The organism is Streptococcus sp. Marseille-Q5855 (assembly GCF_946901985.1).
In the GTDB taxonomy this organism is placed as follows: Bacteria; Bacillota; Bacilli; order Lactobacillales; family Streptococcaceae; genus Streptococcus.
Genome location: NZ_CAMPPR010000001.1, coordinates 229602 through 287272 on the forward strand (window position 1 = coordinate 229602; position 57671 = coordinate 287272).

General features: G+C 42.2%; 50 protein-coding genes, 19 tRNA genes, 3 rRNA genes, 2 pseudogenes and 1 riboswitch (2 of these 75 cut by a window edge). Of the genes and pseudogenes, 14 read left to right on the forward strand and 60 right to left on the reverse strand.

The features are described from left to right. From OC529_RS01125 to OC529_RS01140, 4 genes are all read left to right on the forward strand, one after another. Positions 1–162 carry the end of an exodeoxyribonuclease III gene (locus tag OC529_RS01125; RefSeq protein WP_119947589.1) on the forward strand. It extends 666 nt beyond the left edge of the window, so only the last 162 of its 828 coding nucleotides appear in the window; its start codon lies off the left edge, out of view; its stop codon occupies positions 160–162. Between the two features lie 11 nt (positions 163–173). After that, entirely contained in the window at positions 174–560 is a 387-nt protein-coding gene (locus tag OC529_RS01130; RefSeq protein WP_000386217.1) for a bleomycin resistance protein, read from the forward strand. Between the two features lie 338 nt (positions 561–898). Continuing rightward, positions 899–994, forward strand: a riboswitch (purine riboswitch). 123 nt (positions 995–1117) lie between these two features. After that, positions 1118–1699: a xanthine phosphoribosyltransferase gene (locus OC529_RS01135; RefSeq protein ID WP_262081306.1), complete on the forward strand. Its 582-nt coding sequence runs from the start codon at positions 1118–1120 to the stop codon at positions 1697–1699. Beyond that, positions 1699–2961 (forward strand): nucleobase:cation symporter-2 family protein, encoded by a 1263-nt coding sequence (locus OC529_RS01140; RefSeq protein ID WP_262081307.1) that lies wholly within the window; start codon positions 1699–1701, stop codon positions 2959–2961. The genes OC529_RS01135 and OC529_RS01140 overlap by 1 nt, the downstream gene beginning before the upstream one ends. A 32-nt stretch (positions 2962–2993) precedes the next feature. Here the strand turns inward: OC529_RS01140 and OC529_RS01145 are convergent, their stop codons facing one another. The 3 genes from OC529_RS01145 to OC529_RS01155 all read right to left on the reverse strand — a co-directional run bounded on the left by OC529_RS01145 (position 2994) and on the right by OC529_RS01155 (position 6146). Beyond that, positions 2994–3398, reverse strand: a complete 405-nt coding sequence (locus tag OC529_RS01145; protein WP_261048474.1) for a PaaI family thioesterase — start codon at positions 3396–3398, stop codon at positions 2994–2996. Positions 3399–3467: 69 nt separating this feature from the next. Further along, positions 3468–4949: a UDP-glucose--hexose-1-phosphate uridylyltransferase gene (locus OC529_RS01150; RefSeq protein WP_262081308.1), complete on the reverse strand. Its 1482-nt coding sequence runs from the start codon at positions 4947–4949 to the stop codon at positions 3468–3470. Positions 4950–4967: 18 nt separating this feature from the next. Beyond that, positions 4968–6146 carry a galactokinase gene (locus tag OC529_RS01155; RefSeq protein WP_262081309.1) on the reverse strand — a complete coding sequence of 393 codons (1179 nt, stop codon included), beginning with the start codon at positions 6144–6146 and terminating at the stop codon, positions 4968–4970. A gap of 164 nt (positions 6147–6310) precedes the next feature. Between OC529_RS01155 and galR the strand changes: the two genes are divergently transcribed. Next, positions 6311–7315, forward strand: a complete 1005-nt coding sequence (galR, locus tag OC529_RS01160) for a DNA-binding transcriptional regulator GalR (protein ID WP_262081310.1) — start codon at positions 6311–6313, stop codon at positions 7313–7315. Between the two features lie 61 nt (positions 7316–7376). Here galR and OC529_RS01165 read toward each other — a convergent pair whose 3' ends face one another. Next, complete coding sequence (locus OC529_RS01165; protein ID WP_200832345.1) at positions 7377–8234, reverse strand: cation diffusion facilitator family transporter; 858 nt, start codon at positions 8232–8234, stop codon at positions 7377–7379. A gap of 132 nt (positions 8235–8366) precedes the next feature. Between OC529_RS01165 and OC529_RS01170 the strand changes: the two genes are divergently transcribed. Continuing rightward, the gene (locus tag OC529_RS01170) at positions 8367–8903 is read left to right on the forward strand and encodes a TetR/AcrR family transcriptional regulator (protein WP_112443809.1); all 537 of its coding nucleotides are present in this window, start codon (positions 8367–8369) and stop codon (positions 8901–8903) included. A 136-nt stretch (positions 8904–9039) separates the two neighbouring features. Here OC529_RS01170 and OC529_RS01175 read toward each other — a convergent pair whose 3' ends face one another. The 6 genes and pseudogenes from OC529_RS01175 to pepA all read right to left on the reverse strand — a co-directional run bounded on the left by OC529_RS01175 (position 9040) and on the right by pepA (position 13923). Continuing rightward, positions 9040–10560, reverse strand: coding sequence for an ABC transporter permease/substrate-binding protein (locus tag OC529_RS01175; protein ID WP_173282432.1), 1521 nt, complete (start codon positions 10558–10560; stop codon positions 9040–9042). Beyond that, positions 10553–11281, reverse strand: coding sequence for an ATP-binding cassette domain-containing protein (locus OC529_RS01180; protein WP_173282431.1), 729 nt, complete (start codon positions 11279–11281; stop codon positions 10553–10555). The genes OC529_RS01175 and OC529_RS01180 overlap by 8 nt, the downstream gene beginning before the upstream one ends. Before the next feature lie 13 nt (positions 11282–11294). Then, a pseudogene (locus OC529_RS01185) lies at positions 11295–11486 on the reverse strand (polyketide cyclase); the annotation flags it as partial. A gap of 34 nt (positions 11487–11520) precedes the next feature. Then, entirely contained in the window at positions 11521–11964 is a 444-nt protein-coding gene (locus tag OC529_RS01190; RefSeq protein ID WP_173282429.1) for a MarR family winged helix-turn-helix transcriptional regulator, read from the reverse strand. 576 nt (positions 11965–12540) lie between these two features. Next, entirely contained in the window at positions 12541–12837 is a 297-nt protein-coding gene (locus OC529_RS01195) for a bacteriocin immunity protein (protein WP_262081311.1), read from the reverse strand. A 21-nt stretch (positions 12838–12858) separates the two neighbouring features. Further along, the gene (pepA, locus tag OC529_RS01200) at positions 12859–13923 is read right to left on the reverse strand and encodes a glutamyl aminopeptidase (RefSeq protein ID WP_262081312.1); all 1065 of its coding nucleotides are present in this window, start codon (positions 13921–13923) and stop codon (positions 12859–12861) included. A 238-nt stretch (positions 13924–14161) separates the two neighbouring features. On the opposite strand from pepA, the gene OC529_RS01205 reads away from it, so the two are divergent. The 4 genes from OC529_RS01205 (at position 14162) to OC529_RS01220 (ending at position 17883) form a co-directional block, all read left to right on the forward strand. Next, positions 14162–15121 carry an ABC transporter permease gene (locus tag OC529_RS01205; RefSeq protein WP_262081313.1) on the forward strand — a complete coding sequence of 320 codons (960 nt, stop codon included), beginning with the start codon at positions 14162–14164 and terminating at the stop codon, positions 15119–15121. Continuing rightward, complete coding sequence (locus OC529_RS01210) at positions 15111–16067, forward strand: iron chelate uptake ABC transporter family permease subunit (protein WP_262081314.1); 957 nt, start codon at positions 15111–15113, stop codon at positions 16065–16067. Before OC529_RS01205 ends, OC529_RS01210 begins: the two co-directional genes overlap by 11 nt. Then, positions 16064–16816, forward strand: coding sequence for an ABC transporter ATP-binding protein (locus OC529_RS01215; RefSeq protein ID WP_262081315.1), 753 nt, complete (start codon positions 16064–16066; stop codon positions 16814–16816). The genes OC529_RS01210 and OC529_RS01215 overlap by 4 nt, the downstream gene beginning before the upstream one ends. 95 nt (positions 16817–16911) lie before the next feature. Further along, positions 16912–17883, forward strand: a complete 972-nt coding sequence (locus tag OC529_RS01220) for a siderophore ABC transporter substrate-binding protein (protein ID WP_262081316.1) — start codon at positions 16912–16914, stop codon at positions 17881–17883. A gap of 109 nt (positions 17884–17992) precedes the next feature. On the opposite strand, the gene yidD is transcribed toward OC529_RS01220, so the two are convergent. From yidD to OC529_RS01340, 24 genes are all read right to left on the reverse strand, one after another. Next, complete coding sequence (gene yidD / locus OC529_RS01225) at positions 17993–18235, reverse strand: membrane protein insertion efficiency factor YidD (RefSeq protein WP_000821632.1); 243 nt, start codon at positions 18233–18235, stop codon at positions 17993–17995. After that, positions 18235–18957: a pseudouridine synthase gene (locus tag OC529_RS01230; protein ID WP_262081317.1), complete on the reverse strand. Its 723-nt coding sequence runs from the start codon at positions 18955–18957 to the stop codon at positions 18235–18237. Before OC529_RS01230 ends, yidD begins: the two co-directional genes overlap by 1 nt. After that, positions 18944–19513 carry an SMC-Scp complex subunit ScpB gene (gene scpB / locus OC529_RS01235; RefSeq protein ID WP_000105302.1) on the reverse strand — a complete coding sequence of 190 codons (570 nt, stop codon included), beginning with the start codon at positions 19511–19513 and terminating at the stop codon, positions 18944–18946. Before scpB ends, OC529_RS01230 begins: the two co-directional genes overlap by 14 nt. Positions 19514–19531: 18 nt before the next feature. Further along, positions 19532–20260 (reverse strand): segregation/condensation protein A, encoded by a 729-nt coding sequence (locus tag OC529_RS01240; protein ID WP_000351902.1) that lies wholly within the window; start codon positions 20258–20260, stop codon positions 19532–19534. Continuing rightward, positions 20260–20994 (reverse strand): site-specific tyrosine recombinase XerD, encoded by a 735-nt coding sequence (gene xerD / locus OC529_RS01245; RefSeq protein WP_004269590.1) that lies wholly within the window; start codon positions 20992–20994, stop codon positions 20260–20262. Before xerD ends, OC529_RS01240 begins: the two co-directional genes overlap by 1 nt. Beyond that, positions 20991–21452 (reverse strand): cyclic-di-AMP-binding protein CbpB, encoded by a 462-nt coding sequence (gene cbpB, locus OC529_RS01250; protein WP_000560710.1) that lies wholly within the window; start codon positions 21450–21452, stop codon positions 20991–20993. Before cbpB ends, xerD begins: the two co-directional genes overlap by 4 nt. Further along, complete coding sequence (locus OC529_RS01255; RefSeq protein ID WP_023947098.1) at positions 21449–21970, reverse strand: metallophosphoesterase; 522 nt, start codon at positions 21968–21970, stop codon at positions 21449–21451. Before OC529_RS01255 ends, cbpB begins: the two co-directional genes overlap by 4 nt. Then, entirely contained in the window at positions 21946–22917 is a 972-nt protein-coding gene (locus tag OC529_RS01260; protein ID WP_164226032.1) for a nucleoside-triphosphate diphosphatase, read from the reverse strand. Before OC529_RS01260 ends, OC529_RS01255 begins: the two co-directional genes overlap by 25 nt. Then, positions 22914–23708: a glutamate racemase gene (gene racE / locus OC529_RS01265; protein WP_000370376.1), complete on the reverse strand. Its 795-nt coding sequence runs from the start codon at positions 23706–23708 to the stop codon at positions 22914–22916. The genes OC529_RS01260 and racE overlap by 4 nt, the downstream gene beginning before the upstream one ends. Positions 23709–23908: 200 nt before the next feature. Beyond that, positions 23909–24157: a YneF family protein gene (locus OC529_RS01270; RefSeq protein ID WP_000364990.1), complete on the reverse strand. Its 249-nt coding sequence runs from the start codon at positions 24155–24157 to the stop codon at positions 23909–23911. 296 nt (positions 24158–24453) lie between these two features. Next, positions 24454–25257 (reverse strand): ABC transporter ATP-binding protein, encoded by an 804-nt coding sequence (locus tag OC529_RS01275; protein ID WP_000157661.1) that lies wholly within the window; start codon positions 25255–25257, stop codon positions 24454–24456. Between the two features lie 12 nt (positions 25258–25269). Then, a complete protein-coding gene (locus tag OC529_RS01280) occupies positions 25270–26163 on the reverse strand; it encodes an ABC transporter permease (protein WP_112443793.1) in 894 nt (297 codons plus the stop codon). An 11-nt stretch (positions 26164–26174) separates the two neighbouring features. Then, positions 26175–27152, reverse strand: a complete 978-nt coding sequence (locus tag OC529_RS01285) for an ABC transporter substrate binding protein (protein WP_112443792.1) — start codon at positions 27150–27152, stop codon at positions 26175–26177. Between the two features lie 559 nt (positions 27153–27711). Further along, entirely contained in the window at positions 27712–28638 is a 927-nt protein-coding gene (locus OC529_RS01290; protein WP_112443791.1) for an ATP-binding cassette domain-containing protein, read from the reverse strand. A 10-nt stretch (positions 28639–28648) separates the two neighbouring features. Further along, positions 28649–29716 carry an ABC transporter ATP-binding protein gene (locus OC529_RS01295; protein ID WP_000159549.1) on the reverse strand — a complete coding sequence of 356 codons (1068 nt, stop codon included), beginning with the start codon at positions 29714–29716 and terminating at the stop codon, positions 28649–28651. Positions 29717–29724: 8 nt separating this feature from the next. Next, positions 29725–30651 carry an oligopeptide ABC transporter permease OppC gene (gene oppC, locus OC529_RS01300; RefSeq protein WP_000103703.1) on the reverse strand — a complete coding sequence of 309 codons (927 nt, stop codon included), beginning with the start codon at positions 30649–30651 and terminating at the stop codon, positions 29725–29727. Then, positions 30651–32147, reverse strand: coding sequence for an ABC transporter permease (locus tag OC529_RS01305; protein ID WP_077804683.1), 1497 nt, complete (start codon positions 32145–32147; stop codon positions 30651–30653). Before OC529_RS01305 ends, oppC begins: the two co-directional genes overlap by 1 nt. A 66-nt stretch (positions 32148–32213) precedes the next feature. Beyond that, positions 32214–34193 (reverse strand): peptide ABC transporter substrate-binding protein, encoded by a 1980-nt coding sequence (locus tag OC529_RS01310; RefSeq protein ID WP_262081318.1) that lies wholly within the window; start codon positions 34191–34193, stop codon positions 32214–32216. Between the two features lie 686 nt (positions 34194–34879). Next, a complete protein-coding gene (locus tag OC529_RS01315) occupies positions 34880–36073 on the reverse strand; it encodes an O-antigen ligase family protein (protein WP_173233271.1) in 1194 nt (397 codons plus the stop codon). 137 nt (positions 36074–36210) lie between these two features. Continuing rightward, positions 36211–37653 carry a sucrose phosphorylase gene (gene gtfA, locus OC529_RS01320; protein ID WP_112445793.1) on the reverse strand — a complete coding sequence of 481 codons (1443 nt, stop codon included), beginning with the start codon at positions 37651–37653 and terminating at the stop codon, positions 36211–36213. 319 nt (positions 37654–37972) lie between these two features. Then, entirely contained in the window at positions 37973–38806 is an 834-nt protein-coding gene (locus OC529_RS01325) for a carbohydrate ABC transporter permease (RefSeq protein WP_112445791.1), read from the reverse strand. 13 nt (positions 38807–38819) lie between these two features. Continuing rightward, positions 38820–39686 carry a carbohydrate ABC transporter permease gene (locus tag OC529_RS01330; RefSeq protein WP_173218721.1) on the reverse strand — a complete coding sequence of 289 codons (867 nt, stop codon included), beginning with the start codon at positions 39684–39686 and terminating at the stop codon, positions 38820–38822. 13 nt (positions 39687–39699) lie between these two features. After that, positions 39700–40959 (reverse strand): extracellular solute-binding protein, encoded by a 1260-nt coding sequence (locus OC529_RS01335; protein WP_262081319.1) that lies wholly within the window; start codon positions 40957–40959, stop codon positions 39700–39702. A 34-nt stretch (positions 40960–40993) separates the two neighbouring features. Further along, the gene (locus OC529_RS01340) at positions 40994–43156 is read right to left on the reverse strand and encodes an alpha-galactosidase (protein WP_262081320.1); all 2163 of its coding nucleotides are present in this window, start codon (positions 43154–43156) and stop codon (positions 40994–40996) included. Between the two features lie 107 nt (positions 43157–43263). On the opposite strand from OC529_RS01340, the pseudogene OC529_RS01345 reads away from it, so the two are divergent. Then, a pseudogene (locus OC529_RS01345) lies at positions 43264–44123 on the forward strand (AraC family transcriptional regulator). Next, entirely contained in the window at positions 44120–45055 is a 936-nt protein-coding gene (gene birA / locus OC529_RS01350; RefSeq protein WP_262081322.1) for a bifunctional biotin--[acetyl-CoA-carboxylase] ligase/biotin operon repressor BirA, read from the forward strand. Before OC529_RS01345 ends, birA begins: the two are co-directional and overlap by 4 nt. A 178-nt stretch (positions 45056–45233) precedes the next feature. On the opposite strand, the gene OC529_RS01355 is transcribed toward birA, so the two are convergent. The 23 genes from OC529_RS01355 to rlmD form a co-directional block, all read right to left on the reverse strand. Next, a tRNA-Ser gene (locus tag OC529_RS01355) sits at positions 45234–45321 on the reverse strand. 6 nt (positions 45322–45327) lie between these two features. Beyond that, positions 45328–45401: transfer RNA gene (locus tag OC529_RS01360), tRNA-Ile, on the reverse strand. Positions 45402–45435: 34 nt separating this feature from the next. Beyond that, positions 45436–45506 (reverse strand) — tRNA-Gly (locus OC529_RS01365). Between the two features lie 20 nt (positions 45507–45526). Further along, a tRNA-Phe gene (locus tag OC529_RS01370) sits at positions 45527–45599 on the reverse strand. 3 nt (positions 45600–45602) lie between these two features. Further along, positions 45603–45676: transfer RNA gene (locus OC529_RS01375), tRNA-Met, on the reverse strand. 9 nt (positions 45677–45685) lie between these two features. After that, positions 45686–45775: transfer RNA gene (locus tag OC529_RS01380), tRNA-Ser, on the reverse strand. A gap of 10 nt (positions 45776–45785) precedes the next feature. Then, a tRNA-Ile gene (locus OC529_RS01385) sits at positions 45786–45859 on the reverse strand. A gap of 13 nt (positions 45860–45872) precedes the next feature. Further along, positions 45873–45946 (reverse strand) — tRNA-Met (locus OC529_RS01390). Between the two features lie 5 nt (positions 45947–45951). Next, positions 45952–46025 (reverse strand) — tRNA-Pro (locus OC529_RS01395). A gap of 15 nt (positions 46026–46040) precedes the next feature. Beyond that, positions 46041–46114 (reverse strand) — tRNA-Arg (locus OC529_RS01400). Between the two features lie 11 nt (positions 46115–46125). Continuing rightward, positions 46126–46211 (reverse strand) — tRNA-Leu (locus OC529_RS01405). Positions 46212–46218: 7 nt separating this feature from the next. Then, positions 46219–46290: transfer RNA gene (locus OC529_RS01410), tRNA-Gly, on the reverse strand. A 22-nt stretch (positions 46291–46312) separates the two neighbouring features. Further along, positions 46313–46385 (reverse strand) — tRNA-Thr (locus OC529_RS01415). 18 nt (positions 46386–46403) lie between these two features. Beyond that, positions 46404–46485, reverse strand: a tRNA-Leu gene (locus tag OC529_RS01420). Between the two features lie 5 nt (positions 46486–46490). Continuing rightward, positions 46491–46563, reverse strand: a tRNA-Lys gene (locus OC529_RS01425). A gap of 24 nt (positions 46564–46587) precedes the next feature. After that, positions 46588–46660, reverse strand: a tRNA-Asp gene (locus OC529_RS01430). Between the two features lie 2 nt (positions 46661–46662). Continuing rightward, positions 46663–46735, reverse strand: a tRNA-Val gene (locus OC529_RS01435). 4 nt (positions 46736–46739) lie between these two features. Then, positions 46740–46855, reverse strand: a 5S ribosomal RNA gene (rrf, locus tag OC529_RS01440). Between the two features lie 76 nt (positions 46856–46931). Continuing rightward, a 23S ribosomal RNA gene (locus tag OC529_RS01445) occupies positions 46932–49832 on the reverse strand. 124 nt (positions 49833–49956) lie between these two features. Then, positions 49957–50029: transfer RNA gene (locus tag OC529_RS01450), tRNA-Ala, on the reverse strand. A 51-nt stretch (positions 50030–50080) separates the two neighbouring features. After that, a 16S ribosomal RNA gene (locus OC529_RS01455) occupies positions 50081–51626 on the reverse strand. The 16S, 23S and 5S rRNA genes sit together here with 19 tRNA genes alongside, the layout of an rRNA operon. A 243-nt stretch (positions 51627–51869) precedes the next feature. After that, positions 51870–51941: transfer RNA gene (locus OC529_RS01460), tRNA-Glu, on the reverse strand. Between the two features lie 61 nt (positions 51942–52002). Continuing rightward, complete coding sequence (rlmD, locus tag OC529_RS01465) at positions 52003–53358, reverse strand: 23S rRNA (uracil(1939)-C(5))-methyltransferase RlmD (RefSeq protein ID WP_262081323.1); 1356 nt, start codon at positions 53356–53358, stop codon at positions 52003–52005. A 37-nt stretch (positions 53359–53395) separates the two neighbouring features. Here rlmD and recX point away from each other — a divergent pair, with 37 nt between their 5' ends. Next, positions 53396–54172, forward strand: a complete 777-nt coding sequence (gene recX, locus OC529_RS01470; protein ID WP_262081324.1) for a recombination regulator RecX — start codon at positions 53396–53398, stop codon at positions 54170–54172. 88 nt (positions 54173–54260) lie between these two features. Further along, a complete protein-coding gene (locus OC529_RS01475; RefSeq protein ID WP_000775316.1) occupies positions 54261–54794 on the forward strand; it encodes a DUF402 domain-containing protein in 534 nt (177 codons plus the stop codon). A gap of 70 nt (positions 54795–54864) precedes the next feature. On the opposite strand, the gene OC529_RS01480 is transcribed toward OC529_RS01475, so the two are convergent. The 3 genes from OC529_RS01480 to groES form a co-directional block, all read right to left on the reverse strand. After that, the gene (locus OC529_RS01480) at positions 54865–55632 is read right to left on the reverse strand and encodes an epoxyqueuosine reductase QueH (RefSeq protein WP_262081325.1); all 768 of its coding nucleotides are present in this window, start codon (positions 55630–55632) and stop codon (positions 54865–54867) included. Between the two features lie 137 nt (positions 55633–55769). After that, positions 55770–57392: a chaperonin GroEL gene (groL, locus tag OC529_RS01485; protein ID WP_070526425.1), complete on the reverse strand. Its 1623-nt coding sequence runs from the start codon at positions 57390–57392 to the stop codon at positions 55770–55772. 15 nt (positions 57393–57407) lie between these two features. Further along, a protein-coding gene (gene groES / locus OC529_RS01490; RefSeq protein ID WP_033688179.1) for a co-chaperone GroES crosses the window boundary here: on the reverse strand, positions 57408–57671 show its 3' portion. Its footprint extends 21 nt past the window's final position; only the last 264 of its 285 coding nucleotides appear in the window; the start codon falls outside the window, past its right edge; its stop codon occupies positions 57408–57410.

A 57671-nucleotide genomic window follows, 5' to 3' on the forward strand; every position in this document is an offset into this window, starting at 1 on the left:
TGGGCACAACGTAGCAAGACTTCTAAAATCAACAATACAGGCTGGAGAATCGACTACTGGCTCACAAGTAACCGCGTGGCTGACAAGGTGACCAAGTCTGACATGATTGACTCAGGAGCTCGCCAAGACCATACACCCATTGTCTTGGAAATTGAACTCTAAGGAGAAAACGAATGGACTATCAAGCTGTCATTCCTGAATTTGTAGTATCTGACATCGAAAAATCACGCCACTTCTACTGCGACCTGCTAGGATTCTCTGTCGAATACGAGCGTCCAGAGGAGAAATTTCTCTTCCTCTCTCTCGAAGACTGCCAGCTCATGTTAGAAGAAGGCAGCGCAGAAGAATTAGCCCAACTGACCTATCCTTTCGGACGCGGTGTCAATATTTCCTTTGGCATTGCAGATGTTCCTCAGCTCCACCAAAAACTGCTGGAAGCTGACTATCCTATCCATCGTCCCCTGACAAAAAGAGAATTTCGGGTAGGAGATAGCTTTATATATCCCCATGAATTTGCAGTTTTGGATCCAGATGGCTATTTTTTAAGATTTAGCGAGTAGAATAATAAAGATTGGGAAAAAATCTTTAAAGTTAGAGAAAGGCATATTGTCAAGTCTTGAAAAATCTTGATAATATGTCTTTTATGATGAAAAAATCTTCTAATACTCTTCGAAAATCAAATTCAAACCACGTCAGCGTCGCCTTACCGTACTCAAGTACAGCCTGCGGCTAGCTTCCTAGTTTGCTCTTTGATTTTCATTGAGTATAAATGTTAGCCAATAAGTTAATTTTTCCCATTTTTATTATATTTATTCGTTTTTCAAACCAAAACACTAACAAAATAGTTGATTTCTAAAGTTATTTAGTGTAAAATAAAAACATTGGCACAAGCCTATTTTAAATTAAATATCATTTTACTTGTTTATGTCGTGAATTGGCACGATGTTTCTACAAGGTGCCGGAACACCTAACAATAAGTAAGTCAGAAGTGAGGTATGGTCGTTTTTGCCATGCCTATTTTGGGGACTTACTTAGAGATTAAGTAGGTCTTTTTTCTATTTCTTGCTAGAAACTATAAACAAGAAGATGGATTAGCTTTTAGACTTTAGGAGGTCTTATGAAATTATTAGAAGAGCGCATCCTCAAGGATGGGCATATCTTGGGTGATAACATCCTCAAGGTGGATTCCTTTTTAACCCACCAAGTTGACTTTAGCTTGATGCGAGAGATTGGTAAGGTTTTTGCGGAAAAATTTGCTTCTGCTGGTATTACCAAAGTCGTGACCATTGAAGCGTCGGGTATTGCCCCAGCCATTTTTACAGCTGAAGCCTTAAACGTTCCCATGATTTTCGCTAAAAAAGCTAAAAATATCACTATGAACGAAGGAATCTTAACTGCCGAAGTTTACTCCTTTACCAAGCAGGTAACCAGCACCGTTTCTATCGCTGGAAAATTCCTCTCACCAGAGGACAAGGTCTTGATTATCGACGATTTCCTTGCTAATGGCCAAGCTGCTAAAGGCTTAATTCAAATCATCGAACAGGCCGGAGCCACAGTCGAAGCTATCGGTATTGTGATTGAAAAATCCTTCCAAGATGGCCGTGATTTGCTTGAAAAAGCAGGCTACCCTGTCCGATCACTCGCTCGTTTGGATCGTTTTGAAAATGGTCAAGTCGTATTTAAGGAGGCAGATCTCTAATGCAAACTCAAGAAAAACATTCACAAGCAGCCGTTCTTGGCTTGCAGCACTTACTAGCCATGTACTCAGGATCTATCCTGGTTCCCATCATGATTGCGACAGCCCTTGGCTATTCAGCTGAGCAATTGACCTACCTGATTTCTACAGATATCTTCATGTGTGGGGTGGCAACTTTCCTCCAACTCCAACTCAACAAATACTTTGGTATTGGACTCCCAGTCGTTCTCGGAGTTGCCTTCCAATCCGTCGCTCCCTTGATTATGATTGGACAAAGCCATGGTAGTGGCGCTATGTTTGGTGCCCTTATCGCATCAGGGATTTACGTTGTTCTTGTTTCAGGCATCTTCTCAAAAGTGGCCAATCTCTTCCCATCTATCGTAACAGGATCTGTTATTACTACGATTGGTTTAACCTTGATTCCTGTCGCTATTGGAAATATGGGAAATAACGTTCCAGAGCCAACTGGTCAAAGTCTCTTGTTTGCAGCTATTACTGTTTTGATTATCCTCTTGATTAACATCTTTACCAAAGGATTCATCAAGTCTATCTCCATTTTGATTGGTCTGGTTGTTGGAACTGCCATCGCTGCTAGCATGGGCTTGGTTGACTTCTCTCCTGTTGCAGCAGCACCACTTGTCCATGTCCCAACTCCACTCTACTTTGGGATGCCAACCTTTGAAATCTCATCTATTGTCATGATGTGTATCATCGCAACGGTTTCTATGGTTGAGTCAACTGGTGTTTATCTGGCCTTGTCTGATATCACAAAGGATCCAATCGACAGCACGCGCCTGCGCAACGGTTACCGCGCAGAAGGTTTGGCCGTACTTCTCGGAGGAATCTTTAATACCTTCCCTTACACAGGATTTTCACAAAACGTTGGTTTGGTTAAATTATCAGGTATCAAGACTCGTCTTCCAATCTACTACGCGGCTGCTTTCCTGGTTCTCCTTGGACTCCTTCCTAAGTTTGGTGCCCTTGCCCAAATCATTCCAAGCCCTGTCCTCGGTGGTGCTATGCTGGTGATGTTTGGTTTTGTATCGATTCAAGGGATGCAAATTCTCGCTCGTGTTGACTTTGCTAACAATGAACACAACTTCCTTATTGCAGCTGTATCAATCGCTGCAGGTGTCGGACTCAATAACAGTAATCTCTTTGTCAGCATGCCGACAGCCTTCCAAATGTTCTTCTCAAACGGAATCGTCGTAGCCAGCCTACTCGCCATTGTCCTCAATGCCGTATTAAATCATAAAAAGAAATAAGAAAAAGAGGTGCGAGCCTCTTTTTTGTTTTTCTATATCCTTACCTGTCTGTCTTCTGACCGTTGGCCTGTGACAAACATGGTAAAGGTTGCTTTGCAGACATTTCTGCCTTCTTGATTGGTAATATCGACATCCACTACGCAGGTTGTGCGACCTTGATGGACACATTCTCCTTTAATGGTCAATACATCGTCGAGTTTTCCTGCTTTGAGGTAGTTGATAGAGGACTGAAGTGTCACTACGTCTAGTCCTAGCGAGATGAGCACCAAACCACTAATCTGGTCGCAAAGGGTAAAGAGATAGCCACCATGGGCATAGCCATAGTAGTTGAGCGACGAGTCCACTACTTTGGTCATCACCACAACGTGACCATCTTTCATCTCTTTAATTTCATAATTTTCAAAAGCTGATATAGCATCAAAGTGAAAATCTTTCATCATTTCCTCCTGATATTTCAAACGACACTATGATACTACTTTTTATAGGACTGTGCAAGGATAAAGCTCCTAGTCTGGCAAAATTCCGACCTGCTCCACAAAGCGCATAAAGGCTGCCTGTCCTTGTTCTGTCTGCTTGTAGACTCCTGCATCCTCAAGTACACGCGCAAAGATAGCACCCACAGAGTCTTTGACGATTTCAAGGGCTCTTTCTTTATCCGCTAGATCTGGATGTTGGACTTTGAGTTGGTCTACCCATTCCTGATGATAATCGGCAACTGTATCAGCTTCTCCTACAAGATAGCTAGCAACTTGCTCCACTTCTTCTTTCAAACGTGGTGGCAAGATTGCCAAGCCCATGACCTCAATCAAGCCGATATTTTCCTTCTTGATATGTTGGACATCCTTGTGAGGATGATAGATGCCATCAGTATGTTCTGCAGAAGTCTGATTGTCCCTCAAGACCAAGTCCAACTCAAACTGGCCATCGCGTTTACGGGCAATGGGTGTGATGGTGTGATGCGGTGTTCCGTCCGTCTCTGCTAAAATCTGCACTGCAGGATCTGAATACTGACGCCATTCCTGCAAAATCTTGTCAGCTAAATTGATCAAATTTTCTTTGGAATCCGAAGTCAAACGCAACACTGACATAGGCCACTTGACAATTCCAGCCTTGACCTGCTCAAAACCTGCAAATTGAAAAGTCTTTTGCAAGGGAGCCAATTCCATCGGAAAGACGTGACGGCCTCCCTGATAGTGATCATGAGTGAGAATAGAGCCCCCCACAATCGGCAAGTCGGCATTAGAGCCCGCAAAATAGCCTGGAAACTGCTCTACGATAGCCAACAGACGTTCAAAACTCTGACGACTAATGGCCATGGGACGATGCTGGCCATCTAAGAAAATACAGTGCTCATTAAAATAAGCATAGGGCGAATACTGGAAGCCCCACTCCTGACCAGCCATTTCAAAGCGGATAATACGGTGGTTGCTGCGAGCTGGGTGGTTAACTCGACCATGGTAGCCCTCATTCTCTAGACAAAGCTGACACTGAGGATAATTACTAGCTTGCACCAACTTGGCTGCCGCAATCTCTTTGGGATCCTTTTCAGGCTTAGAGAGGTTGATGGTAATTTCAAGTTCACCGTAATCAGATGGAACACGATAAGCGATATTTTTAGCAATGGCCTTGAGTTTGATGTAGTCATTTTTCTGACTGAGTTGGTAAAAATCCTCTATCGCTTGCTCAGGAGATTGGGCATAGGTTGCCCAAAAGTCACGATTGACCTGACTCGGACAAGGAGTCACCAAGTCCATCAGTTCAGCGCCAAGGATTTCACGCGCAGTCTGACTATCCTCAATCGTCTCTAATCGAACGGCTTCCTCAACCAGCTTGTCCTTGAGGTCAATCACTTTATCCAGATCCGTCTCAACTTCCAAAACACCGTCTCCCACTCGTGCCAAGACACGATTGGTCAGGTAGATTCGATCCATTTCCTCAAATGAACTTTCAGAAATGACATGTGTTACAAATTTATCTACTAAGGTCACTATAGAGCCTCCTTCTGACTAATCAAGGACGCGAGTGCCACCTGCAACTTCAGCGATATAGAAACTTGGAGCATACCCAACTACTTCCTCGTAGTGTTTGCCTACAACTTCCTTAAAGGCCTCAACAGTATCTTTTTGCACCAAGGCAATGGCACATCCGCCAAAACCTGCTCCTGTCATACGAGCACCGAGAACTCCTTCTTGTGCCCAAGCTGTATGAACAAGGGTATCCAATTCCAAACCAGTTACTTCATAGTCATGCTCTAGGGAAACGTGTGACGCATTCATCAAACGACCAAATGTTTCCAAATCTCCTGCTTGAAGGGCTGCTTGAGCTTTGAGGGTACGTTGGTTTTCAAGCACAGCATGGCGAGCACGTTTCAAACGATTTTCATCTTTGATTAGGTAGCTATATTGGTCAAAGACCCACTCGTCCAATTCACCCAAAGTCTGAATATCCAAGGCAACTTGCAATTCTTCCACTGCTTTTTCACACTCAGCACGACGTTCATTGTATTTAGAGTCCGCCAATTCACGACGTTTATTGGTGTTCATGATAACAACGACATTGTCCTTCAAATCAAGTGGCACCAAGTCGTATTCTAAAGTATTGGTATCTAAGTAAATAGCACGTTGGTCAGCCCCCATACCGATAGCAAACTGGTCCATAATGCCAGAATTTACTCCGATAAAGTTATTTTCTGTTTGTTTTCCGATTTTAACCAAATCGAGACGCTCTAGTTTTAAATCAAAGAGATGCTCTGCCACGACCCCTGTCAAAAGTTCCAAGGATGCTGAAGAAGACAAACCAGCACCATTTGGGATATTCCCATAAACATAAAAATCAAAACCTTTATCAATCACGTGTCCAGCTTCTTGCAAGAAATGAAGAACTCCTTTTGGATAATTGGTCCAGTTGTGCTCTTTTTCAAACTTGAGGTCAGCGAGAGGCACTTCGATAATGCCCTTGTCCTCAAAGTTAGCTGAGTAGAAACGCAAGACTTGATCATCACGTTTGCGAGCAGCCCCATAAGTTCCTAAGGAAATAGCAGCTGGAAAAACGTGTCCACCGTTGTAGTCTGTATGTTCACCAATCAAGTTGATACGACCTGGTGAAAAGAAGGTTTGGTCTGCTTCTTGACCAAAAACAGCAAGAAAGTCTTTACGAAGAGCTTCAGCAGTAAGATCTTGTGTCATATGAATTCTCCTTTGACTGTCCGTTAAGTCACCTTAACGTGTAATCGTTTTCTTCTATTGTATCCAAGGGATTTCCCAAGGTCAATCCTTTTTACTAAAATTTTACTAAATTATCAGTAAAAAGCAGAAAAATATGATATACTAACCTTAAAGAAGGAGGATTTATGGCTACCTTAAAAGACATTGCACAACTAGCTTCTGTCTCTATCGCGACCGTATCCCGTGTCCTCAACCGCGACCAGAGTCTATCTGTTACAGAAGAAACCCGACACCGTATTTTAACCGTTGCTGAAGAGCTGGACTACACCAAGCACCTCAAGACAGGCGAGTCCCACAAACCCAAGCAAAAGATTGCCATTATCCAATGGGTCAGCGAACAAGGAGAGCTGGACGATCTCTACTACTACCAGATTCGCCTAGGCATAGAAAAAAGAGCCCAAGAGTTGGACTATGATATCTTGCGCTATTTTAATGACCATCCTTTTACCCTAAGCGAGGAGGTGATTGGGATTCTCTGCATCGGAAAGTTTAGCCGAGCTCAGATTTCTGCCTTTGAAGAATACCAAAAGCCTCTTGTCTTTCTAGACAGCGATACCCTCTCACTAGGACACACCTGCATTATCACGGACTTTTACACTGCCATGAAACAGGTTATCGATTATTTCCTCAGCCAAGGAATGAACCGTATCGGGATTCTAACAGGGCTTGAGGAAACAACCGACCAAGAAGAAATCATTGAGGATAAGCGGCTGGAAAATTTCAGAAACTACAGTCAAGCAAAGGGAATCTATCATGATGAACTAGTCTTTCAAGGAAGCTTTACTGCCCAGTCTGGCTATGACTTGATGAAGGAGGCCATTCAGAGTTTAGGAGACCAACTCCCACCAGCCTTTTTCGCAGCCAGCGATAGTTTGGCTATCGGTGCCCTCCGTGCCCTCCAAGAAGCTGGAATCAGCCTGCCAGACCGCGTCAGCCTCATTTCCTTTAACGATACTAGCCTGACCAAGCAAGTCTATCCTCCCCTCTCCAGCATCACCGTCTATACCGAAGAAATGGGCAGAGCAGGCATGGATATTCTTAATAAGGAAGTACTCCACGGTCGCAAAATCCCTAGCCTTACTATGCTGGGAACCAGACTGACATTGAGAGAGAGTACAAGGAATGATTAGGATTACAAAACGACCTCTAGCAAGGCTGTTTCTCTAATAATCTCTATGATTCTGCTCCAACTCACACCTTTCGCTTATGTGCTTGGTGACTTTCTAGGTCTGCATCAACTTCAATGGTAATATTTTGAAAGCCACAATTTTTGAGGAAAATTCGAATAGATTCTTTACAAGTTTCCATATGCTCCATCTCTTTTAAACAAACATGGACAATGGCATTTTTTTCCAAACCATCCATAGTCCAGAGATTAAGCTGATTGATACTAGCGACATGGTCCAATTCTGCTAAATCCGTCTTGATCTTCTGGATATCTACTCCTTCTGGCACTGCATCGAGGAATATCTTGAGCGTGCTCCAAAAACGTGGAAGGGCTTTTGACAGAATAAAGAAGGAAATAACAAGAGACAAGAGCGGATCCAAGATATACCAATCGGTAAATCGAAGAACAATGGCCATCAGGATGACAGTCACCCAACCCAAGGTATCTTCCAGAAAGTGCAGGCTGAGAATGGATTCGTTCTTGGTTTGTCCTTTGCGAATGACGAGACTCGCTAGCACATTGATAGTAATCGCAATAATTCCTAACCAGAGAATCCCCTCATCATTGACCGGTTGTGGATGAAAGATTTTCGCTATATTTTCCAAAATGACCAAAACGGACCCTGTCATAAGAATCACAGCCGTTACCATGGCCCCTAAAAGGCTAAAACGCTTGTAGCCCAAGGTATAGTGGCTGTCTTCTTCACGATTGGAGATACTTTCCAAAAAGGCTGAGATCCCAATAGCAATCGCATCTCCCAAGTCATGCACCGAGTCAGCAAGAACTGCACTAGAACCAAACACTCCACCAGCGATAAACTCGACAATGGAATAAGTCAAATTTAAGAAAAAAGCTAGCCAAACAGTATATTTTGCCTTCATCTTTCTCATTCCTTTGTTATAATAGATTTATGAACATCTTGTTCATTATCATTATCCACTAAAACTCAAAGAAAGGATAGAAGCAAAAGGTCAGCTTTATTCAGTTCTGAACAATTTGCCTCAAGTGTCTATATGACTAAGATTGACCGCCGTATCAGCAAAACAAAAAAAGCCATCTTTCAAGCTTTTCTACAACTTTTGAACGATAAGGGCTACGAATCCACTACTGTTCAGGATATTATTGATCTCGCAGATGTAGGACGTTCTACTTTTTACTGTCACTATGAGAGCAAGGAGCTGCTTCTGGACGAGCTTTGCCGCTACCTATTCCATCATCTTTTTGAAAGAGAAAAATCCATTTCAACTAAGGTTTATCTCGCCCATCTCTTTCTTCATTTTCAGAAAAACCAAGACCATATCACCAGTCTGCTATTCTCCAAAAATGACTACTTCCTTCGCCAACTTCATAAAGAACTGGAGCACCATGTCTATCCCATGTTGGCTGATGAGTTGAAAGAATCTCACCCAAGTCTGCCTGTTTCTTATCTCCAACACTTGGTCGTGACCAACTTTATCGAAACCTTGACCTGGTGGCTCAAAAAAGGGCAAGACTTCACAAATCAGGAAGTTGTCCAGTTTTATCTAGACCTTCTCATTTCTAAAGACTAAATACAGACTAGAGCTCAGTTGCCTTATGCCCAGGCTACTGAGTTTTTATCTTTTCGACAATAAAAAAGCCCAGACGACATTGTCTGAGCGTTCTTCTATATAATCGTTTAACAAAGTTGAGTTTGACATTTTCAAACTATTTCTTCAACAAACCTTGTTCTTGTAGAAACTCCTTGGCTACTTGTTCTGCTGACTTGCCTTCAACACCGACTTGATAGTTAAGCTGGCTCATCTGGCTTTCAGTAATTTTACCAGCCAATTTATTGAGAACTGTTTCCAACTCAGGATGCTTCTTGAGAAGAGCTTCTTTCATGAGTGGAGCCCCTTGATAAGGTGGGAAGAGTTGCTTGTCATCTTCCAATACCTGTAAATCATAACGTGCCAATTCCGCATCAGTCGAATAGGCATCCGTAATTTGAATATCACCTGACTGAATTGCCTGATAGCGAAGGGCTGGCTCCATGGTCGCTACATTGAGATTGAGACCATACATTGATTGCAAGCCCTTATTACCATCTTCACGGTCATTAAACTCAAGGGTAAATCCAGCCTTCAACTGCCCTTCCACTTTTTTCAAGTCCGAAATGGTCTTCAAGCCGTATTCCTGAGCAATCTTTTTCGGAACAGCTACAGCGTAGGTATTTTGATAAGACATGGGTTTGAGATAGGCTAGATGATCCTGTTTGGCAATGCCATCACGCGCCACCTGATAAACCTGATCTGGCTCATGACTAACTTTCGGTGATGGTTGAAGTAGACTTTCAGTCACCGTACCGGTAAATTCAGGATAGATGTCAATATCGCCTTTTTTCAAAGCTTCATAGAGGAAACTTGTTTTCCCAAAATTCGGTTTAACAGTCGCAGTCATACTGGTATTTTCTTCAATCAGCAACTTATACATATTGGCCAAAATTTCTGGTTCTGGACCCAATTTTCCAGCAATCACCAAATTTTCTTTCTCTTTTTGAGCCAAAAGGGCTGGACTATAAGACAGACCGAGCAATAAGGTCACCAAGGCAAAACCAGAGAAAATCGTCCGCAATTTTGCTTTTTCCATCACTTTTAGCAGGAAGTTAAAGGCAATAGCTAGCACCGCAGAAGAAAGTGCCCCAATCAGAATCAGACTGGCATTATTACGGTCAATTCCCAAAAGAATAAAGGAACCCAGTCCCCCTGCACCAATCAAGGCCGCCAAGGTTGCTGTACCGATAACCAATACTGCTGCTGTCCGAATCCCAGACATGATAACAGGCATGGCAAGTGGAATTTCAAACTTCTTGAGACGTTCCCATCTAGTCATACCAAAGGCAATCCCAGCCTCCTGTAGACTCGGATCAATTCCCTTGAGCCCAGTGATGGTATTTTGCAAAATAGGGAAAATCGCATAAATCACTAGCGCTGTCAAAGCCGGCAAGGTTCCAATTCCCATCAAGGGGATAAAGAGTCCCAACAAGGCCAGTGACGGGATAGTCTGGAAAATCCCTGCAATCTGCAAGACCCAGTCGGCCAGCTTCTCATGATAGCGAAGAGAAACAGCCAAGGGAATCGCGATAAAAATAGCTAGTAATAAGGTCAACAGTGACAACTGCAAATGTTGAGATAGAGCTGTCAACCAATCGCTAAAACGATCCTCAAAAGTTGCAATTAAATTAGTCATGAACACTACCTCCAAACAAGTCTGCTACAAATTCTGTGGCAGGAGCTTTTAAAATAGTCTCGGGATTCGCTACCTGGCGAATTTCTCCATCCTGCAAGACAGCAATACGGTCCGCCAACTTCAAGGCTTCATCCGTATCATGGGTCACAAAAATCGTTGTCATCCCAAACTCTTTATGCAATTCTTTAGTCAGAACCTGTAACTGTTTTCTCGAAATAGCATCCAAGGCTGAAAAAGGTTCATCCATGAGGAGAATCTTAGGCTGACCAATCATAGCACGGACAATACCAACCCGTTGCTGTTCTCCACCAGATAATTCACTAGGCAAACGATGCCCATACTCAGCCACTGGTAAACCAACCTTAGCTAAAAGCTCTTCTGTTTTCTGAGCAATTTCTTCCTTAGTCCAGTCCTTCATCTCAGGAATCAGGGCAATATTTTCCGCAACCGTTAGATTGGGAAAGAGAGCAATGGCTTGTAAAACATAACCAGTAGACAGACGAAGCTCACGCTCATCATAGTCTTTGATGCGCTTGCCATCCATATAAATATTTCCATCAGTCGGTTCCAAGAGACGGTTAATCATCTTGATCATGGTCGTCTTACCGGACCCAGAAGGCCCTACTAAAACCATAAATTCCCCATTCTCAATCCGTAAATTAACATCTCTCAAGACATCTTTTTCTGTGTAACGTAAAGCTACATTTTTGTATTCAATCATTCTGTATCCTCATTTAAAACTTCCCTCGATTGGTCAAGTCTTCTACCTTAGGCATAACTTCCTTATTGCCCCAATGCTCAAAAATTTTCCCGTTCTCTAAACGGAAGATATCGTACTGGGCATAAGCAAGGCCATCAATCTGAGTCTGACCATAGCTAACCACATAGTTTCCTTGTCCTAAGAGTTGGAAAACAAAGTCAAAAGTGGCCTTTACTTATAAACAGCTAATTTGCTCCATTTTAAACCTCATTTTCCTCCTCTTTCAGATTAGCCAAAATTCTTTCTTGAAAGGCTTCAAACTGACAAATTTCTTCCTCTGAAAATCCTTTGTAAAAGATCGTATCCAATTTCTGACTGACACGATGTCCCACTTCTTTCTGGGACTTGCCTAACTCCGTTAAAACTAAATACTTCTTACGCTTGTCTTTTCCACACGGACTAACAATTACAAGCTTTTGTTCCTCTAGCTTTTTTATCATAGTCGTCAGCGTATTATTTGCAAGCCCAGTCGCAAGCGCAATATCTGTCGCAGTTGCGCAACCAGTTTCACTATTCCATAAAACCGCTAAAATCTTCCCCTGTTCACCCCTATAAAGAGCTTCAGGGTCTTGACTCAGTAACTTTTGAAAAATCCGCCCATTCAACAAACGAATATGATGGGCTAGCAAATGACTATCTTTCATAACACCTCCAATTTATTTCGATATCGAAACGAATAAAATAATTGTAACACTTGTCCTTTCAACTGTCAACTATTTCGATGTAGAAATAATTTTTGATAATGATTTACATCACCATACTCCGGTTCAACTAACTTTTAACGAGAGTTTCTAAACTCCTTCGTCCTCCAGTCTACAAAAGCCTTCCATCCGTACTATCCTATATTTTATGATGGGACATGTTTTTCCTATCAGACCATTTATTTTAAAGATAGAAGTAAATCATAATTGCTTCCATCTGTTCTTCTATAGTATATTGAAGTTGGACTAGGGCACTGTATCTTCTAAAACATTGATAGAAAGCAATTTGAATTTCCCAATCAATTTGTTCGTATTTAATTTCACCTTACCCTATCTTTCTCATAGCACCCTTCAAACAGCCTATCCCCTACTGTTTGACGATTCCTCACTTCGCTCCACTTCCATTACAGAAGTTTCATCACTACTATTGCTTCAGCTAACTTCTCATGATTCCTTGTTACTACTATTTGAGCGCTCACTAGATAGATCTTACAAAAAATGCTTTGATTCACAATGGAATCAAAGCATTTTAAAGAACTCCCCGTACATAAGCGCAGAAGCCGCAGTTCCTCTGTACTTAGCTTCTTCTCTTTTGATAAAGCGAGCCAAGTTGAGCAACTCAGGTGCCGGATGTCTAGGATTCTTGAGCAATTCACGATTGACCGGGCCTGAGAGACGAACTGCCAGCAATTGCTCATTTGTAGTAGGCAGTTTTTTAGCAGTCTCTAGGAGAGCAGCAACTAAATCTTCACTCAAATCATGTCGAGCATGATTGTAAAGATCTTTTATAAGGCTTTCTAGGTTTGGTTCTACCATCCCTACCACCTCCCTTATGGTTTAATAATGTTTAATCAAATCAACTGTTGAACGATCCAATTTCTTCACCAAGGCTTGCAAGAAAGCTTGCGCTTCTAAGAAGTCATCCATAGCGTAGAGGGTTTGATGAGAATGGATATAACGAGCGCAAACACCGATTGTTGTAGATGGGACACCACCATTTTTCAGATGAGCTGCGCCAGCGTCTGTTCCGCCTTTACCACAGTAGTATTGGTACTTGATACCCGCTTCTTCAGCCGTTGTCAAAAGGAAATCCTTCATACCTGGGAGAAGCAAGTGACCTGGATCGTAGAAACGAATCAAGGTTCCATCTCCAATCTTGCCTTGACCGCCATAAACATCACCAGCAGGTGAGCAGTCAACTGCGAGGAATACTTCTGGGTCAAACTTGGTTGTAGAAGTATGAGCACCACGGAGACCAACTTCTTCTTGGACGTTAGAACCCAGATAGAGTTCATTGCCAAGTTTTTGACCTGACAGAGCTTCCGCCAACTCGCTAACCATGAGAACCCCGTAGCGATTGTCCCAAGCTTTTGAGATGATATTTTTTTCATTGGCTGTCAAGATTGCAGAACTATCTGGTACGATGGTGTCGCCAGGACGGATGCCAAAGCTTTCTGCCTCAGCCTTATCCGCAAAACCGCCATCAAAGACGATATCTGCAATGGCTGGCATGGTTGGTCCACCCTTACCACGAGTCAAATGTGGAGGGACAGAACCTGAAATCACTGGAATTTCACGACCATCACGAGTCAGGAGTTTGAAACGTTGGCTGCTGACTACCATAGGATTCCAACCACCAATTTCAACCACACGGAAGGTACCGTCTGGCTTGATCTCGCTGACCATAAAACCAACTTCATCCATGTGAGAAGCGACCAAGACGCGCGGTGCATCCGCAACTTCTGAATGTTTGATACCAAAAATACCACCCAAGCCATCTGTCACCACTTCATCCACGTGCGGTGTCAACTTTTCACGAAGATAAGCACGGACAGGTGCTTCATGACCTGAGATCGCAGCAAGTTCTGTTACTTCTTTGATTTTTGAAAATAATGTTGTCATTTCAGTTCCTTCTTTCTTTCATCCATTTTACCACTTTTTATAGGAGAAGGATAGCGGGAAGGTGGATAGTTTTTTTACTCAGTTTTCCTATAAAAAATAGGGGGCAGATGTTCTTTCAGGAATTTTTCTTTCTTTTTACATTAAATTGTCAGAAAATTTATTGACAGATTAAAGAAATCGTGTTACAGTAATATCCGCAGGTATCTTTCGATACCAAATCTACATGAAAGGATGGGGTATGAAACTTTCTCATTATTTAATTGGCTTACTTCTACTCCTAGTCTTTCTCTCTATTAGCATTGGAACCAGTGATTTTTCATGGGGAAAGCTCTTTGCACTGGATCATGAAACTTGGCTTCTCTTTCAAGAATCCCGTCTCCCAAGAACTATCAGCATTCTCCTGACCGCCTCTAGTATGAGTATGGCAGGACTTCTCATGCAGACTATCACTCAAAATCAGTTTGCTGCTCCAAGCACAGTTGGAACCACTGAAGCTGCCAAACTAGGAATGGTATTGAGCCTCTTTGTCTTTCCATCGGCTAGTCTGACCCAAAAGATGGTCTTTGCTTTTGTTTCATCCATCGTATTTACCCTCTTCTTCCTAACCTTTATGACCATTTTTACTGTAAAGGAAAGGTGGATGTTGCCTCTGATTGGGATCATCTATAGCGGGATTATCGGCTCTGTGACAGAAGTTATCGCCTACCGTTTCAATCTGGTTCAGAGTATGACTGCTTGGACCCAGGGGTCCTTCTCCATGATTCAGACCCATCAGTATGAATGGCTCTTTTTAGGCCTCATTATCCTGATAGCCGTTTGGAAATTATCCCAAACTTTTACCATCATGAATCTAGGGAAAGAAACCAGCGAGAGTTTGGGGATTTCATACTCCCTACTTGAAAAACTGGCCCTCTTTCTGGTGGCGCTAACGACTAGTGCCACCATGATTACCGTAGGTGGCTTGCCTTTTCTCGGGATCATCGTTCCCAATCTTGTTCGCAAGCGCTACGGAGATAATCTGAGTCAGACCAAACTCATCGTCGCACTGGTTGGTGCCAATCTGGTCCTAGCCTGCGACATCCTCTCTCGAGTCTTGATTCGGCCCTATGAGCTGTCTGTCAGTCTTCTACTAGGAATCATTGGTAGCCTCGTCTTTATCCTACTTCTATGGAGAGGGGGACGAAGAGATGCAGTCTAAAAGCAAACATACCAAGCTCTTCTGGCTTCTCATTATTCTGGCCATCGGAGCTTGTCTTCTCTACTTTTGGCCCATCACTCACTTGTCATCCTTTGCTTGGAAGTTGCGTTCCCAAAAGATCATCGTTTATCTCTTGGTAGCCATCGCGACTGGGATTTCAACCATTAGTTTTCAAACCCTGACGGAAAATCGCTTCCTGACGCCTAGTATTTTAGGAATCGAATCCTTCTACGTCCTACTGCAAACTCTGCTACTGGTTTTTGAAAGTAAGTTTCTTCAACTTGGCAAGTCTCCTATCTTAGAATTCCTAATCTTACTTATCGTCCAATCCCTCTTCTTTCTCGCCTTGCAAGGCTACTTGAAGACACTGATGAAACAAGACCTAGTCTTCATCCTGCTAATCTGTCTAGCTCTCGGAAGTCTCTTTCGAAATATCAGTACCTTCCTTCAGGTCCTGATGGATCCAAACGAATACGATAAACTGCAGAACAGTCTCTTTGCTTCCTTTCAACATCTCAACACTTCCATCCTAGCCATCGGTTCTCTAATCATCCTCGCATTGACCATCTTTTTCTTTCGAAAAGCAGTCATTCTGGATGTCTTGCACCTACAAAGAGAAACAGCTCGGATATTGGGACTCGATGTTGAAAAAGAACAGAGAGAACTCCTCTGGGGCATCGTGCTTTTAACTTCAACGGCCACTGCCTTGGTAGGGCCTATGGCCTTCTTCGGCTTTATGCTAGCTAACCTCACCTACCTGATTGTCAAAGACTATCGGCACAAATTACTCTTTACCGTAGCCATTCTAATTGGATTTATCAGTTTGACCTTGGGACAGGCCCTGATTGAACGAGTCTTTGCACTGGAAATTCGCATCAGTATGATTATCGAGAGCGTAGGTAGTCTCTTATTCTTTATCTTACTCTACAGGAGGGCGCGTCAGTGAAACTGGAAAACATTGACAAATCCATTCAAAAACAGGATATTTTGCAAGGCATTTCGCTTGAAGTCAGTCCTCAGAAACTGACAGCCTTTATTGGTCCAAATGGTGCTGGAAAATCGACTCTCCTCTCCATCATGAGCAGACTAACCAAGAAAGATCAGGGAATTCTCAGTATCAAAGGACGTGAAATCGAGAGCTGGAATTCACAAGAACTAGCTCAAGAACTGACCATCCTAAAGCAGAAAATCAATTACCAAGCCAAATTGACGGTTGAAGAACTGGTCAGCTTTGGACGTTTTCCCTACAGCCGAGGTCGACTGAGACCAGAAGACTGGGAAAAAATCCGAGAAACTCTGGACTATTTAGAACTGACCAACTTAAAAGACCGCTACATCGATAGCCTGTCTGGAGGCCAGCTCCAACGGGTCTTTATCGCTATGGTACTGGCCCAGGATACAGACTTTATCTTGCTAGACGAACCACTCAACAATCTCGATATCAAGCAAAGTGTTAGTATGATGCAGATTCTCAAGCGACTGGTGGAGGAACTCGGGAAAACCATTATCATCGTCCTCCACGATATTAACATGGCCAGCCAGTATGCGGATGAAATTGTCGCCTTCAAGGACGGCCGAGTCTTTCGCAAGGGAAGAACCGATCAAATCATGCAAGCTGATCTGCTCAGTCAACTTTATGAGATTCCTATCACGCTAGCTGATATCAATGGCAAAAAGATTTGTATCTATAGCTAGTAACTCAGAAACTCGAGTTAGAGAACCTTCAGTCTCTTAGTCAATAAAACCTAGAGACTCCCTAAATCGTTATCACATTTTAAAAAGGAGAAATCATGAAAACATCCCTTAAACTTTATTTCACTGCCCTAGTGGCTAGCTTCTTGCTCCTACTTGGTGCATGTAGTACAACCTCAAACTCAAGTACCAGCCAGTCGGAGACAAGTAGCTCTGCTCCAACAGAGGTAACCATTAAAAGTTCACTAGGTATAGTCACACTTTCAAAAGTCCCTGAAAAGATTGTGACCTTTGACCTCGGTGCTGCGGATACTATTCGCGCTTTAGGTTTTGAAAAGAATATCGTCGGAATGCCTACAAAAACTGTTCCGACTTATCTAAAAGACCTAGCTGGAAAAGTTAAAAATGTTGGTTCTATGGTTGAGCCAGACCTAGAAGCCCTTGCTGCTCTTGAACCAGACCTAATTATCGCTTCACCACGTACCCAAAAATTCGTAGATAAGTTCAACGAAATCGCTCCGACTGTTCTCTTCCAAGCAGGCAAAGATGACTACTGGACTTCTACCAAGACTAATATCGAATCCCTAGCAAGCGCCTTTGGTGAAACTGGTACACAGAAAGCCAAGGAAGAATTGGACAAGCTAGACAAGAGCATCCAAGAAGTCGCAACTAAAAACGAAAGTTCTGACAAAAAAGCCCTTGCTATCCTCCTCAATGAAGGAAAAATGGCTGCCTTTGGTGCCCAATCTCGTTTCTCTTTCTTGTATCAAACCTTGAAATTCAAGCCAACTGACACTAAATTCGAAGACTCACGCCACGGACAAGAAGTCAGCTTTGAAAGTGTCAAAGAAATCAACCCTGACATCCTCTTTGTCATCAACCGTACCCTTGCCATCGGTGGTGACAACTCAAGCAACGATGGCGTCCTAGAAAATGCCCTCATCGCTGAAACACCTGCCGCTAAAAATGGAAAGATCATCCAACTAACACCAGATCTCTGGTATCTAAGCGGAGGCGGACTTGAATCAACAAAACTCATGATTGAAGACGCACAAAAAGCCTTGAAATAAGCTGCTTTAAACTCAATCACATCTTTACATGATAAAACGCATCCTATCAAGCTCACTCAAACCTGATAGGATGCGTTTTTATCATTTTATTAAAACCTTTTGCCCAACCTCATTCCCCTTCTTGATTCCGTTTGAGTGAAAAGTGATCTGGGACGGGGTCCTTACCTGTTTTCGACCAGGGATGGCAACGTAAAATCCGAGACAAGCCCATCAAAACACCCTTGAAGCCATGTTTTTCAATAGCCTGAATCATATAGTTTGAACAGGTAGGCTCAAAGCGACAAGAGGGTGGAAAGGCTGGTGAGATAAAACGTTGGTAAAAGCGCACAGGCGCGATTAAAATTCGTTTCATTATTTCTTGGTTACAGCCATGGTGTGTAGTTGGCTGATTTCTTTTTTATTAAGACGGCGGGATTCTCCCGGACGAAGACCTGTCAAGTCTAGGTGTCCGAAACGAGTCCGTGACAACTTGTCCACTTGGAGACCGACAGCTTCAAACATCTTTTTAACCTGGTGGTTACGCCCTTCATGGATGGTCAACTGCACCACAGAGCGGTTTTTAACTGGGTCCACTTTGAGAATCTCATAGACAGCCGGCTTGGTTTTCTTGCCATCAATCTCAAGTCCATGGGTTAAGGGGCGGAGATTATCCTTATTGGCCACACCTTTAACACGCGCGACATAAACCTTGTCAATCTCATTACGAGGGTGAATCATCTCATCCGTAAAATCCCCATCATTAGTCAAAATCAAAACTCCTGATGTATCCCAATCCAAACGACCTACAGGGTAGATGCGCTCCTTCACGTTAGGCAAGAGGTCGACAACAGTCTTACGCCCCTTGTCATCTGTCACACTGGAAATGACACCGCGTGGTTTGTTAAGCAGATAGTAAACCTTTTCTTCGTTGTAGATAGGCTGGCCTTCAACTTCGACCTTGTCGCCTGACTTGATGGTCGTTGCTAGTTCACGTACCACTTGGCCGTTAACCGTCACCAAACCTTGCTTGATCAGCTCTTCTGCTTTTCTCCTACTGGCCACACCTGCGTGGGCAATATACTTATTGATTCTCATCTTCTTCTATCCTTTCACCAAATAATTGGCTTTCTTGGGCTTGAATCTCAAGCTCATCAATCACTGGTAATTCTTCTAAATGGTTTATCCCCATGTAATCTAGGAAATAATCTGTAGTCACATAGAGGTTGGGACGACCCAACACTTCTTTTTTCCCGTCTTCTTTAATCAAGTCAAAAGCCTGCAACTTTGCCAAGGCTCCACTCGAGTTGACCCCACGGATGGCATCAATCTCTATCCGTGTGATGGGCTGTTTGTAAGCAATGATGGACAAGGTCTCAAGGGCAGCCCGAGATAAACTCTGGTTGATAGGTGCCTTAGAGTATTCCTTCAAAATCTCTGCAAATTGAGGTTTGGTCACCAATCTATAAGCGCCCCCTGTCTCAATCAGAGCCAAACTGGAATCTGGGTCCTTTTCATACTTCTGAGCTAATTTTTCTAAACTCTGTTGGATGCCTGTCGGTGGCAGAGAGAGGAGTTCAGCTAACTGGCGGACTCTAATCCCATCTTCACCCGCTACAAACAAGAGCGCTTCTATTTTTGCTAAAGTACTCATCTTTCCTCTCTATCAAGTCTAGCTTTGGGCCACTTGACTTTCTTCCTTCTTTTCCATGAGATAAATATCTCCGAAACTCTCCTCTTGCACAAGAATCAGCTCCTGGGTTTTGATTAACTCTAGGGTTGCCAAAAAGAGGGTGATGACCTCTTGGACATTCTGGGCTTCCTTAAACAAATCCTGCAAGCGCAATTGATCTCGTCCAGTCATGGACTCTTTCACGATGACCATCATATCCTCAATCTTATACTCATCCCGCAAGATAGTCGTGTGATTCTGTGCAAACTCCTCTTTTTTCTTGGCTAGGATATTTGAAAAAGCCAAAAAGAGGTCAATGGTCGTCTTGTCATGCACAAGCTCCGCATCTTCGTAAATCAATTCTGTCGGTGCTTTGGAATAGTACTGGGCCCGATCTTGGTGCTTGGCTTCCAAATGCTCCCCCAAGAGCTTGAACTTGCGGTATTCTTCGATTTGAGAGAGAAGATCCTGCTCTAGGTTATCCTCCAAGTCGGTCACTTCTGCTACCTTTGGAAGGAGTTTGCGGCTCTTGATCAGCATGAGCTGACTAGCCATAACCATGTACTCCCCCGTCACTTCCAGACGCATGGCCTGCAGGGTTGAGACATAGGCTAGGTACTGTTCGATGACTTCCGTAATAGGCACATCGTAGATATCCATCTGGTACTTAGAAACAAGGTGCAAGAGCAAGTCCAGAGGCCCTTCAAAATCTTTTAGTTTAATATCCATTATCTATATTTTTCTATGGTCAGAACTGTTTTTAATCCTAATTTTTTTGCAATTTCGTACAAATCGACCTTCTTTTCTATTTGTCTTAGAATGAACTGTTCCCGTAGGGCTTGGGCTGATAGTGCTGGAAAACCTTTCTCCTTGACAAAAGCTTCTAACTGACGAAAGGCCCACTGACGAGAATAGGCTTTCCCTGCCCTTTCAAAAAGATAGGTCTGGCCCATCAAGGGCTCCAATTCTGAAAGCAAGGTCGTGGGAATGGTGATAATCCTCTGTTGGGAAGCCTTCTTGATTCGCAACACCTGAAAATCCAGATTGATATCCGCAACCTTGAGAGCTAAAATCTCACTTGGCAAGAGTCCCATTTCTAGGATTAAGAGCGCTAGCAAGCGTCCCTCTGGATAATCACTTTCCTGCCAAAAAGAGGCTAGGTTTAACAGTTCGGGTTTTACGGTCTTCTTTTCAGCTTGTTTGACTAATTCCAAACGATAAAAGCTATCCACTTCTCCTTTTTGATAGAGAAAGTAGAGAAATTGATTACAGGCCGAAGTCTTTCGCTTCTGGGCGCTGATTTTTAGATTGGCTAGCTGGGCTTGGTAAATCTTGAGACTGGTCTCCGAAATCCGCTCGCCCACAATGTCTAAAAATTGCTCCAAATCATACTTATAGGACTGCTTGGAATTGGCAGACAGACCCTGCTTTTCCTCTAAAAAGGCTGAAATCCTGTCTTTCATTTGCATCGAATCTCATATTCCTTACTAAAGTCATGCAAGAGGGCATTGACTGCCTTGAGGATAGACTTGCGCGTAATAATCCCTTGGAAAATTCCTGACGCATCCACAACCGGCAAGAAGGACTCATCTACCAGCTTGTGCAAGACCTCCGTAATGGTAAAATCAGGCGAGACGACCGCTACGTCCGTTTTGGTCATATGAACAATGTCCGTATCCGCCATGATTTCTTGACTCAAATCATGCTCCATCTGATAAGCCATAATATCTCTGAGCCCAATCGTCCCAACAAAGTGTTTTTCATCTGTCACAACAGGAACACGGGTATAGGTCATCTGACTGAGCAAGAGTGTCGCGTGATCTGCATTGTGAGTATCAATCAACACAGCTAGATTTTCAGCAGGGGTCAAAAAAGTTTCCTCCTGCCCCAACAAGAAAGTCTCAAACTCCTTGGCAATCATCGGCTAAACTCCTTGGACAAGCCCGGATACACCTCGTGGTCTCGTGTCAAAAAGTCCACTTTGAAATAACTGTCATCAATCTCCACACGAGCATAGAGACATTCTCTGATGGTCCCACGTGGTTGACTGATGGAACCTGGATTTAGAAAGAGGGTCTTGCCTTCCATCCAAGCGCTTGGCACATGCAAGTGACCATAAAGGCAGATATCAGCATTTTCTTCCTGAGCCCAGTAGTCCAACTTTTGAAAGTTGAAATTGATGTCAAACAAGTGACCATGGGTTTGGATAATCTTGGTCGAACCAAGCTCAGTCACCAAACGTTCTGGGTAGCCGGCGTAAAAGTCCATGTTCCCTTTAACAACGCGGATGCCCTCCCAAAGGGGAGAATCAGGACGCAGTTCAGAATCGCCGTTATGAAAAACGGCATCAACTTTGCCTACATAGCGATCACGGATTTCTTCCACAATCAAGCTATCGCCATGAGAATCGCTCATTACAATGATGGTTTGCTTTGCCATGATGGAAATACCTCCAAAAGTTTCTTAACGGCTAAGGCACGGTGAGATTGACTATTTTTTTCTTCAAGGGTTAACTCAGCTGAGGATTTGCCTGTCTCTCCCACAAGGAAGAGAGGGTCATAGCCAAAGCCATTTTCACCCTTGGGTTCAAAGTTAATGTAGCCAGGCCAGTCTGCTTCAACAACCAAACTTTCCTTGTTTGGACTGGCTACGACTAGGGTTGTATGGAACTGAGCCGAGCGGTCCTTGAGTTCAAAGACCATGGCCAATTCGTGCAAGAGTTTAGCATTGTTTTCACGGTCAGTAGCTCCCACTCCTGCGAAACGAGCTGACCAGACACCTGGCAAGCCACCAAGGACATCGACTTTGAGACCTGAGTCATCTGCCAGAACCATCTTGCCCGTTAATTGGGAAATGGTTTCTGCCTTGAGGCGGGCATTTTCTTCAAAGGTCATACCTGTTTCTGCTACTTCAGGCAGGTCTGGATAATCATTAAGATTTTCCACATCGTAGCCTAGCTTGTCAAAGATAGCTCGGAATTCCTTGGTCTTGCCCTCGTTACGAGTCGCAATCAATAAGGTTTCTCTGACCTTGCTTGTCTCAAAGAAATCATGAACATTGACCCCTTCTTTAGGCAATTCTACATACAAGAGCTGCCCATTTTCAACCAAGAGCAGGGCTCCCTGACGTTGAATAACTTCCAAATTTCGTCCCATTTCTTGGTTAAGGATATCTACTACAAAAGACAATAAACGGTAGGGAGAACCATAGCGTAAAACAATAACTGAAAGTGGAAAACCTCGTTCCTCGTCTCGAAAGATTTTGGCCAATCCAACTAGAGGAAAATCCAAGTCTTCATCAGTCAAAGTCCGGACACCACCAAAAATGCTATAGGACCCAACATACCAGTCCTGGTCATCCTTGTATTCATAAATTTTATTTGTCATAATTCTACATGCTCCACATGAATTTCTTTTTCCAGCCATTCTTCACCAATTTGTGCAAAACTTTGGCTGCTGGCTGTTGTGTAAAAACGGTGATGGAGTGGTCCAGCATCGCGACCACGATTGATTTCAAAATAATTAAGTAAGACTGAAATGTCCCGTACACACTCTGCCCCACTATCGATGAGCTGAACCTTTGGCCCCATGACATTTTGAATAATGGGTCTGAGCAGTGGATAATGGGTACAGCCCAAAATCAAGCTATCCACCTTTCCAACCAAGGGACGCAGGGTTTCATAGACCACTTTCTTGGTAACACTGGTTGACAGGGCACCAGACTCCACCAAGGGAGCAAACTTGGGACAGGCCAAACTCTCCACCTGTAAGTCCGGATCCAAATCATGGATTTTCTGACGGTAGATATCTGATTGTACCGTCATGGGTGTTCCAATCACTCCGATTTTCCCACCTTGACTGGACTTGATAGCTGCCGAAGCTCCTGGCAAAATAACACCTAGGACAGGAATATCTAGTTGAGCCTTGATTTCTTCCCAGACGACCGCAGTCGCAGTATTACAAGCAATGACAATCATTTTGACATCCTTGGTCAAAAGAAAGTTGACCAACTGCCAAGTATATTCACGAATTTGCTCAGCAGGACGGGGACCATAAGGCGCCCGTGCCGAATCTCCAATATAGACGATTTCTTCATGGGGAAGTTGGCGCATAAGCTCGCGCACAACGGTCAAGCCCCCGACACCCGAATCCAAAAAACCAATTGGTCGATTATCCATACAGTCTTCTTTCTAGTCTTTTTTCTGATTGATAGTTCATTATGATTATTGAGCCTTATGAACCGAATGATAGCCTACTCAACAACTATCTCTCTTAATCATAATCAAATATCAATAGAATGCAAGGAAAAAGTCTCATCCCTAAACCCTTAGCCGACATAGTGAGAAGTCTGGAACTTTCATCCCAGACTTTTCCTTATTTATTTTTTCTTTTTATTGTTAGCAAGGGCTGCCTTTTGTTGGCGGATGATTTGGTGGTAAACTTGTTGTACCTTAGCTTCGCTTGGTTTTTGACCATTTGCACTCAAAAGAGTACGAACTGCTTCAGCATTCAAACGTGGGTTGTCAGCAAATTCTTTTTCGATTTGCTTACGAACCAAGTACATTCCTCCAAGAGCTCCTCCTAGAAAAGCTAGCACAATCAATACAATTGCTAAAAGTAAATCCATCATTTTTCTCCTGTTTCTTTTTGAGTCTCTTTCATTATACCACAAACTAGCCACCCTGACTAGTTTGTTTTACGCTTTCAGGGAGGGAATAGACAGCAAAAAGAACCCTTCTTTTCTGCAAAAGAGGGCTCCTTGCTGAGTTTATACTCAATGAAAATCAAATAGCAAACTAGGAAGCTAGCCGCATGCTGCTCAAAACACTGTTTTGAGGTTGCAGATAGAGCTGACGTGGTTTGAAGAGATTTTGCAAAACGCAAGAAATAAAAGACTGAGACACTAGATCTCAGCCTTTTTCTTTATCCCAAAACCAATTCATCACTGACCAAACTTTGGCCACTATTTTTCTGGAAGAGATGCATGAGGTCTTCAACTGTCAGATGCTTTTTCTCTTCTCCTTTTACATCCACCACTATCTTGCCTTGATAGAGCATAATGAGACGATTTCCGTACTCAATCGCATGGTTCATATCGTGGGTAATCATCAAAGTCGTCAACTGATGGTGTTCCACAATCTTTTGCGTCAAATCCATCACCATTTGACTAGTTTTCGGGTCAAGTGCCGCAGTATGTTCATCCAACAACAAGAGCTTAGGTTTCACCAAGGCTGCCATGACTAGGGTCAAGGCCTGTCTTTGTCCTCCTGAAAGGTATTGAGTATCTACTTTCAAGCGATTTTCAAGGCCAATATTCAACTCTTTCAAGGCTTCTTGGAACTGGATTCTATCCTTCTCCTTCACGCCCCAACCAAGCCCTCTCTTCTGCCCGCGTCTCAAGGCAATAGCCATATTCTCCTCAATCGTCAAACGAGAAGCTGTTCCCATCTTAGGATCTTGAAAAACACGGGCAATATCCTTAGCTCTCTTTCTTACACTCAGATTTTTAATGGATTTCCCTGCCAGTAGAAGGTCCCCTTCGTCCACCGATAGATTGCCAGCCAAGATATTCATCAAAGTGGATTTCCCTGCTCCATTTCCACCAATCACAGAGATAAAATCTCCCTCTTCAACTTCTAAATCTAATCCTTTGAGGACATGGTTCTCATTGACCGTCCCTGCTTCAAATGTTTTGTGAATATTTTCAAGTGTTAACAAACTTGCCATAACTTTCTCCTCCTATTCATTTCTCAATTTCAGACCACGAATCTTTAACCTCTTTTGCAATTCTGGTGCAAATAAAACTAAGGCTAGCAAAATTGCATTAAAGAGACGAACTAGGTTTTGATCTAGATTTGGAATTTCATAGATATTTAAAATAATCAAACGGTATACAATAGCACCGATTCCGATGGATAATAAGCGGCCTCCAATGGTCAAGTCGTGTATCAAGACTTCCGCAATAATCACTGCACTCAAACCAACAACGATGGTTCCTGTCCCAGAAGTCACATCTGAAAATCCATCATTTTGGGCAAACAAGGAACCACATAGGGCAATCAAGCCGTTTGAAATCATGTAACCAACAATCTTCATGGTGTCTACATTGACCCCATTGGCCTCACTCATCGGAATATTGTCCCCAGTCGAACGCAAGACCAAGCCAATCTCTGTTTTCATCAAAAGAGTCAAGACCAAACAAACAAGTAATAGACAGGCCAAACTAAGTGAGAAAACAGCTTCTTCATTTGTCAGTCCCAAGCTAGCCAACTGTTTAAAGACAGTTGCAGAATCTCCCAAGGAAAGATTGGGCACACTTCCCATGATTTTAATATTGATTGAATAAAGCCCTGTCAAGGTCACAATCCCTGTCAAGAGAGCTGGAATTTTCATCTTGGTGTGGAGCATTCCTGATACCAGACCTGCTACCATACCTGCCAGCACAGCAAGTACGGTCGCAATCCAAGGATTTGTCCCTCCCTGTATCTGAGATACGACGACAGCCGCCCCCAGTGGAAAGGCTCCTTCAGCAGTCATATCCGCAATATCCAAAATACGGAAAGTCAAGTAGACCCCAATAGCCATAATCGACCACAACAAACCTTCTGATAAACTAGATAATACAAAATTCATCTCAAACCTCCTTATTCCTTGCCTTCTAACTTACTAATATCAATTCCCAATGCATCTGCCATTTCTTGATTGGTATGTAATTCCAGTTTTTCAGGCAACTCAACTGCTATATTTTCTGGCTTCTCACCTTTTAAAACACGAATCAGCATGCGAGCTGTCTGTCTTCCCAATTCTTCATAATTAGTTCCGTAGTTATACAAGCCGCCAACAGCAATCATTTCTGTTGAACCACCGAATACTGGAACCTTGTGTTTAATAGAAACCTGCTTGACTGTTTCCATGGTTGATGAAATGATATTATCCGTTGGTACAAAAACCATATCCACCTCTGCCATCAAGCTTTCTGCTGCCGCCTTGACGTTGTTACTGTCCAAGACTGTTTTTTCAACAACGGTAAAGCCTTTTTCTTCCAGAAGGCGCTTAGCTTCATCCTTTTGGACAACTGAGTTTGGCTCGCTCTGAGTATAGAGGATTCCAATCGTTTTAGCTTTTGGCAACACTTTCTTTATCAAATTGATTTGGGTTGAAATGGCATCTGATGACTGATCGCTTGTCCCAGTTACATTGCCCCCAGGATGTTCTCTTGACTCAACCAACTTGGCACTGACAGGATCTGTTACCGCTGAAAAGATAACCGGTGTCGTTTGTGTTGTATTAGCCAAGCTCTGAGCAGAAGGCGTTGCGATAGCTAGAACGACATCACTAGATTCTGCTAGTTGCTGGGAAATCGTTTTTAGATTTCTTTGTTCTCCCTGTGCATTTTGCAAATCAATCTCGATATTTTTCCCTTCAATATAACCTTGCTTGCCCAGCTCATCCACAAAACCTTCTCTAGTAGCGTCTAGAGACTGGTGGGTAATAAATTGTGAAATACCGATACGAAATACATCTTTTTTCTTATCTGCCTTCAACTGATGCAAACTGATCAGAGAGGTTAAGAGGATCCCCACTACCAAGAGGGGTGCTAGCAATTTTCGAACAACTTTCATAATGAAACTCCTTCTCAGAAAAGATAATACTCAATGAAAATCAAAGAGCAAACTAGGAAACTAGCCGCAGGCTGTACTTGAGTACGGCAAGGCGACGTTGACGTGGTTTGAATTTGATTTTCGAAGAGTATAAAACAAAAAACCGCCTAGATAATACCTAAACGGATGCTTGAAAAAATCTAACAAGTTATAACTTTGCTAGTCCATTTAGATATTCATCTATATGGACCACAATCAAAAATCTTAGCCACATAGATACAAACAAATTGCTTGAACTGTTTGCATCCATGGTGACATGTCTACAAACACTATCTAAAGTAGCTAAAGTAAAAGTTTTGATTCATTGTTACAGCTTGTCTTTTATTCATTTCTTTTTCTGCTTTCTTTTTTGATGTTTCCTATCTTACCACCTTTTTCATCACCTGTCAAGAATATTTCAGAATTTTTTAAAATTTTTCGAAAATTCTTTCAAGCCGCTTTCAAAGTTTTTTCAAATCAGTCCAACAAAAAAAGGTTTATAATTTCCATAAAAATTGACATGGAAATTATAAAACCATTATTAGTTTAACCCTTGTTGGTAACGCGCCAATTCGGCTTGGTTAGCCCAAACATAGTGACCTGGACGGATTTCTACCATAGATGGCTTATCAGTCTCATAGTCGTGCTGACTTGGATCGTAAACCTTCAAGACCTTCTTACGTTCCAAGATTGGATCTGGGATTGGTACCGCTGAAAGTAAGGCTTGAGTATATGGGTGAATTGGATTGTTAAACAATTCTTCTGTTTCTGCAACCTCTACAATAACACCCTTGTAAATAACTGCGATACGATCTGAAATAAAACGAACAACCGACAAGTCATGGGCGATAAAGAGATAGGTCAAGCCAAGTTCTTTTTGGAATTTTTTAAGCAAGTTCAAGACTTGGGCACGTACAGAAACGTCCAAAGCTGAAATGGGCTCATCCGCAATAACAAAGTCTGGTTGCATGACCAAGGCACGGGCAATACCGATACGTTGACGTTGACCACCTGAGAATTCATGAGGGTAACGAGTCAAGTGCTCAGCAAGAAGCCCCACTTCACGGATAATACTTTTAACCTTCTCTTTACGTTCTTCCTCATCTTTGAACAGATGATGATTGTAAAGACCTTCAGAAATAATATAATCAACAGTGGCACGTTCATTCAAACTTGCTGCAGGGTCTTGGAAAATCATCTGGATACGACGAATCAATTCCGCAGCTTGTTCACGCGATTTCTTACCATTAATCTTTTGACCATCAAAAATGATATCACCATTACTTGTATCATTTAGACCAATGATGGCACGACCAATAGTTGTTTTCCCACTACCTGACTCACCAACAAGCGAGAACGTTTCTCCCTTGTTGATAAAGAAGTTGGCATTTTTAACCGCGACAAACTTCTTACTTCCTTCACCGAAGGAAATTTCTAAATCTTTGATTTCTACTAATTTTTCAGACATTTCCTTCCTCCTAGTCTGCCAGATGGGCAAATCCCATTTTATCACGAATCTTATCGTGGAGATTTGCAATCACAGCTGGTTTTTCTACTTTTGGAGCATCCTCATGAAGAAGCCAAGTTTTAGCCCAATGCGTCTCTGATACTGAGAATTGAGGAGCTTTTTGTTCGAAGTCAATCTGCATTGCATAGTCAGAGCGCAAGGCAAAGGCATCCCCTTTCAGGTCAGTATAAAGTGACGGAGGTGTTCCTGGGATTGAGTAAAGATCCCCTTTATCATCAGCAAGCTGAGGCAAGCTAGACAAGAGACTCCATGTATATGGATGGCGAGGGTCATAGAAGACTTCTTCAACAGTTCCATACTCAACGATTTCTCCTGCATACATAACCGCTACCTTATCCGCAATACTTGCCACCACACCAAGGTCGTGGGTAATAAAGATTGTTGTGAAATGGTACTCGTTTTGTAAAGATTTTAGCAAATCAATAATCTGAGCTTGGATAGTCACATCCAAGGCAGTCGTTGGCTCATCACAGATTAAGACATCAGGTCGGCAGGCAAGGGCAATAGCAATTACGATACGTTGACGCATCCCTCCAGAATATTGGAATGGGTATTCATCAAAACGTCTATCTGCGTCTGGAATCCCAACCTTATTCATGTAGTCAATGGCCAATTCTTTCGCTTCTTTAGCTGTTTTTCCTTGGTGTTTTACAATAACTTCTGTAATCTGACTACCAATTGTTTTAATTGGGTCCAAACTAGTCATTGGGTCCTGGAAGATAGTCGCAATCTTAGCACCACGAATTTGTTCCCAATCCTTGTGAGAAGATAAGGCTGTCAAATCCTGACCACGGTAGTCAATACTACCCTGAGCAATGCGACCATTTTCTTCAAGCATACCTGTGAAAGTCTTTGTCAAAACAGATTTCCCTGATCCTGACTCACCTACCAAGGCTAATACTTCTCCTTCAACTAGTTCAAGGGAAACGCCACGAATGGCTGTTAATACTTTGTCACGAACGTCAAATTCCACGACAATATCGCGAGCAGTCAAAATTACATTTTTTTCTTTTGTCATTTCTACTCCTATCTATGTGTACGTGGATCACTAGCATCCGCTAAGTTTTGACCAACTACGAAAAGAGATAAGGATACCAAGACAAGGGTTGTCAATGGAATCCAGAACAAGTAAGCATTGGTTGTTACGTTTTGTGAATAATCCGAAATCAAACGACCCAAACTTGGCACTGTAATCGGTAATCCAAGACCGAAGAAAGACAAGAAGGCTTCGTATGAGATAAAGCTTGGAAGCATTTGAGTCATGGTTGTCACAATAACAGATACCAATTGAGGCATGATATTTTTGGCAACAATCTTCAAGGTTGGTGTTCCCAAAGTACGTGACGCCAAGTTGTATTCCAAATCACGATAACGCAAGATTTGCACACGAATCATGAAGGCAATCCCGATCCATGTTGTTACACTCATAGCAAAAATCAGATTCCAGAATCCAGCTCCGATTGAGTAAGTCAAGACAATAACAATCAAAAGAGATGGGATGTTTGAGATGACGTTATAAACTTCCATCATCACACGGTCTACTGATTTTGAAATACCCCAAATACCACCGACAAAGACACCGATAACCAAGTTAATCACTGTCGCAATCACAGAAATGAGGATGGAGTTACGAGCTCCGAACCAGACACCGTCAAAAAGAGATTTACCGTTACTGTCTGTACCGAACCAATGCTCAGCATTTGGCTTGATATAACGAGCACTAAAGTCGTTTACCTTGCTGACATCATTGAAATCAAACTTAGAAAACATTGGGTAGATGAAACTCATCAAAATGATGGCTACCAAGATTCCCAACATGACTACAGTTGATTTTTTCTTCATAAATTGTCTAAACACTGATTTCCAGTAAGAATATGCTGGCGCATCAATAGTTTCAGAGGCAAAATCGTCACGTTTTACAAACTGAAATTTTTCTTTATCGATTGTAGACATTATTTGCCTCCTTTCTCAGTCAATTTAATACGTGGGTCAATAATGGTCATCCAAATATCTCCCAAAAGAAGTGAGAAGATAGAAATACATGTAAAGATGAAGACAAGACCAACGACCATAGAGTTATTAGATGCTTTTACAGAGTCAATCAACATTTTACCCATACCTGGGAAGGCAAAGACTGTTTCAGTAAGGGTTGCACCACCGATAACCCCAATAACGGCACCAGGAATTCCTGAAACCAGCGGAACCATGGCATTTTTAAAGATGTGTTTGTTTGAAATTTCTTTTTCAGACAAACCTTTTGCACGAGCGAAACGAACAAAGTCTTGTGATTGCAAGTCAATCATGTAACGACGAATCCAAATAGCTGTACCCGGAGCACCCAACAAACCAAGGATAACTGCTGGTAAAACATACGAACGCCAATCTCCAGCACCCAAGATAGGGAATGAATCTGGCAAACCGATTGAAGAACCAGCCAAACGAACGATATAAACCAAGGCAATTGTTGGAAGAGCCATCAAGAAGGTCAAAGCCCCTGTTGAAAAGCTATCAATCCAAGTATTCTTGAAGCGAGCCATAGCTGAACCAAGTGGCACGGCAATCGCATAAGAAATCACCAAACCGATCAATCCTACAACAGCAGAGCTGGCAATCATTGAAGGATATTGGTAGTTACTTTCAGTCGCTGTATAAGGATCATCTTTCCCATAGCTAGCTACTTCACGAGAGTCAGCCTGACTAGGTGACTTGTAGGTTCTTGAGTAAATATTTACAGAAGACGTTTTCTTACCTGTTGGGAACTGAACTTGGGCAGTTTTGGTTTGTCCTTGACCTTGAGTAATAACCTGAAGAACTGGTGTATTAGCATAGGTTGGATAGGAGTCACCTAAATTAATATTCACAAAATTTTGATGCACAAATGGGAACTGACTGTTGAAGTACAAGAGATATTTATGTTTAGTGCCTGAACCGACCAATGACCATCCGATAGCTGGATCATTTTCGAAACGAAGGTAGCGTTTCAAGTCTGGATTTTCAGGGTCTTGAATTTTATTTGTATGATCAATATCAATCAAGTTAGCATAGAAGTGAAAAACACGTTCAAAAATTGGAATTTCACGAGTAGCATAGAATTGACCACTTTCAGTAAATTCTCCCAAAGTCCAACCATGACCTAATTGATTGATGTACTTTTCATAAATAGCTTTATTGGTCGCATTTGCCTCTACTGTTACAGAAGAATCCATGCTACTTGCCTTTTCTTGCAACTCTTTAGTATCGTAATACTCAATGTAGCCCATACGCTCAAACACAGTGTTTTCATAGTTATCACGTTTATCAGCCGTTGTCGCAATTTTATTATAGTTAGGATCCTGCTTGAAAATCAATTTTCGAGGAACCAAGGTATAGATAATCGTGTAGGTCAAAGTCGTCACTAAGAAAATCGAAACCAATGACCGCAAAACACGCATAAAAATATATTTTTTCATATTATTTCCTTTAAAAATCCCAAAAGAACCTTCTCCTCATGGAGAGAAAGTTCTATTAGAAATTATTTACTTCACATGACTTGCCAATTCTTTTTGAGCTTTCTCATTTGATTCAGCTTTTTCTTTCAACCATTTTTCACGAGCTTTTTCATACTCTTTCTTAGTCACCGCTTTATCTTGTAATTTCAAATATTTGAAGTAAACATCTGACCCCTTAGAGCCTGTTTGCGCAGAAGCTCCAGTAAATGGAACAACTCGTGAAAGCACCGGTGCTGCACCAGCAGAAGCCATAGCAGGAATAAAGAGTGAACTATCTGTCAACCATGCTTGAGCCGCTGCATATTTTTCATAACGGACATTCAAGTCGCTTGTCTCTTTGGCAGCTTCATCAACTAATTTATCGTATTCTTTCAAACCAACTTGAACTACTGAAGGGCTATTTGGATTATCAAATCCTAAATATGTTTTTGTAGTTTCACTACTAGTTGTTTTTAAAATATCCAGGTAAGTAGATGGGTCTTGATAGTCTGGCCCCCATGAAACTCCTCCCGATACATCCCAATCCTCAGCTGACGCATTAGCAGCATAGTAAGTGATATTAAGAAATTCATCTCTTGTCATTTGTTGAATATCAACCACGACATTTTCAGCACCAAGAACTGTTTCTACAGATTGTTTAAAGGACTGAATACGGGATATGTAGCCTTTTGCTGCTTGGTCTACTGGAACATCCAAATGAATAGGGAACTGAACGCCGTCTGCTTCTAAAGTTTTCTTAGCTTTTGCAAATTCTGCCTTGGCCTTGTCAGCATTGAATAAACCATCCTGCCCATCAGCTAAATTCACACCTTTCCACTCATCTCCATAGGCAGGAAGTTGAGCAGCGACTAAATCACCAAAGGTCTTCTCACCAACTGAAACAAAGTCTGGTTTTACAAATAAATTACGAACTGCTAAAGCTGCTCCATCTTTACCATTGATTTGAGCAGAGTAAGCTGAGCGATCAAAAGCAAAATTCAAGGCTTGACGGAAATCTTTGTTAAGCAATGCCTTCTTAGTAGAGGCTTTCTCTGAATCGGTAGTTTTAGAAGTATAGTTGTAACTTTGGCGATCAATATTCACACCTATACCAGCAATCCCAGAGTCTGGTTGTGTGTAATAGATATTGTCCTTGTATTCTTCTGCAACCTTAGAGTAGTTGGAACTGGTAGGGAAAAGACGAGCAAAACTATAAGCTCCACTAGTGAAGTTACGCTCTAGCGACTCCTGATCTGAGCCATCATAGTAAGCCAGATTTATAGTATCTAGGTGGACGTTTTCTTTGTCCCAATATTGTTCATTTTTTACAAACTCTACAGAAGATTTTGCAGTCAACCCTTTCAACAAGAATGGACCATTATAAAGCAAGGATGTCGGATCTGTTGGTTTAGCAAAATCGCTTCCTTTTGATGTTTCGAATTCTTCATTCAGAGGCCAGAAAATAGAATAAGTCAACTTAGAGTTCCAGAACGGTTCAGGCTGGTTCAAAGTGTATTGTAACGTATAATCATCAACCGCCTTGACACCAACTGTTGAAAAATCTGTTGAAGTTCCTGATAGATAATCTGCCAAGCCTTTAACCGAATTTTCAGCTAAATACATAGCTTCTGATTTTTTATCTGCTGCGTGTTTTAAACCGTTCACGAAATCTTTAGCCGTCACCTCTGCATATTCTTCTCCATCAGAGGTAAACCATTTAACCCCTTTACGAATCTTATAAGTATAGGTCAAACCATCCTTAGAGACTTCCCAATCCTCTGCAACTGCAGGAGCAAGATTCCCGTAATTATCGTTAGTGAATAAACCATCAATCCCATTTGAAGTCACTACTTTTGTACTATTTTTACTTGAAATCAGGTAGTCCAAGGTTTCTGGGTCTGCTGTATAAATATAGCCATAAGCTTTAGGGGCTGATGAATCAGATGATTTTGAAGAACTGCATGCTGCAAGTACACCTGCTGCTAATAAAACAAGACCTGCTGTAGCAAATACACGACTTTTTTTCATTTTCTACTCCTCTGTTTATGTGAATTATAGATTGACAACCATTATATCATATTATCCATTAAAAATCAAACAAATTTTCAGAATATTTAGGCTTATTAACACAAATTTTTCATTTTTTTTTGAATATATGATTCAAATTGTCGTTCGAAGTGTCAAAGACTACAGTGAAAATAGGAAATTTGGCTCAGAAACTTTGGAGCTTAGGAAGACCTATAGTAAAATGAAATACGGACGGAACAATGTGATTTTGGAATTCAAATTAAATTATAACAATATTGTAGAAGTATCATTCTAGTATTCAAGATTCAGTTTACTATGTCTTTTTCACACCAACCTTATTCCGAATTCAATTACTTTCGTGATTTACACATATAGATTAAGACTATCTTTTATACTTTAAAATTTTTCGCTACCTTATCCACTATATACGCCTTACTATCACGTTCCTGTTCATAGCGTACGATTTCACTATTGCTTTCTCTGACAATTCTTATTTCCTGCGTCAGACTTAAAACGATCTATCCCCAGACCATTTTAATCCACTACCTCACGATAGTCAGGCTTGGGGAGAGCTATTGTATTCACCGATAGTGGATCCCTACAGAGGACTTACACCTCAGATGCACGACATGTCCAGTGTATATAAAAATCTCCCACCCAAGGTAGAAGATTGTAATCTTATAAACTTAATCCGTCATGTCCGATACCAAGGTTCGATGCTCCAATGGAATACTGCACATAACTAACAAGAAAATAAAGCCTGACTGAATCCAGAAGAGGGCCAAGTCAAAGATTCCGTGCACAGCAACCACTGTAAGGAAAGATAGATAAAGGCCGATAATCGGGCGTTTCCCCGACTCCTGACTCATATCCATCATCAAGCGAACAGGAGCAACAGAAGACAAAACTAGTAAAATAGTTCCCACAATTCCGTAACTCAGAATCGTATCAATGTAAAGGCTGTGAGCATGTTCATGATAAGGAGCATTTATCCGAGGATACGAGTGCATGTAGGTCAATGGCCCCTCACCCCAGAAAGGATTTTGCTTAAATAAGGCCATCCCAGCATCCCAGATAGAAATGCGTTCTTCCATAGAAGAGTCTAAAGTCCCCATCCGAACTCCCAAATCACTAGAAAAGAGGAAGCTCAAGCCAATCGCAAAGACCCCAATACTAAGCCAAAAGGCCTTCCAATTTTTAATGGTCGTAAAGAGATAGATAATGGCTCCAGCGATAATAGCAGGAAAGGCAGTTCGATTTTGAGTAAAGTTCAAACCAAAGAGATTCACAAAGCCTGCAATCACACAGAATACTTTCAACCAATTCAACTTGGTCGTTGTAAACAAATAGAAGGCAATCATGATACAGAAACAACAAATAATTCCATAATAATTAGGATTAAAGAAGGTCACTTCTGCACGATTCTGATGCCACACCTGCATGTTAGGTGAAAGAAAAGCATAGTTGAATTTCTTCACAATTTGGAAATGCTCTAAACTCGCAAAAACAGCTGACAAGACGCTACCAAATAAGACGAGCTGCAAAATCAAGCGAAAGAATTTATGGGATAAAATCGACTGATAATACAAAAAGAAAATAGTAAATAGAAACATTCCTACTGAAGCCACAAGCCCCATCCAATTTTGTGCAAGAATGGATATAACAGTACTATAGCCAAGAAAAAGAAGCAGCATCGGATGCTCCCCCATTTTCTGAAGAATACTTTTCATGTCTCCTGTAAAAATCAAACTGATAATATATAAACAGAATACAACTACAAAAAGATAAAAGGGCAAAAAGATACTCAGGATAATTCCCAATAAAATCAGCTCTTTACTAGACAACCCTTTCAGCTTTTCAATAAAGCCTATTGATTTCAAAATGAATCCTTTCTCTCCAAATCAGTTGATTCAGATAATAGTAAGCTATCCTATATTGTACCACTTTTTTAGCAATTTGAAAACAAGGGAAACGTTTACTAAAATAAAAAAACTATTTTATCAACCATATCAAGGCTTCAAAATGTTACTTCAACTCCATTCTCAATTACCCGATAAGTCTGATTTTGCAAATCAATTTCTGCTACTGCTGTTACGGACTTATCTTTATTTTGACGTTTGATTACAATGCTTTGAGCTGTTGGTGTTTCAACGTCAATAGTCCCTCCTAGATCAAAGGCTTCTAAACGGTTACGGAAAGAAAATAGATTGAGAAGGGCCTTCACTACAGGACGTTGGACCTCTTCTGATATTTCCTCATTGCTATAGTAATGACGATTAATATTTCGACCTTCTTTAGTTTCTTCTAACAATTTCAAGTCATTCTTGCCTGCTAATAGACCTACATAGTAAATCTGAGGAATACCTGGGGCAAAAGCTTGAATTAGACGAGCGAGAAAATACTTGACATCATCGTCTCCAAGCGCAGAATAGTAGGTTGAATTGATTTGGTAGATATCTAAATTGTTATACTCGGCACTAGAGTACTTACGTTTGACATTCGCTCCAACCTTATAGAGTTCATTTGAAGCATAGTCAATTTCCTCATCAGTCAGGATATCCTTGACATCTACTACTCCAATCCCATCATGGGTGTCTAGCGTCGTAAATTGCTTCATTGGGCTCATCTTTAACCACTTAGCCAAACGCTCTGTTCTGGAACTGTAAAGAGTATAAAGTGTCACCATTGGAAGAGCAAAATCATAAACATAGTAATCGTGATCCGCTATTTTAAACTGAATCGAATAATGTTCATGAATCTCAGGTAAGAGCTCTGTTCCATACTCAGCAGCGATGTCTCGAACTTTGTCCAATAAATCCCAAATATCTGGTTCCACAAAGAAATCATTGGTATCCAATTTCTTCACTGCATAAGCAAAGGCATCTAAGCGAATCAAATCACACCCATTACTTGCCAAGTGCTGAATGGTCTTACGGATAAATTCCATCGTTACTTCTTTGGTCACATCAAGATCAATCTGCTCCTCACCAAAGGTATTCCACAAATGTTCCACTGACCCATCTGCAAAGACAATCTCTTGCTTTGGTGCACGATCCTTACGCTTGTAAATTAAGTCTACATCAGCTTGTGTCGGACGATTTTCCGGCCAAAACTTATCCCAGTTTAAAAAGAGATCTTTAAATTCACTGGCTTCATGTTTTTCTTGATAGTCCTTATAATACTTAGATTGACGAGAAATATGGTTAATCATAAAGTCAAACATAAGATAATATTTCTCACCTAAACGCTTAACATCCTCCCAATCACCAAAAGCTGAGTCCACTTCGTCGTAGTCAACTGGCGCAAATCCACGATCACCTGTTGATGGGAAAAATGGTAGAAGGTGAACTCCCCCAATAGCATCTCCAAAATGCTCTTCCAAATTATCATATAAGTCTTTAAGATTATTTCCCAGACTATCTGAATAGGTAATCAACATGGTTTTATTTTGAATTGGCATCATTACTCTCCTTTTTCTAATTGAAGCCAAGTCTCATATGACTTGGCTTCGTAAATCAAATTCATGTTATACTCTTCGAAAATCTCTTCAAACCACGTCAGCTCTATCTGCAACCTCAAAACAGTGTTTTGAGCAACCTGTGACTAGCTTCCTAGTTTGCTCTTTGATTTTCATTGAGTATTAAATCTCTGTTTATCATCAAACTCGTACTAAATATAGACTTCAATAAACTAAGTACTACTTTCTTGTTTTCACATAAAATTGTCAACTAGCTGAACTATTCCCCTGTATCAGGAATTATAGCTTCTCTAGTCTCTTCTTACTTCACTGCCCCGTTGCTCATTCCTGCGATGATATGGCGTTGGAAGAAGAGATAGACAATGGTGATACTGATAATGCCGACAACGTATGAGGCAAAGCTTGGCCCGTAGTCGTTGAAGTATTGGCCTGCGTAGTTGTATTGGAACAAAGGCAGAGTCCACATTTTTGAATCCCGGTTCAAGACAAGGAGTGGCAACATGAAGTCATTCCAGAACCAAAGGGCATTGATGATCATGGTTGTCGCATGCATCGGTTTCATCATTGGGAAGATGATGCGGAAATAAGTTGTAAATTGATTAGCCCCATCGATCTCTGCTGCTTCATCCAGACTTTCTGGGATCGAGATTTTGATATAGCCAACATAGAGAAAGAGGGTCTGTGGAATCGCATAGGTCAAGTAGAGCAAGATCAAACCAAAGGTATTAGCCAAACCGAGTTTACTCATCATAACCGTAATCGGAATCATGATGACTTGGAAAGGTACGAAGATTCCGAGGATTAAGAGGATATACATGATGGTAAAGGCTTTTCTTTTACTCATATTGCGAGCGATGGAGTAGGCTGCCATCGGAATAAAGATCATTACTGCAAGTAAAGACAAGACAGTGATGACGACAGAGTTCCAATAATAGCCTCCGATCCCATCAGCTAAGAGACGGCTAAAGTTGTCCCATGTGAAGTTGGTTGGAAAGCCAAAGAAATTGTCTACAATATCCTTAGTGGGTTTGAAGGAACTAAAGAGGGTAGCAAGGAGCGGCACTAAAATCAGAACCGATCCTAGAATCAATAGAATGTATTTGCCAATCAGGTCTTTTCTTTCATCTTGTTTCATCATGCTTCTCCTCTTAAATTTCAAATTTCTTAGATACTCTCAATTGGATGATCGAAATCACTACAATTAAGAAGAACAAGATTACGGCAATGGCATTGGCATAACCGAATTGGTTGTTTTTAAAGGCATAGTTATAAACCAAAAGCCCAAGTGAAGTTGTGGCATTGTTTGGACCACCACCGGTCATGGCAAAGACTTGGTCAAAAGCAGTCAGCCCACCTTTTAGGGATAGGATAAAGACCATAGAGACACTTGGTAGCAAGTAAGGCAATTCAATGTTCCAGAAAACTTGCTTGCTAGTCGCGCCATCAATCCTTGCTGCCTCTGTAATCTCAGTTGGAATAGATTGCAAACCAGCTAGGAAGATGATGATGGGCATAGCCACCCCTTGCCAAAGAAGGACAAAGACAGCCGCAAAGATCGCTCCCCACTTAGTCCCTAAAAGACTGGTTTGGAAAAATTCAATATGAAGGGCATGCCCAATCGCTGGAAGACCGTAGTTGAAGACTTGCTTGAAGATCAAAGCCACTGTCAAACCAGACAAAACAGCTGGGAAGAAGAACCAAGCACGGAAGAAGGTTTGGGCTTTGATTTTAGAGTTCAAGACACGCGCAATGAAGATCCCGAGTGCAATCTCACCAACCACCATGGCAATCGTAATGATTGCGGTAAAGCCAATCGCATTCATGAATTTTGGATCCATGAAGAGGAGCTTAAAGTTGTTTAAGCCGACAAATTTGTAGTTATAAGTCAATCCTGTCCAGTTAGTAAAACTGTAAAAGGCTCCTTGAAACATCGGCACATAGAAGAAAATTGCTTGTAACAAGAGAGGGATGACCACAAAAGCCCATGCCCAATATTTTTGTAATACTTTTTTCATAGTCTCTCTACTCCTAATCCACATCCGCTTTCATCGGGTTAAAGAAGGCATTCAAATCATTGACCATGCCTTGTTTATCACCGGTCAAGACATAGTTCATGGTCAAGGTATGGAAGTCTGATTCACTGGTCCAGTATTGTTGCAACCAGACCAAGTGACGATCAGTAAAGGCATATTCGGTCATACCAGCAAGCGGTGAATCTTCTCCTGCTTGTTTGACCCCTTCGATCGCTGTTGGAGATCCGTCCACATCGTAGTATTTTTGCATAACCTCTGGACGGGTCATATATTCCACAAAGGCATTGGCTTCTTTTGGATGTTTGGTGGCGGCTGAGATAGACCATGCCAAGTCTCCCGCACCAACGGTTAAGCTTTGTCCTTTTTCTTTTCCTGGAATCATGAAGGTCCCAATCTTAAAGTTCGGTTTTTGTTCATTAATCGCTGTGATCGCCCAAGACCCATTTGGTGTCATGAGGACATCCCCACGTGCGAAGGCTCCGATAACATCGGTATAGCCAGCACCTTCCCAGTTCTTTTGCTTAGAGCCATTGATGCGAAGGATGTCCATGACCTTGATATCATCTTTCATAATCGGATCCGACAATTTAATGGCATTTGGTTGAGAATAACGAAGGTATTGATTTGCTTCTTTTCCTCCACCTGTTGCTGTCGCAAAGGCTAATTGATTGTAACCATTGAGTGTCCAAGCATCTGCACCTGCAATTCCAAATGGTGTTTGTCCTTTAGCAACGATATCTTTGACTAACTGTTCAAATTCATCCCAGGTTTCAGGAACCTTCAAGCCCAGTTCTTCGAATTTATCTTTGTTGTAGTAAATTCCATAAGCATTAGCTGTAAAAGGAACGTTGTAAACTTTTTCGTTTACAGCATATTTTTCAGCGTAGCCATTTTTCACGCGTTTCAGGTAGTCTTTGTTGCTCAAATCTTCAAAAACACCTGCTTTTGCCCATTCTTGCAGTTCGATGGACTGTGGGTAAATATTGACCACATCAGGCACATCTCCTGCGAGAACGCGTGTCTTCAATACTTCACCAGCATTTGGTACATTGACGACTTTGACCTTGATCTTAGGGTTTTCCTTCTCAAAATCACGAGTGATTTCTTCCAAGGTTTTGGTCATTTCTTTTTTCTGGTTGAAATACTCGATGGTCACTGTGCCATCCGCAGATTTACCATAGTTGGAGCAAGCGCCGAGCCCAAACAAAGCTAAACCTGTAGTTGCAAGAAGTCCGATTTTTTTATACCATTCCATTAGAAAGCCTCCTTTATAAATTTATACACCCTTATCATAGTCTTCTAAAAATATACTGTCTACTCAAAAAATCTCCTTGGGATAAGATAACAGTTATGCCCGCATACATTAGTTCTGCACCTGAGTAAACTTCGCCATTTTCCTGTAATTTATATAGTCCCTCTTCATCCAAATCTTTTAATTTTAAAGTTGTTTCCATGGTCTCTACAACAGATAAAACGCGAACGTAGGTTACAATCGTTTGATTTCCGTAATTAAATTGTACAGCTGCTTCATTGGATGCAGTATCAGGATTAATTAGTCTATACTGCTGTCCTAACTGAACTACTGGTCGTAATTCTTTATACAAGTTCACCTGATTAGCAATCGTAGCTTTCTCTTCATCTGATAAATTTGTCAAATCAAGCTCATAGCCCAAATTTCCCATCATTGCTACATGGCCACGTGTTTCTAATGGTGTCATTCGTCCCATCTGATGATTCGGTACTGCTGACACATGAGCCCCCATAGAAATGGTTGGATAGAGATAGGATGAACCGTATTGAATTGGTAAACGTGCAATGGCATCAGTATTATCACTAGCCCAGACTTGTGGGAAATAGCGTATCATACCAAGATCATTTCGTCCACCACCACCAGAGCAGGACTCAAAGAGAATATGGCTGTGCTTCTCTGTCAGATAAGAAACGAGTTCGTAAAGCCCCAGCATGTACTGATGAGATTGCATCTGTGTCTCTAGATAAGTTAATCCATTCCCTAGCTTAGTGATATTGCGGTTCATATCCCATTTAATGTAATCAATCTCATGATAAGATAGGAGTTGATCTAAGACACTTTTCAAGTATTCTACTACCTGAGGATTGGCAAGATTAAGTACTAATTGATTCCGAGAATAAGTATGCTCATAATCAGGAACCTGAATAGCCCAGTCAGGATGTTGACGATACAAATCACTATCTACAGAAATCATTTCGGGTTCTAACCAAAGTCCAAACTGCAAACCTCTTTCATGGATAGCTGAAATCAGACTTTCTAGACTTCCACCCAGTTTTTCCTCATTAACAACCCAATCACCTAAAGCACGATTATCATCAAAACGATTGCCAAACCAACCATCATCTAATACAAAAAGTTCAATGCCAACTTTCTTAGCTTCATCTGCTAACTCTAACAGTTTTTCTCTCTGAAAGTCAAAGTAAGTAGCTTCCCAGTTATTGATTAGAATTGGACGTTCTTTTTTAGAAAATTCACTTAGCATAATGTGCTTCAGTACAAAATTCTGACTTTCATGACTAATACCAGTTAATCCCTGATCTGAATGAGTCACTAAAGCTACCGGTGTTTCAAAGTATTCCTCAGGGGCTAACTTCCAAGAAAAGTTTTCTGGATTAATGCCAATAGCCACCCGAACTTCATTCAATTGATTTTTTTGAACAAAAGCTTCAAAGTTGCCACTATACATTAGTTGAATAGCAAACACATTCCCAGCATCCTCTGTGACTCCTTGTTCGCATAGTAGAAGAGCTGGTGTTTGAGCATGACCAGAAGCACCTCGGTTTGAGCTAATCGAAAAGATTCCTTGTTCTACCTGTTGACGTCTAACAGTCTTTTCACGAGCATAAGCACCCTGCAGAGTTACTATTTCGTAATCTGCAGCTGGAAAATCAGCCATAAAAGAAAAATCTTTATGGATGACAACTTCCTGATTACTATTATTATCTAATTTACTGTAGCTAGCAATAGTCGCATCATTATTAAAAGTAGTATAATACAAAGTCAGACTAAGTTGAACCTTAGAATCTTCTAACATTAAGACAAGAGTCTCTGTATCGTCCATGCTATGTGGAGAAGGTAAGCCCTGTGGACCATTCTGACCTTTTAAAATCTTTGCTTCTACAAATCGAAAGTCTGTTACTTCAGTTACACTATGCTGAACCTGTATGGTTGGTTTCCTAAAATCTCCTAAGCCATGTTGTCCAAAAATCTGTCGCTGAGTATCTAAACTAAAGGTTCGATTAGTAGCCGTTGGATTTCCTGAAAAGGCATGGTCTCGTTCATAAACACTATTGGAACCTTTATAGTTCTTAATAGGCTTTCCTAAATGTTTCAAAAGTAAGTACCCACCACGATTTTCAATAATCAAGCTTAGATTTTTACTCTCAACATAAAATAGATTATTCTCTATCCTAACTCCCATTTACTTCACCTCATCACTTTATTGACTCTATTTTATCATCTGAAATCGCTTTCTAAAATAGAAAAATGTCTCAAGAATATGGTAAAATGTTAGGTAGGAGGTAGCACATGCTAGTTTTTTCAGAATACCAGACTGGAACAATTGACCTTTCCCTAAGCTTTTATGGATATGAGGAATGCACACCTAATTACTCTTTTGGTCCAGCAATTCGAGATACATACGTTCTACATTACATTACTAAAGGACAAGGAAAATTTCATTACAAGGGTAAAATTGTTGATTTAAAAGAAGGAGATTTCTTTCTATTAAAACCAGATGAACTAACCTTTTATCAAGCAGATAGTAAAGAACCTTGGGCCTACTACTGGTTAGGAATCACTGGAGGGAAAGCTCCTGACTATTTTGCTCTTTCTCAAATTTCTGACCAATCCTATCTCGTCCAATCTGAAACTTGTCATACTCAGTCTACTGCAAAACTCATCTCAGACATTGTCCGCTTCGCTCAGATTACAAAATCAAATGAATTAGCTCAACTCCATATCATGGGACAACTCCATGAACTGATGTTTCATCTGGGAACTATTGCTCCCAATCAGAAAAAAAAGAATATTTCATCAACCTACCAACTCTATCTTGAATGCAAACGATTAATTGATAGCCACTATCCTCAATCACTTACAATTCAAGATTTAGCAAAAGAGCTATCCGTTCACAGAAGCTACTTATCAAGCGTATTCAAAGAATTTAATACCTTATCACCCAAAGAATACCTACTCTACGTTCGAATGCACCGAGCTAAACAACTTCTCGAAAATACCCAAGAGTCCATCAAGGTAATTGCATACTCAGTAGGTTTTTCAGATCCACTCCATTTTTCAAAAGCTTATAAACAATACTTTAATCAGACTCCAAGTCATACAAGAAAAGATACTCTCAGTACCAACTAGTGAGAAAGGAAACACTATGAAATCCTACCAAGCTGTCTACCAGATTCTAGCTAAAGAAACCGATTATATCAGCGGAGAAAAAATCGCAGAAGAACTATCCCTCAGCAGAACATCAATTTGGAAAGCCATCAGGCGGCTAGAACAAGAAGGCATTGAAATTGATAGTATCAAAAACAAAGGCTATAAACTGGTGAATGGTGACCTTATTCTTCCAGAGATTCTAGAAGAAAATCTTCCAATTAAAGTCAGCTTTAAAACCGAAACAAAATCAACACAACTAGATGCAAAAGAAGCAATTGATTTAGGCCATGAAGCAAATACCCTCTATCTAGCTTCCTATCAAACAGCAGGCCGAGGCCGTTTTCAACGTTCCTTCTACTCACCACAAGGTGGTATTTATATGACACTCCATCTCAAACCAAATCTTCCTTACGACAAATTACCGTCCTACACACTACTTGTAGCAGGAGCTATCTACAAAGCTATTAAGAACCTAACTTTAATAGATGTCGACATAAAATGGGTCAATGATATCTATCTAAACAATCATAAAATTGGAGGAATTCTCACTGAAGCAATGACCTCTGTAGAAACAAGCTTAGTCACAGATATCATTATTGGAGTAGGTATCAATTTCACCATTAAAGACTTCCCTCAGGAATTAAAAGAAAAAGCTGCTAGCTTATTTAAAACTACAGCTCCTATAACAAGGAATGAATTGATCATAGAAATCTGGCGTGCTTTCTTCGAAACACCAGCAGAGGAGCTATTATACCTATATAAAAAACAGTCATTCGTTCTAGGAAAAGAAGTTACTTTCACACTAGAACAAAAAGACTACAAGGGACTTGCTAAAGACATCTCAGAAAATGGAAAACTTTTAATTCAATGTGATAACGGAAAAGAAATCTGGCTCAATAGCGGAGAAATTTCTCTCAATAGTTGGAAGTAGTAATAAACAAGCACAACCATAAAATCAACAATATATAAAGATTCTAGCCTTTCTTCTGCCCACAACAGTTGACAAAGAGCGCAAAAAAACTTCAGATAAGTAATCCAATTAAGTTTTACAAATCTGAAGTTTTATTGTCTCTAAAAATAAAAATGAGAGTTACAAACTCTCATTAAAACGGAGAATAAGGGATTCGAACCCTTGCGCCAGTTACCCGACCTAACGATTTAGCAAACCGTCCTCTTCAGCCTCTTGAGTAATTCTCCAATTAATGGGCACGAGTGGACTCGAACCACCGACCTCACGCTTATCAGGCGTGCGCTCTAACCACCTGAGCTACGCGCCCAAGTTAAAAACTTGGTAATTTGAACAAAGTTCAAAGCGGGTGACGAGAATCGAACTCGCGACAACAGCTTGGAAGGCTGTAGTTTTACCACTAAACTACACCCGCATACATACTATAAGTAAAAATGGCGCGAGACGGAATCGAACCGCCGACACATGGAGCTTCAATCCATTGCTCTACCAACTGAGCTACCGAGCCTTATTGCGGGAGCAGGATTTGAACCTACGACCTTCGGGTTATGAGCCCGACGAGCTACCGAGCTGCTCCATCCCGCGTTAATAAAAAGGAGGATGTGGGATTCGAACCCACGCACGCTTTTACACGCCTGACGGTTTTCAAGACCGTTCCCTTCAGCCGGACTTGGGTAATCCTCCAATATTCAAATGGACCTTGTAGGACTTGAACCTACGACCACTCGGTTATGAGCCGAGAGCTCTAACCAGCTGAGCTAAAGGTCCGACAAGATCATTATAGCGGCGAAGGGGATCGAACCCCCGACCTCCCGGGTATGAACCGGACGCTCTAGCCAGCTGAGCTACACCGCCATGTATCGGGAAGACAGGATTCGAACCTGCGACACCTTGGTCCCAAACCAAGTACTCTACCAAGCTGAGCTACTTCCCGAGTTAAATAGAAAAATGCACCCTAGAGGAGTCGAACCTCTAACCGCCTGATTCGTAGTCAGGTACTCTATCCAGTTGAGCTAAGGGTGCTCATTAGTTTATGCCGAGGACCGGAATCGAACCGGTACGATCGTTACCAATCGCAGGATTTTAAGTCCTGTGCGTCTGCCAGTTCCGCCACCCCGGCCTCTCTAAGCGAACGACGGGATTCGAACCCGCGACCCCCACCTTGGCAAGGTGGTGTTCTACCACTGAACTACGTTCGCACTGTTTTCTTCTATCTAAAAATGCCGGCTACATGACTTGAACACGCGACCCTCTGATTACAAATCAGATGCTCTACCAACTGAGCTAAGCCGGCTCATTTATTATATCTTAATGCGGGTTAAGGGACTTGAACCCCCACGCCGTTAAGCGCCAGATCCTAAATCTGGTGCGTCTGCCAATTCCGCCAAACCCGCAGATATGACCCGTACTGGGCTCGAACCAGTGACCCATTGATTAAAAGTCAATTGCTCTACCAACTGAGCTAACGAGTCTAAAATAACTTCTGTTATCTTAAACGGTCCCGACGGGAATCGAACCCGCGATCTTCGCCGTGACAGGGCGACGTGATAACCGCTACACTACGGGACCTTTGGGAGTTAACGGGATCGAACCGCTGACCCTCTGCTTGTAAGGCAGATGCTCTCCCAGCTGAGCTAAACTCCCTAGAGCTAAGCGACTTCCATATCTCACAGGGGGCAACCCCCAACTACTTCCGGCGTTCTAGGGCTTAACTTCTGTGTTCGGCATGGGTACAGGTGTATCTCCTAGGCTATCGTCACTTAACTCTGAGTAATACCTACTCAAAATTGAATATCTATTCAAACCAAGAAAACCGTTCGCTTTCGTATTCTCAGTTACTTTGGATAAGTCCTCGAGCTATTAGTATTAGTCCGCTACATGTGTCGCCACACTTCCACTTCTAACCTATCTACCTGATCATCTCTCAGGGCTCTTACTGATATAAAATCATGGGAAATCTCATCTTGAGGTGGGTTTCACACTTAGATGCTTTCAGCGTTTATCCCTTCCCTACATAGCTACCCAGCGATGCCTTTGGCAAGACAACTGGTACACCAGCGGTAAGTCCACTCTGGTCCTCTCGTACTAGGAGCAGATCCTCTCAAATTTCCTACGCCCGCGACGGATAGGGACCGAACTGTCTCACGACGTTCTGAACCCAGCTCGCGTGCCGCTTTAATGGGCGAACAGCCCAACCCTTGGGACCGACTACAGCCCCAGGATGCGACGAGCCGACATCGAGGTGCCAAACCTCCCCGTCGATGTGAACTCTTGGGGGAGATAAGCCTGTTATCCCCAGGGTAGCTTTTATCCGTTGAGCGATGGCCCTTCCATACGGAACCACCGGATCACTAAGCCCGACTTTCGTCCCTGCTCGAGTTGTAGCTCTCGCAGTCAAGCTCCCTTATACCTTTACACTCTGCGAATGATTTCCAACCATTCTGAGGGAACCTTTGGGCGCCTCCGTTACCTTTTAGGAGGCGACCGCCCCAGTCAAACTGCCCGTCAGACACTGTCTCCGATAGGGATCACCTATCTGGGTTAGAGTGGCCATAACACAAGGGTAGTATCCCAACAACGTCTCCTTCGAAACTGGCGTCCCGATCTCATAGACTCCTACCTATCCTGTACATGTGGTACAGACACTCAATATCAAACTGCAGTAAAGCTCCATGGGGTCTTTCCGTCCTGTCGCGGGTAACCTGCATCTTCACAGGTACTAAAATTTCACCGAGTCTCTCGTTGAGACAGTGCCCAAATCATTACGCCTTTCGTGCGGGTCGGAACTTACCCGACAAGGAATTTCGCTACCTTAGGACCGTTATAGTTACGGCCGCCGTTTACTGGGGCTTCAATTCATACCTTCGCTTACGCTAAGCACTCCTCTTAACCTTCCAGCACCGGGCAGGCGTCACCCCCTATACATCATCTTACGATTTAGCAGAGAGCTGTGTTTTTGATAAACAGTTGCTTGGGCCTATTCACTGCGGCTGACGTAAAGTCAGCACCCCTTCTCCCGAAGTTACGGGGTCATTTTGCCGAGTTCCTTAACGAGAGTTCTCTCGCTCACCTGAGGCTACTCGCCTCGACTACCTGTGTCGGTTTGCGGTACGGGTAGAGTATGTTTAAACGCTAGAAGCTTTTCTTGGCAGTGTGACGTCACTAACTTCGCTACTAAACTTCGCTCCCCATCACAGCTCAATGTTATAGAACTAAGCATTTAACTCAATTCACACCTCACTGCTTAGACAGACACTTCCAATCGTCTGCTTTAGTTAGCCTACTGCGTCCCTCCATCACTACATACTCTAGTACAGGAATATCAACCTGTTGTCCATCGGATACACCTTTCGGTCTCTCCTTAGGTCCCGACTAACCCAGGGCGGACGAGCCTTCCCCTGGAAACCTTAGTCTTACGGTGGACAGGATTCTCACCTGTCTTTCGCTACTCATACCGGCATTCTCACTTCTATGCGTTCCAGCGCTCCTCACGGTACACCTTCTTCACACATAGAACGCTCTCCTACCATACCTATAAAGGTATCCACAGCTTCGGTAAATTGTTTTAGCCCCGGTACATTTTCGGCGCAGGGTCACTCGACTAGTGAGCTATTACGCACTCTTTGAATGAATAGCTGCTTCTAAGCTAACATCCTAGTTGTCTGTGCAACCCCACATCCTTTTCCACTTAACAATTATTTTGGGACCTTAGCTGGTGGTCTGGGCTGTTTCCCTTTCGACTACGGATCTTAGCACTCGCAGTCTGACTGCCGACCATAATTCATTGGCATTCGGAGTTTATCTGAGATTGGTAATCCGGGATGGACCCCTCACCCAAACAGTGCTCTACCTCCAAGAATCTTTATGTCGACGCTAGCCCTAAAGCTATTTCGGAGAGAACCAGCTATCTCCAAGTTCGTTTGGAATTTCTCCGCTACCCACAAGTCATCCAAGCACTTTTCAACGTGCCCTGGTTCGGTCCTCCAGTGCGTCTTACCGCACCTTCAACCTGCTCATGGGTAGGTCACATGGTTTCGGGTCTACGTCATGATACTAATTCGCCCTGTTCAGACTCGGTTTCCCTACGGCTCCGTCTCTTCAACTTAACCTCGCATCATAACGTAACTCGCCGGTTCATTCTACAAAAGGCACGCTCTCACCCATTAACGGGCTCGAACTTGTTGTAGGCACACGGTTTCAGGTTCTATTTCACTCCCCTCCCGGGGTGCTTTTCACCTTTCCCTCACGGTACTGGTTCACTATCGGTCACTAGGGAGTATTTAGGGTTGGGAGATGGTCCTCCCAGATTCCGACGGGATTTCACGTGTCCCGCCGTACTCAGGATACTGCTAGGTACAAAGACTATTTTAAATACGAGGCTATTACTCTCTTTGGCTGATCTTCCCAAATCATTCTTCTATAATCTTTGAGTCCACATTGCAGTCCTACAACCCCGAAGAGTAAACTCTTCGGTTTGCCCTTCTGCCGTTTCGCTCGCCGCTACTAAGGCAATCGCTTTTGCTTTCTCTTCCTGCAGCTACTTAGATGTTTCAGTTCACTGCGTCTTCCTCCTCACATCCTTAACAGATGCGGGTAACAGGTAGTACCTGTTGGGTTCCCCCATTCGGAAATCCCTGGATCATCGCTTACTTACAGCTACCCAAGGCATATCGTCGTTTGTCACGTCCTTCTTCGGCTCCTAGTGCCAAGGCATCCACCGTGCGCCCTTATTAACTTAACCTTATTTTTTGACCTTTCAGTCATAAACTCTTATTAATACTACAGCGTTTTCGGTTTATTTTCTTGTTACTATTTGATATAGATATTCAATTTTCAATGTGCATTACTTGGTGATCTCTCACCAATGGAGCCTAGCGGGATCGAACCGCTGACCTCCTGCGTGCAAAGCAGGCGCTCTCCCAGCTGAGCTAAGGCCCCACAAGACCTCTCAAGACTAAACAAGACCAATGCGCAGTTCCTTATCCTTAGAAAGGAGGTGATCCAGCCGCACCTTCCGATACGGCTACCTTGTTACGACTTCACCCCAATCATCTATCCCACCTTAGGCGGCTGGCTCCTTACGGTTACCTCACCGACTTCGGGTGTTACAAACTCTCGTGGTGTGACGGGCGGTGTGTACAAGGCCCGGGAACGTATTCACCGCGGCGTGCTGATCCGCGATTACTAGCGATTCCGACTTCATGTAGGCGAGTTGCAGCCTACAATCCGAACTGAGACTGGCTTTAAGAGATTAGCTTGCCGTCACCGGCTTGCGACTCGTTGTACCAGCCATTGTAGCACGTGTGTAGCCCAGGTCATAAGGGGCATGATGATTTGACGTCATCCCCACCTTCCTCCGGTTTATTACCGGCAGTCTCGCTAGAGTGCCCAACTGAATGATGGCAACTAACAATAGGGGTTGCGCTCGTTGCGGGACTTAACCCAACATCTCACGACACGAGCTGACGACAACCATGCACCACCTGTCACCTCTGTCCCGAAGGAAAACTCTATCTCTAGAGCGGTCAGAGGGATGTCAAGACCTGGTAAGGTTCTTCGCGTTGCTTCGAATTAAACCACATGCTCCACCGCTTGTGCGGGCCCCCGTCAATTCCTTTGAGTTTCAACCTTGCGGTCGTACTCCCCAGGCGGAGTGCTTAATGCGTTAGCTACGGCACTAAACCCCGGAAAGGGTCTAACACCTAGCACTCATCGTTTACGGCGTGGACTACCAGGGTATCTAATCCTGTTTGCTCCCCACGCTTTCGAGCCTCAGCGTCAGTTACAAGCCAGAGAGCCGCTTTCGCCACCGGTGTTCCTCCATATATCTACGCATTTCACCGCTACACATGGAATTCCACTCTCCCCTCTTGCACTCAAGTTAAACAGTTTCCAAAGCGTACTATGGTTAAGCCACAGCCTTTAACTTCAGACTTATCTAACCGCCTGCGCTCGCTTTACGCCCAATAAATCCGGACAACGCTCGGGACCTACGTATTACCGCGGCTGCTGGCACGTAGTTAGCCGTCCCTTTCTGGTAAGATACCGTCACAGTGTGAACTTTCCACTCTCACACTCGTTCTTCTCTTACAACAGAGCTTTACGATCCGAAAACCTTCTTCACTCACGCGGCGTTGCTCGGTCAGACTTCCGTCCATTGCCGAAGATTCCCTACTGCTGCCTCCCGTAGGAGTCTGGGCCGTGTCTCAGTCCCAGTGTGGCCGATCACCCTCTCAGGTCGGCTATGTATCGTCGCCTTGGTGAGCCGTTACCCCACCAACTAGCTAATACAACGCAGGTCCATCTGGTAGTGATGCAATTGCACCTTTTAAGCAAATGTCATGCAACATCTACTCTTATGCGGTATTAGCTATCGTTTCCAATAGTTATCCCCCGCTACCAGGCAGGTTACCTACGCGTTACTCACCCGTTCGCAACTCATCCGGAGAAGCAAGCTCCTCCTTCAGCGTTCTACTTGCATGTATTAGGCACGCCGCCAGCGTTCGTCCTGAGCCAGGATCAAACTCTCATTAAAAGTTTGAGTTCTCACTCATTTCTGTCACTGACAGATTTATTGTTTTTTCATTGTTCAGTACTACAACCTTAGTTGTAGTGCCCTGCACATTGGTTCGTCTTGTTCAGTTTTCAAAGGTCTTTGTCACTCGCTTCTCTCAAGCGACAACTATATTAGTATATCACAGTCGCTTTCGCTTGTCAACACTTTTTTGAAACTTTTTTAAAACTTTTTTCATCAAGTATTTCCAACTGCAACATACCATAGTCCGTACGGGATTCGAACCCGTGTTACCGCCGTGAAAAGGCGGTGTCTTAACCCCTTGACCAACGGACCAGAGTTGTTATTTTCAACTCTTACTATTATACAGGCTTTTCAAACTTTGTCAACACCTTTTTTAAACTTTTTTTATTAATTTTACAACAGCTTCAGTTCGAGCTGTATGTGGGAACATATCGACCGACTGGATATAATGGAGATCATAGACTTCTACTAAGCGTACCAAATCACGAGCCAAGGTCGAAACATTACAAGAAATATAAACCATTTTTTCTGGTACATAAGTAAGAATAGTATCTAATAACTTATCATCCAGACCTGTACGTGGTGGGTCCACAATCAGAGCATCTGCTCGGTAGCCTTCCTTGTACCAACGAGGAATAATCTCTTCTGCCGTTCCAGCTTCATAATGAGTATTGTCAAATCCCATTCTTTTAGCATTTCGCTTGGCATCTTCAATGGCTTCTGGAATAATATCCATACCTCTGAGTGTTTTAACTTTCTTTGCGAAGGCAAATCCAATCGTTCCAACTCCACAATAAGCGTCAATCAAATGGTCTTCTTTATCAACATCCAGCGCTTTTACCGCCTCACTATAGAGGACTTCTGTTTGTTCAGGATTTAGTTGATAGAATGCTCGAGGGGATAGTGAAAATTCATAATCAAGAACACCTTCTTGAATACTCTCTTGTCCCCAGATAATCTCTGTCTTTTCACCATAAATCTCACTGGTTTTAGCTGTATTTGTATTCACAGCTACTGTCATAACTTCTGGGAAATCTTTAACTAAGTCTTTTACTAGTTGGGTTAAATTAAGCTGGCGGTTTGTAACAATAATAATCTGAACCTGCCCAGTCTTTCTTGCTCGTCGAACCATTATCGTTCTAACACCTAGAACTTTTCTCTCATCCGTGATTGAAATTTGGTGATAAGTAAGTAATTCTGCTAGACGATTAGCAATCACTTGGGTTTCCTTATCTTGCACTAGGCAGTCTTTCAACTCTACCAAATAATGAGAGTTCTGTGCATATAAGCCCGCCTTGACCTGATTTTTAAATTTTCGAGTCTGAAATTGTAACTTAGCACGATAGTACTTGGGTTCCTGCATTCCAATCGTCGGGCGGATTTCATAATTTTCATATCCTGCAGGGGCAAATTTTTTCAGCGCTTGATAAAGTAAGTCCGTCTTGAACTCCAGCTGCTTATCATAATGCAGGTGCATGATTTGGCAACCTCCGCACTCATTGTAAATAGTACATGCTGGCACAACACGGAATTTAGACTTCTTGTTGACCTTCAGTAATTTTGCCTCAACAAAGTTGCGTTTAATAGAAGTAATCTGACAATAGATATCTTCTCCTTTGAGAGCACCAGGCACAAAGACTAATGTTTTTTGATAAAAGCCGATTCCCTCACCATTAATTCCCATGCGCTTGATTTTTAATGGTATTTTTTGTTTCACTTTCAGATTCATACCCCTATCTTATCACATTTTGAGTTATAATAGAACTATGAAAATCACAAAACTTGAAAAGAAAAAAAGACTCTATCTGATGGAGCTTGATAATGGCGACAAATGCTACATTACTGAAGATACTATTGTTCGTTTTATGTTATCAAGAGATAAGGTGATAATCGAAGAGGAATTGAAAGAGATTCAGGACTTTGCTCAATTTTCTTATGGTAAGAATCTAGCCCTCTACCACCTATCCTTTAAAGCACGCACTGAAAAAGAAGTCAGAGAATATCTGAAAAAATACAATATTGATGAAAACATAGTTTCTCAAGTCATTGCTAATCTTAAAAAGGATAATTGGATTAATGATGGCCAGTACGCTTATGCTATCATCAATGCCAATCAACTTTCAGGAGACAAGGGGCCTTATGTACTGACTCAGAAACTAGCTCAAAAAGGGATTTCAAAATCTACTATAGAAGAGAACTTGAAAGAATTTGATTTTTCTGAAGTTGCTCAACGTGTAGCTAATAAACTATTGAAAAAATATGAGGGAATGCTTCCTGCTCGTGCTTTGCATGATAAGATTATACAAAATCTGACCAACAAGGGTTTTTCCTATTCTGATGCTAAAAGTGCCTTTGACGAATTGGATAGTCAAGTTGACCAAGAAACGACTCAAGAACTCATTTTCAAGGAGCTTGATAAACAATATGCTAAGTATGCTCGAAAGTATGAAGGATACGAACTTAAACAGCGTTTAACCCAAGTTTTAGCACGCAAAGGCTACGATTTTTCGGATATAGCAAGCGCTCTTAGAGAATATCTTTAATATTTCTAAGTGAAATTCACAGATTTTAGGTAATTTTATGGTACAATAGTAAATGATAAACTTATAAATTGTAGAAAGTTGGTTAGTTATGAAGCTTCCAAAAGAAGGCGACTTTATTACAATTCAAAGTTATAAGCATGATGGGAGTCTCCACCGAACTTGGCGGGACACCATGGTACTAAAAACAACAGAAAACGCCATTATTGGTGTCAACGATCATACACTTGTTACCGAAAGTGATGGTCGTCGTTGGGTTACTCGAGAACCGGCTATTGTTTACTTTCACAAGAAATATTGGTTTAATATCATTGCCATGATTCGTGATAATGGAATTTCCTACTATTGCAATATGGCTAGCCCCTACTATCTGGATGAAGAAGCACTGAAGTATATTGATTATGATTTGGATGTTAAAATTTTTACAGATGGGGAAAAACGTCTCTTGGACGTTGAGGAGTATGAGCGTCACAAACGCAAAATGAATTATTCTGATGACTTGGACTACATTTTAAAAGAACATGTCAAAATTCTTGTTGATTGGATTAACAATGGACGTGGTCCTTTCTCAGAAGCCTATGTAAACATTTGGTACAAGCGCTATGTAGAACTAAAGAATCGGTAAAGTTGTCAAGCTAGGGTGAAAGCCCTGGTTTTTTTATTTGAAAAACCCAGCTTTACAGCTGGGCTTATCCTTATATATCTAATTTTGTAACTGTAAATTTGATATGGGAATAGTCTTTTTCAACATCCTTATCCAGTAAGAAAGCTGTAGCGTCCTTCTTAACCTGAACCAAGTCAATATTCTGAGCTTGAGCCGCATAGACACATCCACAATAACATTGACGGTAAATGTCATACTCTTCACACATCTCTACTGAACGTTTGTAGCCTTGATTTTTCTTGAAATCACTTGGAAGATAGTGTGTTGTGTAAATTTTTTGCACATCAATTCCGATGCTGTTGATGGTTTGAGAATTCTTATGAGGACTGATGGTCAAAGCTGAGCCAAAGTAGTCAAAACCCAAGTCCATAGCCACTTGCGCTGTCTTATCCAGTCGGTAGTCAAAGCAAACCTTGCAACGGTCGCCACCTTCAGGCTCCTCCTCTAGTCCTCTGACTAACTTACGGTATTCATTTGGTTCGTAGGGAGCTTCTAGGTACTGAACCGTATTTCCTGTCCTCTCATTGAAATCACTGACAAATTTCTTGGTGACGTAAGCCCGCTTATGGTATTCTGCCTTGGGATGGATATTAGAATTGGCAAAATAGATAGTCACATCTGCATACTTAGTCAAATATTCGAGGGTATAGGTACTGCAAGGGGCACAGCAAACATGCATGAGAATAGTTGGCCGCTGCTCATTTTTCTCCCATACTTGTACCATTTTCTGCATAATACGGTCATAATTAATCTTCTGATTGGGGTTCATCTTGCTCAGAATCTCTTCTACATCGATCATGTTCTTCTCCTTTTTCTAGTCTTATTTTATCATATAAGTTAGGAGAGCTCAAATCAATTTAGAAATGAACATCATAAAAAGGAGGAATAGGCATTCCCTCCTTTTGTGTTTTTTATAAGTTATTTTCTATAGAAAGCTTACATCATCCCGCCCATCATGCTTGGATCCATTGCTGGAGCTGGGGCTGCTGGTTCTGGTTTATTAGCTACGACTGCTTCCGTAGTCAAAATCAAGCTGGCTACAGATGCTGCATTTTGTAGGGCTGAACGGCTCACTTTAACTGGGTCGATGATTCCCTCTTCAATCATGTTGACCCATTCGCCAGTTGCTGCGTTGAAGCCTGTACCAACTTCAGCATTCTTCAAGCGATCGATAACGATTGAGCCTTCAAATCCTGCATTGTGAGCAATTTGACGAACTGGTTCTTCCAATGCACGGAGAACAATATTGCGTCCTGTTGCTTCGTCTCCTGTCAATTCCAAATCAGCCACGGCTGGGATAACATTTACAAGGGCTGTTCCACCACCTGCAACGATTCCTTCTTCAACAGCTGCACGAGTAGCGTTGAGGGCATCTTCAATGCGGAGTTTCATTTCTTTCAACTCAGTTTCAGTTGCGGCTCCGACCTTAATAACCGCTACACCACCTGACAATTTTGCCAAGCGTTCTTGCAATTTTTCACGGTCAAACTCAGAAGTTGTAGTTTCGATTTGAGATTTGATAACCGCAACACGGTGAGAAATCGCTTCAGGATTTCCAGCACCTTCTACGATAACCGTGCTATCTTTGTCCACAGTTACTCTCGCTGCTTGACCAAGAGCTTCAATTGTCGCATCTTTCAACTCAAGACCAAGGTCTTCTGTGATAACTGTTCCGCCTGTCAAGATTGCAATGTCTTCTAGCATAGCTTTACGACGGTCACCAAATCCAGGCGCCTTGACTGCCACCACGTTGAAGGTTCCACGAATCTTGTTCAAAACAAGAGTTGGAAGAGCTTCGCCATCCACATCATCCGCAATAATCAAGAGCGGACGATTGCTTTGGAGAATGCTTTCCAAAAGTGGCAAGATTTCTTGGATATTGGAAATCTTCTTGTCTGTAATCAAAATGTATGGATTTTCAAGGTCAGCCACCATTTTTTCGCTATCTGTCACCATGTACTGTGAAAGATAACCACGGTCGAACTGCATTCCTTCTACGACTTCAAGCTCTGTTTCCATACCACGTGACTCTTCGATAGTGATGACTCCATCTTTGCCAACTTTTTCCATAGCTTCAGAAATGTACTCACCGACTTTTTCAGAACGAGAAGATACAGCAGCAACCTGAGCGATGGCTTCTTTATTAGCGACAGGGATGGCATTATTTTTCAAGGCTTCTACTGCTGCAGCAACTGCTGTTTCAATCCCGCGACGAATGCCGATTGGATTGGCACCTGCAGTGACGTTTTTGATTCCTTCACGGACGATAGCTTGGGTCAAAACAGTTGCAGTTGTAGTCCCATCACCCGCAATATCATTGGTTTTTGAAGCTACTTCTGATACCAATTTGGCACCCATATTTTCAAAATGATCTTCCAATTCAATTTCTTTGGCAATGGTCACACCATCATTGGTAATCAAGGGTGAGCCAAATGATTTTTCCAACACAACGTTACGACCTTTTGGTCCCAAGGTTACTTTAACAGTATCTGCAAGGATATCGACACCACGAACCATAGCTGAACGGGCATCTGATGAAAATTTAATTTCTTTTGACATACTTACTTTCTCCTTCTATTCTTCAATGATAGCCAAGATGTTAGCTTCGCCTACGATGATGTACTTTTCATCGCCATCTTTGACATCAAGACCTGCGTGAGCTTCAACTAAGACACGATCTCCAGCTTTAACACTTGGAGCCACCAAGTCACCGTTCAAGGTACGAACACCTTGTCCAGTAGCTACAACTTGGGCTGTTTTTGTTTTTTCTTGGGCTGAACCTGCAAGGACAAAGCCTCCAACAGTTTGTTCTTTTTCTTCTACTTTTAAGACAACACG

Excerpts from the sequence above, each read along its gene's own strand:
- OC529_RS01155 (WP_262081309.1), bottom strand. The coding sequence starts at position 6,146 with ATGACACAAGATCTTACTGCTGAAGCTCTTCGTAAAGACTTTCTTGCT.
- scpB (WP_000105302.1), bottom strand. The coding sequence starts at position 19,513 with ATGAGTACTTTAGCAAAAATAGAAGCGCTCTTGTTTGTAGCGGGTGAA.
- OC529_RS01340 (WP_262081320.1), bottom strand. The coding sequence starts at position 43,156 with ATGGGAGTTAGGATAGAGAATAATCTATTTTATGTTGAGAGTAAAAAT.
- galR (WP_262081310.1), top strand. The coding sequence starts at position 6,311 with ATGGCTACCTTAAAAGACATTGCACAACTAGCTTCTGTCTCTATCGCG.
- pepA (WP_262081312.1), bottom strand. The coding sequence starts at position 13,923 with ATGACAACATTATTTTCAAAAATCAAAGAAGTAACAGAACTTGCTGCG.
- OC529_RS01285 (WP_112443792.1), bottom strand. The coding sequence starts at position 27,152 with ATGAAAGTTGTTCGAAAATTGCTAGCACCCCTCTTGGTAGTGGGGATC.
- OC529_RS01240 (WP_000351902.1), bottom strand. The coding sequence starts at position 20,260 with ATGGATATTAAACTAAAAGATTTTGAAGGGCCTCTGGACTTGCTCTTG.
- gtfA (WP_112445793.1), bottom strand. The coding sequence starts at position 37,653 with ATGCCAATTCAAAATAAAACCATGTTGATTACCTATTCAGATAGTCTG.
- OC529_RS01190 (WP_173282429.1), bottom strand. The coding sequence starts at position 11,964 with ATGAAAGATAGTCATTTGCTAGCCCATCATATTCGTTTGTTGAATGGG.
- OC529_RS01230 (WP_262081317.1), bottom strand. The coding sequence starts at position 18,957 with ATGAGAATCAATAAGTATATTGCCCACGCAGGTGTGGCCAGTAGGAGA.
- OC529_RS01290 (WP_112443791.1), bottom strand. The coding sequence starts at position 28,638 with ATGTCTGAAAAATTAGTAGAAATCAAAGATTTAGAAATTTCCTTCGGT.
- OC529_RS01145 (WP_261048474.1), bottom strand. The coding sequence starts at position 3,398 with ATGAAAGATTTTCACTTTGATGCTATATCAGCTTTTGAAAATTATGAA.
- OC529_RS01180 (WP_173282431.1), bottom strand. The coding sequence starts at position 11,281 with ATGATTGAATACAAAAATGTAGCTTTACGTTACACAGAAAAAGATGTC.
- OC529_RS01475 (WP_000775316.1), top strand. The coding sequence starts at position 54,261 with ATGAAGCTTCCAAAAGAAGGCGACTTTATTACAATTCAAAGTTATAAG.
- OC529_RS01270 (WP_000364990.1), bottom strand. The coding sequence starts at position 24,157 with ATGGATTTACTTTTAGCAATTGTATTGATTGTGCTAGCTTTTCTAGGA.
- racE (WP_000370376.1), bottom strand. The coding sequence starts at position 23,708 with ATGGATAATCGACCAATTGGTTTTTTGGATTCGGGTGTCGGGGGCTTG.
- OC529_RS01305 (WP_077804683.1), bottom strand. The coding sequence starts at position 32,147 with ATGAAAAAATATATTTTTATGCGTGTTTTGCGGTCATTGGTTTCGATT.
- OC529_RS01275 (WP_000157661.1), bottom strand. The coding sequence starts at position 25,257 with ATGGCAAGTTTGTTAACACTTGAAAATATTCACAAAACATTTGAAGCA.
- OC529_RS01480 (WP_262081325.1), bottom strand. The coding sequence starts at position 55,632 with ATGATCGATGTAGAAGAGATTCTGAGCAAGATGAACCCCAATCAGAAG.
- OC529_RS01195 (WP_262081311.1), bottom strand. The coding sequence starts at position 12,837 with ATGGTAGAACCAAACCTAGAAAGCCTTATAAAAGATCTTTACAATCAT.
- OC529_RS01295 (WP_000159549.1), bottom strand. The coding sequence starts at position 29,716 with ATGACAAAAGAAAAAAATGTAATTTTGACTGCTCGCGATATTGTCGTG.
- OC529_RS01335 (WP_262081319.1), bottom strand. The coding sequence starts at position 40,959 with ATGGAATGGTATAAAAAAATCGGACTTCTTGCAACTACAGGTTTAGCT.
- OC529_RS01220 (WP_262081316.1), top strand. The coding sequence starts at position 16,912 with ATGAAAACATCCCTTAAACTTTATTTCACTGCCCTAGTGGCTAGCTTC.
- cbpB (WP_000560710.1), bottom strand. The coding sequence starts at position 21,452 with ATGATTGCCAAGGAGTTTGAGACTTTCTTGTTGGGGCAGGAGGAAACT.
- OC529_RS01310 (WP_262081318.1), bottom strand. The coding sequence starts at position 34,193 with ATGAAAAAAAGTCGTGTATTTGCTACAGCAGGTCTTGTTTTATTAGCA.
- OC529_RS01175 (WP_173282432.1), bottom strand. The coding sequence starts at position 10,560 with ATGACTAATTTAATTGCAACTTTTGAGGATCGTTTTAGCGATTGGTTG.
- rlmD (WP_262081323.1), bottom strand. The coding sequence starts at position 53,358 with ATGAATCTGAAAGTGAAACAAAAAATACCATTAAAAATCAAGCGCATG.
- OC529_RS01170 (WP_112443809.1), top strand. The coding sequence starts at position 8,367 with ATGACTAAGATTGACCGCCGTATCAGCAAAACAAAAAAAGCCATCTTT.
- birA (WP_262081322.1), top strand. The coding sequence starts at position 44,120 with ATGAAATCCTACCAAGCTGTCTACCAGATTCTAGCTAAAGAAACCGAT.
- OC529_RS01135 (WP_262081306.1), top strand. The coding sequence starts at position 1,118 with ATGAAATTATTAGAAGAGCGCATCCTCAAGGATGGGCATATCTTGGGT.
- OC529_RS01325 (WP_112445791.1), bottom strand. The coding sequence starts at position 38,806 with ATGAAACAAGATGAAAGAAAAGACCTGATTGGCAAATACATTCTATTG.
- OC529_RS01140 (WP_262081307.1), top strand. The coding sequence starts at position 1,699 with ATGCAAACTCAAGAAAAACATTCACAAGCAGCCGTTCTTGGCTTGCAG.
- groL (WP_070526425.1), bottom strand. The coding sequence starts at position 57,392 with ATGTCAAAAGAAATTAAATTTTCATCAGATGCCCGTTCAGCTATGGTT.
- OC529_RS01255 (WP_023947098.1), bottom strand. The coding sequence starts at position 21,970 with ATGGCAAAGCAAACCATCATTGTAATGAGCGATTCTCATGGCGATAGC.
- OC529_RS01280 (WP_112443793.1), bottom strand. The coding sequence starts at position 26,163 with ATGAATTTTGTATTATCTAGTTTATCAGAAGGTTTGTTGTGGTCGATT.
- OC529_RS01260 (WP_164226032.1), bottom strand. The coding sequence starts at position 22,917 with ATGACAAATAAAATTTATGAATACAAGGATGACCAGGACTGGTATGTT.
- OC529_RS01130 (WP_000386217.1), top strand. The coding sequence starts at position 174 with ATGGACTATCAAGCTGTCATTCCTGAATTTGTAGTATCTGACATCGAA.
- recX (WP_262081324.1), top strand. The coding sequence starts at position 53,396 with ATGAAAATCACAAAACTTGAAAAGAAAAAAAGACTCTATCTGATGGAG.
- OC529_RS01330 (WP_173218721.1), bottom strand. The coding sequence starts at position 39,686 with ATGAAAAAAGTATTACAAAAATATTGGGCATGGGCTTTTGTGGTCATC.
- OC529_RS01165 (WP_200832345.1), bottom strand. The coding sequence starts at position 8,234 with ATGAAGGCAAAATATACTGTTTGGCTAGCTTTTTTCTTAAATTTGACT.
- oppC (WP_000103703.1), bottom strand. The coding sequence starts at position 30,651 with ATGTCTACAATCGATAAAGAAAAATTTCAGTTTGTAAAACGTGACGAT.
- xerD (WP_004269590.1), bottom strand. The coding sequence starts at position 20,994 with ATGAAAGACAGGATTTCAGCCTTTTTAGAGGAAAAGCAGGGTCTGTCT.
- yidD (WP_000821632.1), bottom strand. The coding sequence starts at position 18,235 with ATGAAACGAATTTTAATCGCGCCTGTGCGCTTTTACCAACGTTTTATC.
- OC529_RS01205 (WP_262081313.1), top strand. The coding sequence starts at position 14,162 with ATGAAACTTTCTCATTATTTAATTGGCTTACTTCTACTCCTAGTCTTT.
- OC529_RS01210 (WP_262081314.1), top strand. The coding sequence starts at position 15,111 with ATGCAGTCTAAAAGCAAACATACCAAGCTCTTCTGGCTTCTCATTATT.